Genomic DNA, 52,407 nt, shown 5'->3' with positions numbered 1-52,407 from the left:
GAACGAAGTGTAGTCGAAGGATCTCTTCTTATTTGTTCTTTTCTGTGTTGTTGGCTTTCCTGGCAGCGTGTGATGATTCGTCGTCGGCATCGGCAGAAAACAGTGAACCTGCGACCCTAAGCAGCGCCGAAGGGCAAGTAAGTTCATCTTCAACAAAAAAATTGACCGTTTCTAGCGATTCACGCTGCGAGGAGTGTAATGACGACGCAATCTCTAGCAGCGGCAATGCGAATTCGAATGGGTCTAGCCGGTCTAGTTCATCCGAACAAAATGTGGCGTCAAGTAGTTCGGAGAAGTTGTCCGAGACAAGTAGCTGTTCTGAGGACGATGACGAGTATTCGTCGAGTTCCGTAATTTTGGCAACTCCTTGCAAGACTGAAACTGAAGATAACTGCGAATATGGGACTTTGCTTGACGACCGCGATGGTCAAACTTACAAGACTGTAAAAATTGGTGATCAATGGTGGATGGCGGAGAACCTGAATTACGCTGACAGTGTGAAGACTCCTAGTTTGTTGAAGCGTAATTGGTGCTACAATAATGAACCTGATAGTTGTTCCAAGTATGGTCGCCTTTACATCTGGACTGCAGCTATAGATTCGGTGAAAATAGCTACAGATTCTGAAAGACCCTGTTTTTGCAGCAGTGAATGGTTGTGTTATAATTCTGATAGGCGGAAATGTGTTCTTCCTGATACAGTGCCGGGTATTTGTCCGAGCGGCTGGCACTTGCCGCATTATCGAGAATGGGATGTTCTGATGGAGGCTGTGGGTGGAGAATCGTCGGGGGATGTTCTCAGGTCCCAGAGTGGTTGGTATTCAAATGGCGATTGGTATGATGATAAAGGATTGGATTCCTTTGGATTTAATGCTCTGCCTGCTGGCGAAGGGTACTGCTCGCTTGACAGTTGTTACTTTGATCGTGTCGTAACTCACGCACACTTTTGGACTTCTGTTGAAATCCCTAGCCATTCTCATGAAGCGAATCTCATGAACTTGTGGTACCCCCGTAGAGAAGGATGGATAATCGGAGAACCAAAGGATTTCGGTCATTCTATCCGTTGTGTAAAAGATTGATTGTTGCCCTGAATTTTGCAGCAGCTTATTATTGGGGATGAAATAAGTTATATTGTCCGCCGGGAAAATTAAGCCTTTGGGGCGAAGGAGTTTTTATGCGTAATGTTATTGCAAACGCGAAGGGAGCCTGCTACGAGCTGTGCGTGGTGGTGGCAATCTCTCTTGTATTGGGTGTTTTCTTGTCGGCATGTAGCGGGGAAGGCGGTAATTTCACAAATCCGAACGATGAAGAACTTGCGGCCTTGAGTAGCGCCGAAGGGCAGGGGAGTTCATCTTCGAAAACTAATGGATCGGGTAATTCGTCAGGTGTCACCCTGAGCGGAGCGTCAGCGGAGTCGAATGGGTCTAGTTCATCCGAACAAGATGCGGAGCCAAGTAGTTCGGAGAAATTGTCCGGGGCAAGTAGCGATTCTGCGGATATGATGGAGTCTTCGTCGAGTTCAGTAACTTTGGCGACGCGTTGCAAGACTGAAACTGAAGATAATTGCGAATACGGGACTTTGCTTGATGACCGTGATGGTCAAACATACAAGACTGTAAAAATCGGCGCACAGTGGTGGATGACCGAGAACCTGAACTATGCCTACACCGGCGTTCCCTTTGAAAACGGCTTCTACACCTCCGATTCCACCAGTTGGTGCTACGACAACGACCCAACCAACTGTGCCAAGTACGGACGTCTTTATACCTGGGCTGCGGCCATGGACAGCGTGGGCGAATGGAGCACAAACGGCAAGGGCTGCGGCTTTATCGACTTTTACAAGACATACTCGACGACCTACCCAGTTCGAGGAGTTTGTCCCGAAGGCTGGCATTTGCCGACTCAAACGGAATGGAACACCCTGTTCACGGCGGTGGGCGGCCAATCAACTGCGGGGCAGAAGCTCAAAGCGGCATCAGGCTGGAATGCGTTTAGTAGCATCACCAATGAGGACACTTTCGGTTTCTCGGCGTTGCCTGCCGGCTACAGGGACGACTGTGGGGATTACTACGACGTGGGCTACGGCGCGTACTTCTGGAGTTCGACGGAGGGCAATAGTAGCCGCGCGTACCTCGTAAACTTGTTCTACGGCAACGACTACGCGGACCTGTACTACAACGGTAAGAACTACGGGCGCTCTGTCCGCTGTGTAAAGGACTAAAAAAACGAATGGATTGACGGCTATGCCGTCCGTAGCTACGGCTCACCAAAAAATATGCAAGCATATTTTTTGCCGGATTCGCCTTGCACACTTTTGCTTCACCCCTGTTCGGGGGTCGCAATGACGTTGAGCAGGGCCCTAAGGCGGAAGAAAATGTGTCGTCGAGCGAACATTCCGGAACGGCCATGTGAGCGAAACGAGCACATTTCTGGAGCCGTGGGCTATTTGAAACCAGGGTTTTGCAGAAAACCCTGCGACTCGGCCATACCAATTTGTGCGAGCACAATTGCCGCGGCTCTCGTCTTACGGGGTTTTAGGGGCGGAGCCACTAGGCGAGGGGGTGTATGGAAGACTTGCCCTAGATCCTTCGACTCCACTTCGTTGCGCTCAGGATGACACAAGGGCAAGGCTGCAATCAGGGGGATTCGTCCCCCTTTTTTCTATTATGGATTGCTTCGCTTCGCTCGCAATGACGTTCTTTTTTGTTTTTTCTAAGCTCTAAGCTCTAAGTTCTAAGTTCTAAAATGCTATATTTGCCCGCGGAACAATTTATTTAACAGAGGTTCAATCTATGAATTATTTCAATTCTATCCCTATGCGTCGCCAACTCGAAGAAATTGGCCACTGCCGTTTCATGGAACATTCTGAATTCAGCCGTGGTGTTGAAGCCCTCAAGGGCAAGAAGATCGTGTTCGTCGGTTGCGGTGCCCAGGGTCTCCATCAGGGTCTTGACCTGCGCGATAGCGGCCTCGACGTCTCTTACACGCTCCGCAAGGAAGCCATCGAACAGAAGCGCCAGTCCTGGAAGAACGCTACTGAAAACGGCTTCAAGGTCGGTACCTACGAAGAAATGATTCCGGATGCAGACCTCGTTTGCAACCTCACACCGGACAAGCAGCACCACAACGTGATTCCGGCCATCATGAAGCTCATGAAGAAGGGCGCGGCCCTCTCTTACAGCCACGGCTTCAACATCGTCGAAGAAGGCCAGGAAATCCGCAAGGACATCACGGTGATCATGGTGGCCCCGAAGGGCCCGGGTTCCGAAGTCCGTAGCGAATACGTTCGCGGTTTCGGTATGCCCTGCCTTATCGCCGTGCACCCGGAAAACGACCCCGAAGGTAAGGGTTGGGACTACGCCAAGGCTTACGCCGCTGGCCTCCATGCCGACCGTCCGGGCGTTCTCGAAAGCTCTTTCGTTGCCGAAGTGAAGTCCGACCTCATGGGCGAACAGACCATCCTTTGCGGTATGCTCCAGACCGGCACCATCCTCTGCTACGACAAGATGGTGAAGGATTTCGGCGTTGAACCGGCTTACGCGGTCAAGCTGCTCCAGTACGGCTGGGAAACCATTTCCGAAGCCCTGAAGCACGGCGGTATCACCAACATGATGGACCGTCTCTCCAACCCGGCCAAGATCCGCGCAACGGAACTCGCCGAGAAGATGAAGAAGATCATGAAGCCGCTCTACTGCGAACACCAGGACAACATCATCTCTGGCAAGTTCTCCAGCACCATGATGGTGGACTGGGAAGCCGGCGACAAGGACCTCCTCAAGTGGCGTGGCGAAACGGGCGAACTCGAATTCGAAAAGGTCGAAGCTACTGACAAGGTGATCACCGAACAGGAATACTTCGACCGCGGCGTTCTCATGACCGCTATGATCAAGGCCGGTGTGGAACTCGCATTCGAAACCATGTGCTCTGTGGGCATCAAGCCGATGAGCGCCTACTACGAATCTCTCCACGAGACTCCGCTTATCGCCAACCTCATCGCTCGTAAGAAGTTGTACGAAATGAACCGCGTGATCAGCGACACCGCCGAATACGGTTGCTACCTGTTCGCCAACAAGTGCGTGCCTCTGCTCGCCGACTTCATGAAGAACGAAGTGAAGAAGGACGACATCGGCGCTATCTACGGCGAAGGCAAGACCACCGCTGTGGATAACGAAGAACTCATCAAGGTGAACAAGAACATCCGTCAGCATCCGGTGGAAGAGGTCGGTGCTTGGCTCAGAGAGAGAATGAGCGGTATGACCCGCGTCGTCTAAGCTTCGCGATACTGCGTTGTGGCTGCGCTCACGTACGCTTAGTACGCTACGCGCATCCACGCCTTGTCTCACTCGCTTATACTTAGCGGGATGAAAATTGAAGAAGTCCGTCGGGTATGCGCCCGGCGGGCTTTTTCTGTATTCGAACTTTCAATAGCCTGCAAACCACTGTCTACTGTCTACTTCCTACAGTCTACTCTTACTATATTATCCCACATGAACAATTCTCAATCTCGCAGCAAGCTTCGTGACGAAGTCTATACCCAGATGATGTGCGCGCAGGCGCGCCTTTCTAAAGACCAGAATACCCAGATGGGGGCGGTGCTGGTGAGTGCCGACGGTCGCGTGATCAGCACAGGCTACAATGGCGCTCCGGCTGGTTTCGACGACGAGACGGTGCCGTACACCCGCGAAAAGCAACTGCTGGCGTACGATTTGCTGGATGCCGATTCGGGCGAGCTCTTGAGCCACCACGAGTTCGAGGCGAACAAGTACCCGTTCATGGTTCACGCCGAAATCAACGCTTTGCACTATGCCCGCGGCAAGGTTCCTCCCGGCTCCAAGCTCTACGTGATCGGGTTCCCGTGCGAACGCTGCGCCCTGGATGTGAGCCTTTCGGGCGTTGCCGAAGTGTTCGTGACCAAGGACGATTACGACCCGAAGTCCACGCTGAACAACAGCCGCGATACGGCTTACTACATGTTTGCGCAGGCGGGAATTATCGTGACGCTGTGCGGTAAGCGCATTCGCCCGGTGGTTTCGAAACCGAACAAGTAGTTTTTATCACACTTTCAAAAGTGTGGACATAAATTTTTGCCTAAATGTAGACTTTTAGGCGAAATATTTATTATATTGATAACCGGGAGCAATTTGCGCTCGGTTTTTTTTATGGATTTTTAATATGGTGAATCTTTTTGAATACTTGAACTACCGCGAATTTTTGCGTGACGCCTATGAAGAGCGCCATAAGGGCGATTGGCGTTTTAGCCACCGCTATATTGCCGACCGTGCCGGGTTCGATGCGTCGATGTTCAACAAGATTCTGCAGGGCAAGCGTAACCTGACCAGTCGCCTGGTTTCGGTGTTTGCTGATATCTTTTGTAATGATGACCGCGAAAAGGCCTACTTTGCCGACATGGTGGCGTTCAACCAGGCTAAGAACCATTCCGAAAGCCGTCAGTACCTGGAAAAGCTGGTGGCCACCAAGGAATGCAAGGTCGAAAATGTGGCTAAGGACCAGTTCGAATACTTTGACCACTGGTACCATGCGGTGATTCGCGAACTGGTAACTTTTTACCCGTATGTGGGCGATGACGCGGCGCTTGGCCTGATGGTGCGCCCGCCGATTACGGCTTCGCAGGTCAAGTCTTCGATTGCGCTCTTGGAACGCCTCTCGATGATCAAGAAGAACGAGGTGACGGGCTTTTACGAACAGACGCAGGGCCTGATTTCGAGCGGGTCTGAATCTTTCAGTACGGCGGTCAACTCTTACATCCAGCAGAACTTGAATGTGGCGCAAGACGCCATGGACCGCTTCGACAGAAATGAACGAAACCTGTCGACGCTTGCTTTTGCCTGTGACGAGGACACCTATAAGGAATTGGTAGAAATGGTGCGCCGTTTTCGCCGTGAAATTCTTGCAAAGGTGGGGCAGTGTGCAAAACCTAATCGAGTGTTCCAACTCGGTATGCAGCTGTTTCCGCTTTCGGACCCGTATCCGCCTCCGCAGCGCCGCGGGCGCAAGCGCCGTATTCGCGGTATGGAAATGACGAACGGCGACGAATTAGAAGTTGCCGGTGATGATATCGCCGGTGAAAATGCCGAAGGGGGTGCGGACAATGCTTAAGAGAAAATCTTTATATGCTGTTCTAGCTCCCATGGTGGCGGGAATGCTTTGCAGTAGCTTTGTGGGCTGCTCTGAACGTCGCGATGTCGCGGGCGGTACCGAAGCCGAATCGACGATCGCGTTGCAGATTCAGTTGGCAAGCGGTAAGCCAGCCGCTTATAGCCGTGTGCGTGCGCTCCCGGAAGGTTTTTTACCCGAAGGCAACCGCGTGGTGCCTTGGCTCGAAACGAATGATTCGGGCTTTGTCAAGATTCCGATGGAACCGGGTTCTTACACGGTGGAGGCTCGCCATGTCGATGGAACAGTGGCAACAGGCGCTATCCGCAGCGTAGACTTGGAGAAAAAGTCGGCCGCTAGAATCGATACGGTCAAGCTCGGCGAACTTTCTTCGATCGAAGGCTACGTGATGCTCGGTGATTCGATGCCGGTGGTCCGTATTGCGGGCCTTGACCGCTACGTGATTCCGGACAGTACGGGGCATTTTGTGATTGACTCGCTCCCGGTGGGCGATTTTGACGTGCAAATCGGCGACCCGCAAGAGGTTTATTCGGCCAAGGTGCAGTCGACGACGGGCGATACCTTGTATGTAGACTGCTCTGATTCCACTTCAAGCATTAATGTGGTCAAGCCTAAGGAAACGGCAGCAAGTGAATATCCCGATGCCGACTGGAACGAACACGATGCCTTGATTAAGTTGGCCGACGGCTATGCTGTAGGCGTGCTCGGTGCTGCGGGCGTTACCGATTCTGCGGGTAATATCAGCAAGCAGAAGGGCGAAGTCTGTATTGTGACCACAACCGAAGACTACATTATTGTCGAAGACACGACCAGTACGGATTCGGCGTCAACGACGGCGGTGATTGCACCGGGGTCGCTCCGTGAATGTGCCTATAAAGAAGGCCCGGTATGGGTGCTTTTCGAAAAAGATGGCACTTATAACCTGCAGGCTCCGCTCCGTTTGAAGTCCGACAAGACATTCGATGGCCGCGGTCGCGATATCCGCATTTCGGGCATGGGTGTGCTTACCGATGCTTCAAGCAACTTGATCTTTGAAAATCTGACCTTTACGGCGCCGTCTATTACAGCGCAAGATACGACCTCTCGCCGCGCCCTTTCGATCCATAACCGTACGCATCATGTGTGGGTGGACCATTGCACCTTCGAGGAATACCCGCTGGTGGAATTCGATGTGAAGCGCTGCTCGCATAATGTCACGATTTCTTGGTCTCGTTTTGAAAATGCTCAGACGGGAGTGCTGTTCGGACTTGCCGGCGATATCATTATGGATACTGCCCAAAGCCTGACAATGCATCACAATTACTTCGAGGGGCTCTCTCGCGACGGAATTCTTGCTCATGGAGGCAAACTTCATGCCTACAACAACTTCTTCTACTCTTTAGATTTGTCGGGCGTGGTATGTTCAGATTCCGCTACCTGCCTGATAGAAAAGAACATCTTCAATAACGAAATGCCTGTGACGTTATACCGCTGGTATTACGAAGACGGTGCTCCGGTGGATTCTACGGTGGGCTTTGCCGACATGGAATCCAACTGGCATACCGCCGGCGGCGAAGATTTCATTACCGATGCTCGCGGCTACAAGCCCGACTACAAGTATACGGCTGATTCCGCCGATGCAGAGCTTGCTTTAAGAGTCAAGAAGCAAAGCGGAGCCCAGTAATTTTCTACTTTAGCGGTCATGAAAGAAAAACTCCCGGCTTTCCTGTTCATGCTTGCAATCCCGCTGTCGATTGTCCTCTACCTCAAGGTAGAGGCGGCCTCGGGTTCCGAAATCGTGGCGCTCTTGTCGGCGGTAGCTTGCTACCTGGTTGTTTTCTTCTTGCTGGCGCTGTTTTTTAATTCCCGCGCGAAAGATGCCGACGGCAAGGCCGTATCCGCTTTGGATAACTTGTTCGCAGAAAAGAAGACAAAGGCTGAACTTGCCCGCGAACAAATCTTACGCAAGCAAAAGGAACTGGAGGCTAAAAAGGCGTCGGAAAATAAACCGAATCCTTAATTGTACGATTGCAGACAAAATTATCTCCTTTAGCTATATTTGGCGTGTAAGGAGATTATATGAAGAAGATTGCCCTTTTCTTAGCCAGCGCGGTAGCCTTTGCCGGTGCCGCAGAACGTTACAAAGACCGCATGTTTGACGTCTCGGTCAAGAGAGATGTCATTTATGCCTCTAACGTAAAACACCTCAAGACACTCAATTCCATCTTGACTGCGATTATTACGTATGCCGTTTTGAACGATGGCATGCCTGTCTACCTGTTTGATAACGAGACTGACCTTAAGGAAGTCAGTTTGAAGATGGATATTTATCAGCCGAAAAACGATACTGAAAAGAAACGCCCGGCTGTTTTGGTGATGCATGGCGGTGCCTTTGCGGCAGGCTCCAAGAACGATTATGACCAGCACACGGTGACTTATTGCGACTCTCTGGCAGCCCGTGGTTTTGTGACTGCGGCGGTGGAGTATCGCCTGGGGATTACGGCTGTCATCAAGGACAAGGCGCTCACTATCGATAGCCTCGATTTCTCGAGAACGGTGTATCGTGGAATCCAGGATATCCGTGCCGCAGTCCGTTACGTTAGGTCGAACGCCGACGAATTGGGCATTGACCCGAATCGCATTTACCTGATTGGCAATAGCGCAGGCGCAATCCTTTCGCTCGAAAACATTTACATGGACAAGGAATCCGAAATTCCGCCGGCAGCAAAGAATGCTCCGGATTTGGGCGGACTCGATGCTTATGGTGTGCAGGGCTATGGTTCTCAGGCGAATGCCGTGGCGGCCTTGTGGGGCGCTGTGCATGATCCGAAAATTATCGAAGACGTGAAAAAGCCGGTTCTCTTGGTTCATGGTAAAGCCGACAGTACGGTCGTCTGGAAGACAGGACGCCCGCTGAGTAACATTGCCGCCGTTCTTGAAAACTTGATGCCTGCGACTGCGGCATCGGTTGGCGCGCTTGCATTCCATGTGGCGACTCCGACCCTTTACGGTAGCTATGTGATTGACTCGGTGCTTACGGCAAACAACGTGGAACATGACACCTACTTTGTCGATGGCCAACCCCATGAATTTTATGATTACGAAGATTATGACGTGAAGGTACAAAAGAAAGTCTTTGACTTCCTTTATGACTTGACCCAGAAACCTGCAAGCGCCGACCGTATTGTGGTGGCTTTGGTTAAGCCGTCTGCACTCCGTATGGGTGAAAACAACATGAGCTTTACGGTGTCGAAGGGTAGCAATCTCGCTTACGCCGTGACGGATTTGCGTGGCCGTATGGTGAAAAACGGCGTGGTTTCTGCAGGAGAAACGGTGGATTTTGCCGACCTTGAACGCGGTGTGTATGTGCTGCGCGTAAAGGGTGAACGTGCCATCCAATTCGGTATTTCTCGCTAAAAAACGTCAAATTTCAAACTTTTTAAAGCGCCCTTTCATTTCGGGGGGCGTTTTTCTATATTTGGGGTGGGGTGGCGGATGGCCGCCGGCAGCAATGCTGGAGGAAAGTCCGGGCACCGCAGGGCAGGATGCTGGATAACGTCCAGGCGTGGAAACACGACAGAAAGTGCAACAGAAAGTAAACCGCCGGCCGCAAGGCAGGTAAGGGTGAAATGGCGAGGTAAGAGCTCACCGCGCTCCTGGTGACAGGAGTGGCACGGTAAACCTCATCCGGTGCAAGACCAAGCAGAATTCCGTTCACGCAAGTGAACCTGGGGCGGCCCGCACCAGCTGGAATTCGGGTAGGTTGCTTGAGGCGGTCGGTAACGATTCGTCCAGAGAGATGGTCATCGCCTTCGCAAGAAGGAACAAAACCCGGCTTACAACTGCCCCTTATTTGAATGCCTCCGCTAACAGCGGAGGCATTCTCCGACTAGGGAAGGCTTCGCCCTCCCTAAAACCCTCCTTTCCCCTCGCAGGCAATCGCTTAACGCAGAGGCATTCTCCGATTAGGGAAGGCTCTGCCCTCCCTAAAACCCTTCTTTCCCCTCGCAGGCAATCGCTTAACGCAGAGGCCTTCTCCGACTAGGGAAGGCTCCGCCCTCCCTAAAACCCTCCTTTCCCATTGCAAAAATACAACAATCGCGAAAGCGCTCGTTGTATTTTATCTTATATTTACTTTATAACGTACGGGAAATATTTTGAATAAAGAAAAACTGAGTAAATTGATTCTGCGCATTGAGGCAACCATTGGCGTAATCGCCATGCTCATGGGAACAATCCTTACGGTTGCCGTTTGGAACGAGGGTTACTTTGTGGGCGCTATGATGATGATTGTCACGGGTGCAATCAGCGTATTCCTCGGGTTCAAGGAACTGGTGCAGCCGAGCGACCATGTGTTCCACTGGTTGCCGCTGTTCTATAAGATTGTGCGCCGCTCGTTTTTCTTCTTGAATGCGGTGCTGGTCGGGCTTGTCATTTTGACGGTCGCCCCGATGCTAGAATAGTACGAAATTCCTTTCGTCTTTCGTCTGTAGGCACGAAGTGCCGTTCTCTCGTCTAATTAATGCACGCCGTCTTCGTTGGCGGATTTCTTTTCGCTATACCACAGCTGGATTTTTTCGCGGGCGTCTTCATCGAAGGCGTCTTTGTCTTTTAGAATGTTTTCTGCCATCTGTAAGGTTTGCGCAATGAGTTCCTGGTCGGCAATCCAGTCGAACCAGCGGAATACCCAGCTGCCGCTCTGTTCGTTGCCTTCCAGATTGCCGGCGCCGCGAGTCTGTAAGTCGAGTTCTGCGATTTCAAAGCCGTCGTCGGTGTGGCTGAATTGGGTGAGGCGTTCCAGCGAATTTTCGGCAGCTTCGCCATCGGGCAACATCAAGAAGCACCAGGCCTGCTGATCGCCACGGCCAACGCGTCCGCGCAACTGGTGCAGTTGCGCAAGCCCGAAACGGTCCGGCTGATCGATAGCCATAATGTTTGCTTCGGGCACATTCACGCCGACTTCGATGACGGTTGTGGCCACAAGAATATGGACCTCTCCGGCGGCGAACCGCTTTAAAATGCCGTCGCGCTGCTCTTCGTCCATTTGACCGTGAATGCCTTCTACCACGACGCTGGAATCAAAGGCGCGGAGTTCGTTGACCACATCTTCGACACTGCGGGCGTTGCCTTCGTCGTCGCTTCCGACGCGGCTTACAATCCAGTAGCACAAGTTTCCGCCCTTCGCCTCGCTGCAAATGAATTTCTTCATGTCGCCGCGCTTGTCGGGGCTTACAAGGCGCGTCTTTACGGGCTTTCGGCCTGCGGGCTTTTCTTTAATTGAAATCACCTGCAAGTCGCCGTACATGGTCATGGCGAGGCTTCGGGGAATCGGGGTGGCGCTCATCACGAGCATGTCGGGGTATTCGCCCTTCGAAAGCAGTGCTTCGCGCTGGTTTACGCCAAAGCGGTGCTGTTCGTCGATAATCACGAACCCGAGCTTGGCAAAAGTCACATCCTTCGAGAACAGCGCATGCGTGCCAATCACCGCCTGGCAAAGTCCCATTTGCAACTCACCCAGAATCTGGCGTTTCTCGGCGGCGGGGGTCGCCCCAACTAAAAGTTGAATGCGCATTCCTGCGGCCTCGAAAAACGGTTTCATCTGCTTAAAGTGTTGCCTGGCCAAAATGTCGGTCGGCACCATCAATGCGCATTGCTCGCCAGCGCCGCACACGGCCAGCATGGCGAGCAGGGCGACCACCGTCTTGCCGCAGCCCACATCGCCTTGCAATAAGGCGTGGAACTGCTTTTTGCCGTTCAGGCCGTCAATGATGCGGTTCAGCGCCGCGTCCTGCCCGCCAGTCAAATTGAACGGCAAGCGCGACTTGGCGAGCATGACCTGGCCCAAGTCAATTTGCCTTTCGTGCCCGCGAACCTTCTGGTTCTCGCGCCGCTTCACCATGCGTAAGCAGAAGGGGAGCAGTTCCAAAACCTTGAGCTCCCGCTTCGCCTTGCGAATCGAATCGAAGTCGGCGGGCTTGTGCAGAATACGCAAGTCGTCAATGACCGGCTTGTAATGCAGGTAATCGGTGAGTTCCCTCGGGCAAATTCCCGAAAGCGTAAGCGCCGGGAAATGGAAAATCACGCTGAACCAGTTGCGAAGCGCCCTTTGCGTAATGCGGGCCTTGATCATCGCCTCGGTCATGGAATACACCGGCAGAATCTGGCCGCAGAACTCTTCGTCTTCGTCCATGGGCTGCATGTCGGGGTGCGTCATCTGGAATCCGCGGTATTCGCCAACGACGCCTGTGGCAAGCCAGCGGGTTCCCGGTTTCAGACGCTTGCTCTGGTACTGCGCGCCCTGAAAAAACGTAAGCGTCAGTTCACCGGTGCCGTCGGCCAAGGTTGCCACATAGCGGCTGCCGCGCCCACGAATAATCCCTCCGCGCAAAATCTTTCCGATCACCACCACGCGGTCGCCCACGTGCAGGTTCCCGATGGCGGTCACCTTGGTCTGGTCCAGGTAGGTGCGGGGAATGTTGAATAGAAAATCGGCAAGCGAAATGATACCCGCAGACTTGAGGGCCTCGAGACTCTTTGGACCCATCTTGGGAAGGTTGTTCAAGTCCATGGCTTACTTTGCTTCGCTCTGGGCCTTTTCTTTTTGGGCCTGTTCAGCACGTTCGCGCGCCTTCACGCGGGCCGTCTTTCCGACAAGGTTCAAGTTCTTCCAGGTGAAGGGCTTGATCGGGTTGCCGTTTTCGTCAAGCATCTTGATACCCTTGGTATCGATGGCGCGTACGATTTCGTTCAGCTTGTTGACCAATTCGTTCACCTTGTCGACCATTTCGGAAGAATACAGAATCTTGCTGTATACAGGGTCCGCTTCGATGGTGTTGATCAACTCGTTTGTTTTTGTGGCGCCTTCCGAAATCTGCTTCATGGCGTTTTCGGCAAGAGCAATCTTTTCGTTAATGGTACCGGTTACGGTTTCGATAGCTGAATCGGCCTGGTTTGCAACCATGTGCAAGTTGCGGCTAGCGACATCGGCCTGCTTGAACAGGTTGTTCAATGCCGGTTGCAAAGTCTGGAGAGTCCTTTCGGTGTTCGACAGCGCCATTTCGATATTTTGAATGACGTATTCCACTAAGGCGCTTGCAGAACGGTGTGTCGAGTCGCCGTTTGTCACTAGGTATACAATATGGCGGATCGTTTCGACCTGTTCGTTCACGTTTTCGATATAGCGCAACACTTCGGCAATACCCGGTTCAAAATGCCCCGTGTGGATGTAGCTTTCGGGGAGCACCTTGCCTGTCTTGGACGGAATGATTTCGAGCCTGCGCTGGCCCATGATCGCATAGTTGATGTTGTTGAATTGGGTGCCTTCGCGAATCACGATAGGTTCGTTGAACTTGATTTCAACGCGGGCGCGGTCGCCGAGCCACTGGACCTTGCCAATCGTTCCGACCGTGTAGCCGCGGATCATCACCTGATCTTCGGGTTGCAGGGAACCGAGCTCGTCGAAATCGACCTGAATAATGGATGATTCCTCATGATGGGCATCCCACATGCAATAAGCGATGAGGGCGAACAGCCCAAACAACGCTACCAGCGAAATGTAACCCAATGCACGATCGGAAATCTTCATGGCCGAGAATATAGTAAAAAATGTTATAAACGATACTTGGTACTTTAGTACCTTAGTAGAGTTATCCTCTATGAGGAAATGTGAAGTGTGAAATGTGAAATGAACTATCTTACATCACACATCACTCATCTCACATTCCACATTGCCAAAAACTCTTTTTATTTCTGTTATGTCGGTATATCCGCTTTCAACGAGTCTCCTTGCGTTTTCCCGGAGCGTGCCGTCAACGTAATTGCCGTCGGGCATTAGAATCTCGACCACCGCTTGGCGGCCCGAATAGGGGAATGCTTGGGCCGGGCGGCAGCGTACCAGGCGTTGCGCCATAATGCCTAGGAACGATTCCTGCAGGGCCGTTCGCGAAATGCCCAAATCCTTGAGACGGGCGAATCCGGCCTTGGCAGAATTCGTATGCAAGGTCGATACGACCAAGTGTCCGGTTTGTGCGGCGCGGAGGGCGATTTGCGCGGTCTCCTTGTCGCGGATTTCGCCGACCATGATTACGTCGGGATCTTGGCGCAAAATGGCCCGGAGCGCTACGGCAAACGTGAATCCGCATTTTTCGTTTACCTGCACCTGAGACACCCCCTCTAGCGGATACTCTACTGGGTCTTCAATCGTTGTCACGTTGATTTGCCTATGCACGATTTCTTGCAAACCGGCGTGGAGCGTAGTCGTCTTCCCGGACCCAGTCGGCCCAGTTACCAGGAACAATCCCTGCGGGCTATGGAATACTTTCCGCAAAAACTCAAGATTCCTTGAACTCAAACGCAGTGATTCCAGCCTTGAGTATGGTTCGCTTTCAAGGCGTGAAAACGCAATCGGGCTACCCGCTGTCGGTAAAATCCGGAGCACCGCTTTTTCGCCCCCCTGTACGGGGAGCGTGCTCACGCGAATGTTTGCATTATGGCGGAACCCGCTAAAAGTGAACGAGCCGTCGTGCGGAATTCTTTTGTCTGTAATGTCAATCTCCGAAAGAATCTTCAGCCGGACTAAAACCGGTTCCCCAATCCATAAAGGCAAACTCTTATAATCGTTCAGCAATCCATCTTGCCGCAGCCGTACACGAAACGCCTGTGACGCAGGCTCCAGGTGAATATCGGTCGCCTTTAAATCAATCGCCTGCTCAATCAGGCTGTCGACCAGATTCACAATCGGTTCAGACTCCCAAGAGGCATTTTGCGCATTCTCGGGCTTTAATAAATCATCGTCGAAGTTTTCGGAACACTTGCTCAACAGCTGGAAAATCTCGGCCTTGCTCTTGATGCAGACCTGCACAGGCGCGCCAAGTTCCGTTCGCACCTTCTGCAGCAAAAATTCATCGCAGTCGTTTGTAACCGCAACAGGGTAGGCCTGTTCCGGCCTGCAATCGCTCAAGTCGCCCAATAGGGCAACCTCGTGCTCGCGACACCATTTCGTTGAAAGTAAAGACTCCATACCTCGAAAATAAAAAACATTCCCGCGCAAGCGTGCAACACATTGTTTGCAAGATTTTTAGCCGAACGGAATCGGTGAGCCGAACGGTATTAAAAAGTCCCGACTCTAGTGAGTCGGGACTTACTTCTCTCTCTATTGTCTAAATCTTATGCCTTATGGCGCTGGAAATTCTTCTTGATGTTTCCGGCTTTCTTCTTTGCCTTGTGGAATATGGCGTTCGGGAGCCAGAAGAAGGTCGGCACCAAGTACATGGTAAGGATTGCAGACACAATCAAACCACCCACAGAGGCAATACCCATCGGCTGCGTCATGGCGGCCACGTTACCACCGAGGGCGAATGCCAGCGGGAGCTGAGCCACCACAGATGCAAACGTTGCAAGCACAATCGGCTGGAACTTGGTTTCGCCTGCGGTCATAATGGCAGAACGTCTGCCCATAGCACCACTTCGTAGTAGTCTGTTTGCTTCGTCAAGCAATAGAATGGCGTTGTTCACCACCACACCGATAAGCATCACGATAGCCATCAAGGCAATCATCGAAAGTGCCTTGCCGGTAACGATAAGAGAAAGAATCACGCCTATAGCACCCATCGGGATTGTCGTCATAATAATGAACGGCTGGGCAAAGCTTTCAAGGAGTGCAATCAACAGAATGTAGGTGAGGATGATAGCCATCAGGATGGCCGTCTTGAATTCGTCCACCATGTCATTCTGCATGTCTGCGTTACCGCCAAAGCCGAACGAAATTCCTTCGGGAACTTGATCCTTCATTTCTGCGGCGAGCGCTCCGACCTTGCCCATGATTTCACCAGTCGTGTGTCCAGGCAACAAGTTCATCGAAACGTCCACGCGTCTCATCTTGCGCTTACGGTCAATACGGGTCGGGCCAGCGCCATCTTCGATGAAGAACAGCTCGTTGGCATTTACGTATCCCTTGGGGGTCAAGATGGGAAGGTTTTCGATATCGGCGTGGCTTTGACGGTCTTTTTCCATCATGCGCACGTACACGTCATATTCTTCACCGTTGTCGGTATACTGGCCGGCTTCATAACCGCTCACGGCAATGTAGTTGTAGTTTGCGGCGGTCTGAAGCGTAATGCCGTAATCAGCGAGAGCCTGGCGGTTCGGGATAAGTCGGATTTCTGGCTTACCTGCTTCGTAGCTCATCTTCACGTCAACAACGCCTTCGATGGTTTCCCTTATTTTATCCATCACGATTTCGGAAGCCTTCACCACGGAGTCGGCATGCAGGCCGCTTACTTCGAGAACCACGTCGCCAGCGGAGTTGTTGCTCATTTCGGAGGCGGAAGTAGACTTGATTGAAATAAATGCATCAGGAATATTTGCAAGGTAAGGGCGTAGCGAATCGACGATTTGGTCGGTACTACGAGTACGGCCTTCCCAGTCCTTCAAGAGCTTTACACGCATGGTAGCCTGGTTTACGGTCGTAAAACCGTTAGAACCACCCACGTTCATGCTGTAGTGCACGATTTCGGGAACACCCTTGACTCGCTCTTCAATAATTCGTGCTACGCTGTCGGTGGTTTCGATGTTAGTACCCACAGGCATTTCGAGCTTCACCGAGATCATGCCCTGGTCCTGTTTCGGCATCACTTCGACCGTGAGGAAGTTCTTGGCAAGAACGCCCACGAAGAAAATTCCTGCGCCAAGAGCGACGACCTGGAATATGACGCCCGGAACAGAAAGGCAGAACGAAAGGGTCTTGAGGTACACAAAGCGAATTCCATTCAAGGCCTTGGGGAAGAGGGAGAGAATTCGGTCGAGAATCGAGGGCTTTTCTTCGATAATGTTTCCGTTTTCGTCTTTCTTCTTGCCCTTGAACAAGTAGGCTGCCATGAGCGGTGTCAAGGTGAATGTCACCAAGAGCGACACGAAGGTTGCAAACACCATGGTCAGACCGAACGTTCTAAAGAAGATACCGGCAATGGACTTCATGAAGGCAATCGGCACGAACACGCAAACGTTGGTGAGTGTCGAAGCCATGATGGCGACCATGATTTCACTGGTGCCCCTGTAGGCAGCTTCTTTCGGGTCCAGCCCGAGCTTCAGCTTTTCGTTGATGTTTTCAAGCACCACGATAGAGTTCGTCACCAACAGACCCACGGAACTCGACAGAGCCATGAGCGACATCATGTTGATGCCAAAGCCCGCAAAATACATAAGGGTAAATGCACCAATCACGGAAATCGGCATCGTAAGGGCCGCAATGAACATGGTCGAGAACTTGCCGAGGAACAAGAGCAAAAGTCCAGCCGTAAGGCCGATTGCGATAACGATATTCTGAATCACGTTATCGATAGCTTCGTTCACTGCTTCGGACTTGTCGTAAACCAGGTGAAGTTCGAATCCTTCGGGGAGTGTTTGCTGAATCTGGGCCATGCGCTTGAGCACGCCTCTCGAAACTTCAACCACGTTAGCGTCGGAACGCTTCTTGATGTCGAGCGACACGGAGTTCGTTCCGTTGAAGCGGGAAGCAGAAGTAATTGATTCAATCGTGTCCTTGACGTCGGCGATTTCAGAAAGCTTGATCACGCCTGTTTTGGTCGGAATATCCAAGTCGCGCATTTCGTCGAGGCTGGTGAACTTACCTGCGGTACGCACGGTCGTGTTCTTGTGCTTGCCGATGACTTCACCAATCGGGTTGTTGACGTTAGCTTGTCCGAAAATTCCCATGATGGTCGCAATGTCTACATTGCGGTCGATCATTTTGTCCTTGTCAAGTTCAATGGAAATCTGGCGTGTGGTACCACCGAAAATGTCTACGCTTGCCACGCCCGGAACAGAGGTGAACAGCGGTTCGATTTCGTCTTCCACCTTTTGGCGGAGTTCCGTGGAGTTCAGCGGACCGGTAAACGAAATGGACATGATGGCCGCACCATTGATGTCCACCTTCGAAATAATCGGTGCCTGCACGGCATCCGGGAAGTCGGCTGCCGCAAGTTCGATTTTAGAACGCACATCGTTTGCTGCCACGTCCACGTTGATACCCATGTTGAACATGGCGATCACGATACCGTAGTTTTCAAGGCAGATTGACTGCACGTAATCGATACCGTCCACCAGTTCCACCTGATCTTCGATAGGCTTGATGATGGTCGTCTCGATTTCTTCGGGGTTTGCACCCGGGTAAATGATGGTGCCGGTGACCACGGGGACGTCGAATTTCGGCATCAAGTCCACCACCATCATAGAATAGGTATAAAGACCGAAAACCACCACGGTCAAAATGACCATGATCATGGTTATCGGTTTATAGATACTGGCCTTAATCATTCAGAATCATCTCCTATTCAACGATCAGCACTTTGTCGCCGTCGTTCATCTTGGACTGGCCTTCGACAATCACGGTTTCGCCACCTTCAAGGCCTTCGGTAACCTGTACGTCGTTCTTGGTCTGGACACCGATTTTCACAATCTTGCGGAGAGCCTTTCCTTCGGGGGTAACGGTCCAAATGGCGTTAATGCCATTGCGGTAAACGATTGCTTCGGCAGGAACCACGATGCCTTCCACCTGGCGTGCATCGAGTTCTGCGGTCACGTACATGCCGGGTAGGAGCTTCTTGGCCTTGTTGTCGAACGTAATTTCAACCGGGAAGAAGTGGGTTGTCGGGTCTGCTGCGAGCGGAATCAGAGTCACCTTACCCGTGAACGTTTCGTCGGCGACAGTGACTTTGGCAGATGCCCCCTTCTTGAAGAATCCGATGTCCTTGCTGGTGATGTTCAACTTCAAGATAACCTTGTTGAGCTTTGCAATGGTTGCAAACTGAGCGCCCTGTCCCGGAGTCTGGCCAACCTTGAACTTGATTTCGGTCACCACGCCTGCTTCAGGAGCAAGAATCAAAGTGGCACGGCGGGCGGTTTCAAGTCCCATCTTTGCGACCTTGAGTTGCATTTCCTGGCTGTCCATGTCCTGTTGGCTGATGCCGCCCTTGGCATGGAGTTCACGCATGCGTTCAGTTGCTTTTTCAAGAACGGCAATCTTTTCTTGTGCTTCCTGGTACTGGGTGTTGTCGCCCGTAAAGAGGTATTCGGCGATTACCTGGTCCTTCTGGACGGTGGAGCCGACCTGTACGTTGATCTTTGCAATCGGGTCGCCCATCTTGCAAATGGCGCTGTTCTGGTTGATGCCTTCGATAGTGCCACTGAACTTGCGGACATCGATCAGTTTGGAGGTGCCAGCCTTGACGACGCGGGCGGGCTTACCCTTTTCTTTCTGGATTTCTTCGATAGTCGACGCCTTCTTTTCGGTATTTTCTTCTTTCTTGTCGCAGGCGACAAGCATCAGCGATGCGACAGCGATTGTCAGGAGGGTTTTAACTGTCTTGTTCATTTCTTTCCTCGTCTCTCTTATTAATATTCACCGGTGGCCTGAAGGAGGGCGTTGTAAGCCTGGTTCCAATTCACGATAGCTTGCATGTAGCCGATCTTCGCTGTGCGAAGGTCGTTTTCTGCAGTGAGAAGGTTCAGCTGGGTTTCTCTTCCGAGCTTGTAGCTATCGTTGGTCAGGTCGTAATTCTTTTGTGCCAGGTCGATTTGGCGCTTGGCAATTTCAATCTGGGAATTTGCGTCTTCGAGCGTGTTGGCGCAAGATTCAATCTGCACGCGGAAGCCGCGTTCGGCGGTTTCTTTCTTGATTTGGGTGCTACGCAAGTCGGATTTTGCCTGAACGACCGCTTCCTTGGTTTTCATGCCATTGAAGAGGTTCAGCTTGAGGTTCAAGGCGATGTACTTGCTGATGTTTTCGTCCCAATCCGGAGCATCCCACTGGTAGAAGTGGTTCTTGTTGTTGGTATACTTGAGGCCACCTACCAAAACGAGTGTCGGTTTGTAGCCACCTTCTTCGATCGAAACGTTCTTTTGGAGCATTTCTTCGCTTGCTTCGAGCATCACCAGTTCCTTGCGGCGCTTTTTCACATTCGCCATGGAGGTGTCGGGATAGGTGTAACCCTGCAACGGATCGCGGAGGTCTCCCTGGAACTTGACGTCGGAATCCCATTCAAGGCCCATGGTGTTGAGAAGGGCGTTGCGAGCGAGAACGCGCTTCTTTTCGGTGCTGTTGATTTGGGAGGTCAGCTGGTCCATCTTGAGCTGCACGCGAATCAGGTCCAGTTCGGTAACCATTCCGCTTTTCAGGGCTTGTTCCACGAAGTCCAGGTTTTCCTGGAGCATGTCCTTGGACTGGTACAGGATAACGATTGATGAATCCAGGAAAATGAGCTGGTCGAATGCATTTTCCACGTCGTAGCGGACGTTTGCCTTGGTGTTTTCAAGGTTGACTTCCTTGACGTGCCTATAGGCCTTGGCGATTTCGATGCCGGTACCGACCTTGCCTTGGGCGTAAAGGATCTGGGTGGCGGTAAGGCCCACGCTGGACTGCCAGCGGTAACCTTGCTGGGACATGCCGTAGATCAGGCCGTCGATGGCGCCTGCGTTCACGTAGTCGTAGGCAGAAGGCTCAGAGCCGTCATTCAACTGAGACTGGGTCTGGTTCAGCGCGTTGAATATGGGCTTTTTGTTGTTTACATCGTCCAAACCGAAAATACGGGTGACGGTGGCATCAAGATCGATTGAAGGTAATGCGTTGCCGTAACCGGCATCAACCTGGGAATTTGCCGAAATGACTTCTTCTTCGGCAGTTTTGACGTCCGAGGACTTTTCAAGGGCTATTTTGACGGCTTCGTCGCGCGTGTAGGTTGTAGCACCCGCCCATTGCGGGGCTGCGAGGCACAATGCCATAGCCGATAATGCTGCTAAATGCCTGGGCATTCTTACTCCTATATACACTTTTTTTGCGCAACAAATGTAAAAAAATCTTGCACTATATAAAAGGGAGCAACGGTGTTTTAAGTGATGAATTGCACTTATTTGGGGACGAAAAACAGTCTGCCGGAGGGACAGACTGTTGCGGTGAACATTTGTGTAATTTTGGCTACATCAGGCCGGGGATTTTCATGCCACCGGTAATACCGCTGATGCTTTCCTGAGTGGCGTCGTCTTTTTTCTTGACGGCTGCGTTGATTGCTGCCATGAGCAGGTCTTCGAGGGCTTCCACGTCGTCCTTGTCGACGGCATCGGGATTGATCTTGATCATGGTCAGGACTCCCTTACCGTTCATGGCGACCTTCACCATTCCGCCACCGGCTTCGGCTTCGAAACTCTGTGCCTTAAGGTCGCTTTGTGCTTTCATCATCTTGCTCTGCATCTTCTGGAGATCGCGAAGCATTTTGCTCATGTCCATAGTGTTTTCCTCGTTAAATGTTTTTAGGGTAATATAGAAAACTATTCGTCACTTTCCGTGGTGTCGCAACCTTCGGCTTGCTGGGGGGCTGCCACGGGGCGAGTGCTCTTGATGCTGTAAATCAGTTCGGCGGCGAAAAGTTCCTTGAGCTTTCGAAGCCCGGGTTCTTTTTCCATGTCCAGTTCAAAAGGCGACATTTGTGCCTGCTTGCGAATTTGGAGCTCCGATTCGTTGAAGGCTCTGGTCTTGAGGGTCAAATCCACCTGCGTCTGGAGCATTTCTTCGAGCATTTGCTTGATGCGTTCCATGTATTCGGGGTGGTCTTCCATTTGTTTTACGCCCCAGGCGTCGCTTGCGTTGTCGCCCAAGTAGGTGAGCGCGATGGGGAAGGGGGTTGCCTTCAAGTCGCCTGTTTCGAGCACGGTGTCGTTCAGGGCCACCGAGAACGCGAAATCGCCGGAATCGGCAATGCGGGTCTTGATAGAACCCCAGGCGGCAGAAATCTCGTAACGACTGTAAACGTCGCCATTGTATCCGCTGGCGATGCCGTTTTGTAGGGCTGCGAAGGGATTTTCGTCCTGTTGCTGTAACGCCTTGGCTTCTTCTTCGGCGTCAAGCATATTTTGGACATCAGTTACTTTTTTTTTTAACGCCTCGTCGGAGGCGCTTTTCGGGTCGTTGATGGCGGCAAGTGCACGCCTCAAATCCGTAAGCCTGTCGAGCCATGCCATGCGGGCAAACGTGGTTTCTACCAGCAGGCGCGGGTTCGTGCTGTAGCGTAGCGTTCCCTGCAGGTCAATCAAGAGTTTGCTGATGCGCAGAATGTCGCCGTTCTTGAGTTCGGGCACTACGCTCTTGTACTTGGTGAACATTTCTTCGGAAATGTTCAGGGCGTCGGGCGTAAAGGCGTCAAGGCGGGCGTAAAGCAGGTTGCGCAAGAACTTGCCGAATCCGTCGAGCAAGGGCGTAAATTCGATACCGCGCTTGCAGGCGTCGTCCACCATTTTAAAGCAACCCTTGAGGTCGTGGCTTTCGATGGAAGAAATCAGCGAGAAAAAGAGTTCTACAGGCGGAATGCCGAGGACGCCACGGACTGCGTCGGCGTTCATTTCGTTGCCGGTAAAGGCGTATGCCTGGTCGAAGTAGGTGAGGCCGTCGCGCATGGAACCGTCGGCTTTTTCGGCGAAAATGTCGAGGGCTTCGTCGGTGGCGTTGATGCCTTCTTGTTCGCAGATGTAGCGCAGGCGGCTACGGATTTGTTCAATCGTGAGTCGCTTGAAGTCGAAACGTTGTACGCGGCTAAGAATCGTCTGCGGGACCTTGTTGACTTCGGTGGTCGCGAAGATGAAAATCACGTGTTCAGGCGGTTCTTCGAGCGTCTTGAGGAGCGCGTTGAAGGCTCCCGTCGAAAGCATGTGGACTTCGTCGATAATGAAAATCTTGTATTTGCCGATGACTGGCGGGTACTGCACGCGTTCAATCACGTCGCGGATGTTGTCGACGCCGGTATTGGAAGCGGCATCTATTTCGAACACGTCCATCGGGTTTCCGCCGGCAATGTCCTTGCAGCTTTCGCATTCTCCACAAGGGTGCAGCGGGTCTCCGCCTTTGCAGTTCAGCGTGCGGGCGAGGATACGGGCACTGGTGGTCTTACCGACACCGCGGGTTCCGGTAAACAGGAATGCATGGTGCAAGCGACCTCCTTCAATTGCGTTTTGAAGAGTCTTTGCGATATGTTCCTGACCGACCATGTCGGAAAAAGATTGCGGACGCCACTTTCGGGCCATTGCTACGTATGCCATGACTTTAAATGTAGTAAAAAGTCAGAAATGTGAAGTGTGTGGTGTGAAATGTGTAATGACTAATGAGAAATGACGAATGGCTGATGAAAAATGGGTAATCTTACATCCCACATTCCACATTTCACATTTTTTTTTATTATTTGTAAATAAAACCACGAGGTAATCATGAATCCGAATTTAGCGCTGTTGATTCTTTCTTGGCAGGTGGCTTGCCTTTTCCATGAAAACGAAACCGACAAACTCTTGGAAGGCTCCACTTCGGCGACCGAAGCCGAAAGCGATATGCTCGATGCGATTCACGACGAACTGACCCCGGATGTTTCTTGGGACGATTTCAATAGCGCTTACGCCAAGTTCAAGTCCGCCAAGGACCGTGCCACTGCCTGCGTAGAAGCAATCAAGAATGAGTCCGGTGAATTCAAAAGCAAGGTTCTTGAATCGATGCTCCGTGTAGCGAACGCCTCTAAGGAAGACGAAAACGAAAGCAACGTCAGCCCTGAAGAAATGGACTTTATCCAGCAGATTAGGGAAGCGCTGGAATAGCGATTAGGTCGGCGTAACCGCCTCTGAGGTCGCTTCGCTTTGAGCTGTGAGGCCGCACACGTTGTGTGCTATGAGTATCTAAATAATGAGAGCCCCTGTAAGGGGCTCTTTTTGTATCTCACAGCATTCCGAAGGAATGCGCGCTCATTGCTCATAGCTCAAAGGGCCGTAAGGCTCGACCTCACACCTCAAAGGCGCGAAGCCCCGAGCTCTTAGCTAGCGGAGTACGATGTCGCCGTTTGCGACGAGCTTGTCACGCAGCTTGTTGTGGGCCTTGTTGACTTCGTCGTCGGTAAGGGTGCGGTCCATGGCCTGGTAAGTGAGGCTGTAGACCAGGTTCTTCTTGCCGGCTTCGATCTTGTCGCCTTCGTAGATGCTCTTGATGGTAATCTTTGCGAGGTTCTTCGGGTTCAGGCCCTTGATGCGTGCAAGAATCTGTTCGTGAGTCATAGTCTTGTCGACTTCGAGGGAAATGTCGCGGCTAGAGGGCACCTGGCGGCTGAACGGTTCGAACACGATCTTCTTGTGGGTGGCGTGTTCCATCTTGTCCATGTCGAGTTCCATCACGTAGGTGGTGTAGCCGATATCGAAAGCGGACATGGCAGTCGGGTGGAGTTCGCCCATGGTGCCAAGCACCACGCCGTCGGCGAGGACTTCGACTTGCTTGCCCGGATGCAGGTAGATTTCGGCCTTGGCTGGCACGCGGAATTCCACCACGAGGCCCACGCGCTTGAGGAAACTCTGCACCAAGCCCTTGAAGGCTGCAAAGTCAATCTGGGCGGGCTTGTCGTTGAGCGGGTTTACGTCGAAGGCGCCTGCAACGGCGAGGGCGACGAGGTTCGATTCGTCAAAGCCCGGATCGCGCACGTCCTTGCGGTCGCGCTTGAACTGACCCTTGGCCACTTCGAACAGGCGAACGGAACCGGGGCGGTTCTTTTCGTTTTCGGCGACGCTCTTGAGGAGGTTGGGGAGCAGGCTGGTCGGAACCACGCCGAGTTCATCGGAAAGCGGGTTGAGGAGCGCTGCGGGCTTGCTGCGGCGGTCATCATTTTCGGCGCCGAACAATGCTTCGGTGCGGGCCTTGCTGGTAAAGCGAAGGCTCAGGCATTCATGCAGGCCCATCGCAGAGAGGGTCTTGCGAATCTTGCGGTTCAGAACTTCAATCGGCGGGAGCTCGTTGGGCTGCATCTTGAAGGAGGGCAGCGTGTACGGGATGTTGTCGAACCCGACGAGGCGGGCGACTTCTTCGATGAGGTCCACTTCGCGTTCGAGGTCGGGGCGGAAGCTCGGAATCTTGAACGTGATGGAGTCCGCCGTCTTGGAAACGACTTCGAGGGCGATGCCTGTGAGGAACTTTTCCACCTGGGCCATGTCAAGCTTCATGCCGATAACGCGTTCGGCCTGCGCGATGCGGAGCGTGACCACGTTGTTCTCTTTCTTGTGGTCGTCGCCGGTGTATTCGACGGTACCCTTGAGAATGCGGCCACCGGCGACTTCCTGAATCATGGCGCAGGCGTAGCGGCTGTATTCGTCCTGGGTGGTAAAGTCGATTTCGCGTTCGAAGCGGTAGCTGGAATCGGTCGAGATGCAGAGGCGCTTGGCCTGCTTGCGGACGATGGTCGGGTTGAACCAGGCGCTTTCGAGGAACACGTTCTTGGTGGTGTCAACAATTTCGGATTCGACGCCGCCCATCACGCCGGCTACGCAAGCCGGACGGTCGCCGTCGCAAATCACGAGGTCGTTCTCAACGAGCTCATGGGCGGTGTGGTCGATGGTTTCGATCTTTTCGCCCTTCACGGCGCGGCGGACCTTGATCTTGTTGCCGTGCAACTGGTCCATGTCGAAGCTGTGGAGCGGCTGGCCCACGTCCATCAGAATGAAGTTCGTGATGTCGACCACGTTGTTGATGCTGTTCATGCCCACGGCGTGCAAGAGCTTTGCGAGCCATGCCGGGGACTTTTCGACCTTCACGTCCTTGATGACACGGCCCACATAGCGGGAGCAACCGCAACCCGGAACCACTTCGAGGCTGATGGCAGAGCTGGCAGCTTCGGCATCCTCGTTCAAGGTGTAGGCGAGGGGCTTGAGCGGACGGTTGAACTTGGCGGCGAGTTCGCGGGCCACGCCACGGTGGCTTAATGCATCCGGGCGGTTCGGGGTCACGTTCAGCTCGAAGCACACGTCATAGAGGCCGAGGTTCACGAACGGGGTGCCTGCCGGAATAGAATCGTCGAGAACCATGATGCCGGCGTGGTCGTCGCTGAGGCCGATTTCGTCTTCGGCGCAAATCATACCGAAGCTTTCCACGCCGCGAATCTTGGACTTTTTCATCTTGAGGGTGCCGCCATCGGGGAGCGGAAGCTCTGCACCGATCGGGGCAAGCACCACGGTCTGGCCGGCGGCCACGTTCGGGGCGCCGCAAACGACCTGGATAGTTTCTTTGCCGTTATTGACGGTCGTAATGTGCAAGTGGTCGCTATCCGGATGGGGTTCGCAGGTGAGTACCTTTGCCACAACGAGCTTTTCATAAACCTTGCCCGGTTCTTCGGTACCTTCGACTTCCAAGCCGATGGAGGTCAATGCCTTTGCAACTTCTTCCGCAGATTCCGGAAGATCAACGTGACGTCTGAGCCAATTCAAAGAAACTTTCATCGTATTATCCTTTATGACACGGTGTCGTATCCGTGCCTGCTTAAAATTCGGTGGTAAATTTAGAAAAATTATTCCAAAGTTCTCAATAGGGAGTCGAGACGGATAGACATTTTCGTTGCACCATCAGTTGATAGGTGGCCTGCATCTTGGGCCATCTCTTCAGGGTAGTCATGATCACCCATCTTATTTTCATCGACAAACATGAAGTTTGGGTAGGTCTTGCTGATGTTGTTTATTTCTTCAAACAGTTGCGGCATCTGGCTTCTTTGTAGACCGAATTGTGCGTAGCATCCTGTTGTCTTAAATGCGGGACTCTGGGGGAATTCTACGCCGATAACGGTGATGTTGTGCTCTGCCGCCTCTTTGATAATGTCTACGAGAAGGTCGTAGTTTTTATAATAAACTGTCGAATTCTTTGAGTACCACATGGAATCCCTCTTTATAGGAACATTTTCTTGTTCCCATCCCTTTGATGCGCTTTTCTGGAATCCCCGTGCCGGACGGAACTTTTGTGCATAGCTTTCCTGGCCAAGGGATTCGAAAGTCATGTCCAAAAGGTCCTGGGGGATGCCGTCAATCCAAAAATTGTGGTTTTCATCATAAATGTAGCCGGGAAAATTCTTGTATTTTGAATAAAAGAAGTTGTAGTCGTTGTCATGGTACCAACGGTCAAGATCCATAGAAATGATGATGTATTTTAGCTTTTTGAAATGTGGAACGACATAGTTGTGGAAGATGTATTTGGAACCGTATTTTGTGTTTTCCGAATTGGCAAGATTGAGAACGAAAAAGGGCTTGTTGAAGTAGAGCGGATTTACAGCGAACATGGCTCGGGAACTTCCCAATACAACGACGTTGGCTGTATTCATGTACTGCCAAAGCATTTCCATTTTATAGCGCCATTGTACAGCGACGTAGTTGCCTGAGGTGTTGTAATAAACGCCAGCGCTGTCCGGGTCAAGGTGGAATGTCGTGTCGTTCTCGGTAGAATCTTCTGTAGATGGAATAGTCTTTTGAACTTCTTTAAGCCACAGGCTCGGATGCCACAGTTCTTCGCTTTCGACAATTTCGGTAGTGGAGCTGTCTTCTGGATTGACGATGGCAATCTTTGTGTGGGCGCCGTTTGCATTGGTGAGCGTTGCAACGACAACGGATTTATCGCCGTTGGTAGCCCATTCTGTATGGTCAAAGGTGTAGCCAGATGGCGCCTTGATGGATTGAATCAATTTGCCGGTGCTGTCTGCAATAAAGACCCGTTGATGCGTTGCGTAGGTTTCGCCTACAAATTCCTTGCCTGGTTTTCCGGCGAAGTCGAGGAATGCGGTGCGCTTGGTTCCGTCTTGAGAAAGAGACACGTTGCAGGCCTGGGCGGAATCGTACCAAATAACATCTTTCTTGGCGACGCGGGCGCGCAGGATTCTCGCTCCAGATACGGCAAGGGACTGGTCTTCGCTGATGCCGCCGTGGTATGCTCCGTCAAAGAGCTTTTGTGGGGTGCCGAATTTGCCATCTGTAAATTTTACCTGCCAAGTCGAATTGCTCTTGAATGTAGCTTCGTCCTTGTTGTTCCCGGCGTCGTTTACGTAGACGATGACTGTGTCGCCGTTTCCAAGGACTCGCCAGCGGGGAATGGCCGCACTTTTAACATTTAACTTTATCGGTTCTGATGGAATTTCTGAGTCGAGGCTCTGTACGTAAACGGAAGAAGTCCCATTGATTCCTTCGTAGCCGGTGCTGAAGGCGACCCATTCTCCGTCAGGAGAAATTTCGGGGTGGTAGGCGTTAATTCCCTTTGTAATCTCTTTAACGGAAAGTGTTCCGTTACTGTAGTCCAGGTAGGCGATGTTTCCGCTGACATCGTTGCGGAAAGTGAGCTTTGCGTTGAAAGTCCCAATAAGATTCTTGATGGCTTCTGACCCGACGAGAGATGTCACGATATTGGAGGTTGATGCTCCATCGTCGTTCATCCAAAGAGCGTCGGGGATGCTTCCGAATGCTAGACGAAAACCGACGTATTCGGCTCTTGTTGAAGACGTGACTGTGTAGACATCACCACGGCTGTAGGGGTTTAGTTCTTTTGCTGAAGAAGAGTAGTTTCCTCCTTTGACAATTCGCTCTCCCATGTCTCCGCCATCGGGCGCTCCTGCGTAGTTGGTGACGGTCGTGTCGCGGAATAGTCCGAGCCAGTCGTTCACCCATTCCATCGCGTTTCCTGCCATGTCGCAGAATCCGGCAGAATCTGTGCCGATGCTGCAAACAGGGTGAAGCTTGTATTCAGAGTTGCTGTTGTTCCAACTGTTCTTTGTATTCCAGGCTCGTGTCGCCGCATAAACCCATTCTGCTTCGGTAGGGAGTCTGTAACCATCAACATTTGCATGAAATGCGAAACCTTCCAGGTTCGTGCAGTGTTTTTCCTCGTCGAAGAGCGCGCTTCGGTAGGTGTATACCGTATCGCGTTTTTCAAGTTTGCTTTTGGCGTTGGCATATAGCACAGCATCGTAGTAGGTAATGTCAGTGAGGGGGAGACTGTCGTTTTCGCATTTGCCGAAGGTCTTGAGCTTTGCCTTCTTGGCGACCTCGGCGTATTCCCCGCAGGTGACTTCGTGAATGCCCATGTAAAAGTCGTAATCGAGCACGACATTCATGGCGGGGCGTTCGTTGGCTTTAAAAGATTTGTCATTGGTTCCCAGCATGACTTTGTCGCCGGAGAGACGAAGCATTCCTTCGATTTCTTGAGTAGAATCCTCGGTTGTGTCAACGATGGGCAAAACGGCCGTCTCGTCTACGGGAGGCGTAAACGATTCGCTGTTGCTACAAGCAACAAAATAGAGGGACACTATGAGTGCCAAAAGAAACTTCATATTTTCTCCTTAGACCTCCCGATCCCTTTGTAAAAGTACAAAAAAAATTTTGGAGGTGGAGAAAAGTCTAGAAGTTCTTATCGGTGTTCGTGGCGGATTGGCTTTAGCTGGTCCACGACGCTTTGCAGTTCCTTGGGGAGCGGACAATCAAAAACCTTCTTGTCGCCTTGCCATATGAATTCCAGTCGGCAGCTGTGCAGGAACAATCGGTTGAGTCCGAGCGTCTTTTTGACTTCGCGGTTGAGGGCGAAGTCGCCGTAGCGGGTGTCGCCGAGGAGCGGATGCCCGATGCTTGCAAAATGCGCGCGAATCTGGTGCATGCGGCCGGTTTCGAGCTTGATTTTCACGAGGTCGTAGCCTTCGTAATGTTGCTTGACGCGGTAATGTGTGATTGCCTTCTGGGCGTCTTTGCCGGTTTCGCCGACCTTCATTTTGCTACCCTTGGCGGCATCGGTGCGTGTGAGCGTCTCGTTGATGGTTCCCTTGTCTTTTTTGAGGTTCCCTTTGACGAGTGCGTAATAGAATTTGTCGACTTCGTGTTCGCGAATCATGCGCGTAAAGTCGCGAAGCGTGTCGCCGTGGAGGGCGGCAATGATCATGCCCGAAGTTTCCTGGTCGAGGCGGTGGGCTATTGTCGGCTTGAAGTCGAGTCCTTCGCGACGGCCCCATTCCCATAGGTATTCCACGAGGCTCTCGCCGGGGCGAGTGCCGGAACCCGGCTGGCTTGCGAGTCCCGAGGGCTTGTTGACGATAACGTAATCTTCGGTCTGAATAACAATGTCGAGTTCCTTGGCGCCCCAAGAAGTGTTTCTTTCGTCTCTCGTCTTTCGTCTCTCGTCTGTTTTGCCCCAGGTAGACTTGGCTTTTGCGAACCCTTCTTTGTAATCCGAATTCCGAACTCCGAATTCCGAACTAGCCTCTCTCTCGTCTCTCGTCTGTAGCGAGCTAGCGAGCGTTCTCTCATCTTCGCTGACTGACTTAAAATTCTCATAAATACAGACGGTGTCGCCTTCCTGCAACATCTGATTTGCCTTACCCACCACGCCATTGACGCGGACTTTCTTTTTGCGGATGACGGCGAAAAATACCGACAGCGATTCGTCGGGGAACGCCTTGCGGAGGAATCGGTCGAGGCGCATGTTGGCAAAGTTGCGGTCAATGACTCGAGTAATCATAGGCAGTAGTCGGTAGGAAGTTAAAAGTAGACAGTGGTTAGTGGTTAAGATTCTTATTGTTCTTTTTTTGCGTAGTGGGCGAGGCGAACGCCGTCGGCAGCGCTGGTGACGATTCCGCCGGAGTATCCGGCGCCTTCACCGAGCACGAATAGGCCCTTGGTATTCACGCTTTCGAGCGTTTCGTTGTTGCGACTCATGCGCAGCGGGCTGCTGGTGCGTGTTTCGGGGGCGACAATCAGGCCTTCTTCGATGAATCCAGGAATCTTCTTGTCAAAATTCTGGAATCCTTCGGCGAGGCTCTTGCAAATGGTTTTGTCCATCCAGTCCCACAGATTGCTCTGAACGAGTCCGCAGGGGTAGGTGGATTTCGGAAGCGATTTGTCTTCGCGGTGGGCGAGGAACGCCTTGATGCTTTGGGCTGGGGCGGCGTAGCTCTTGCCGCCGACCGCGTAGGCGTCGCTTTCGATTTTGCGCTGGAATTCAAGACCGCCAAAGAGTTTGTCGCTGGCGGCAATGGGCACGGCGATGGCGCCGTTGGCGAAGGGACCGTTGCGGCGGCTGTAACTCATGCCGTTGGTGGCAAGGGTCCCGGGCTCCGAGGCGCAGGGCACCAGAACGCCACCCGGGCACATGCAGAAACTGTAGGCGCTGCTCGATTTGTTCAGTGTCGGGGTGGCGAGAAAATATTCGGCGGAACCCGTGAGCTTGGTGTCTACATTCAGGCCCAGCTGGCGCATGTTGATGAGCGCTTGCGGGTGCTCGACGCGCACGCCCATGGCAAATGCCTTGCTTTCGAGTGCGACGCCACGGGCGTGGAGCATTTCGTAAATGCTCCGGGCAGAATGCCCGACGGCGAGCACCAGCGCTTCGCACGGTTGCCAGTGAGGGATCGCGGCGCCTGCATTGGATTGCTTCACCCCATCGGGGTTCGCAATGACGTTTTTTAACTGAATCGCCGCAATGCGGCCATCCTTAATCTCGATATCTTCGAGGGCGGTGTTAAAGTGAATCTTGCCGCCAAGTCTTGTAATTTCGGCGCGCAGTTCCCGCAGCAATAAAACGAGTCGGTCCGTGCCGATATGCGGCTTGGCGAAGGTCACGACAGATTCGTCGACTCCGAAGTCCACCATGTCGTGTAGAACCTGTTCCACGAACAGGTTCCGGGTGCGGGTATTCAGCTTTCCATCGCTAAAGGCCCCCGCACCTCCTTCGCCAAAAAGTACGTTGCTGTAGGCGTTGAAGTTGCGGTCAACAAAGAACCGACGAATATCGCGGAAGCGCTCTTCGACGCATTTGCCCTGCTCGTACAGGTCAACGGCAAAACCCTTGCGCAGCAAATGCAATGCTGCCCAGAGTCCGCTCGGGCCGGCGCCAATCACATCGACATGGCCGGGCATCGCAACGCTGTTTTTCTGCGGATCGCTTTCAAGAGTTTCTTTGTCACGCGTGGCCGCTACAAGCCCTTTGGCGTGATTCCCCGTGGCGCGTACTTCGCGCTTCAAGTCGAAAATCACGTTGTAAGACCACTTGGGGTCGCCTTTCCGGCGGCTATCCAGCGAGAAACGCTCCACCTGCAAGTTGAAAATTTCTTCGGGGTGCAGGCGGAGTTCCTTGGCCAATGCCTCGCGGTACTTGCCTTTCTTGGCAAGCGCGACGCTTAGTTCTCTGTAGCGGTAGGTGAACATCACCCTATAATGTAGAAAAAAGAGCTTAGAGCTTAGAACTTAGAACTTAGAACTTAGAACTTAGAACTTAGAACTTAGAACTTAGAACAATCTCTTCTCTCTAAGTTCTACCAACTAAGCTCTGCCAACTATTTCTAGAACACGTAGTTCACGCGGATGCCGGCGTAAATATCCTTGTATTCGTCGCTCAAGTTGTCCGGACGGTAGTAAAGTGCCGTACCCGTATACCAATCGGTGCTCAGTCGCTTGGAGTGGTTCACGCGCAGATTCACGTTACCCAGCACATCCGTTTCGGTCTCGTCTTCGCTAATGCCGTCTTCTTCCCAGTCAATGGTCATGTAACGGAATTCTCCAGAAAGCCCCAGAACCAAGAATCGCTTCAGGAAGGAAATTTCGAGTTCGTCGGAGACTGTAAATTCGTGTTCGGTCATGTCGTTACGTTCGTAGTTCTTGAAACGCGGCGTAAATCTGAAACTGTTCTGCACGCGCTTTAGAGTCGTCGTTGCAGAGAGCGGATAGGCGTGTTCAAAGTAGTCAGCACCGCCAAAGTAGTAACCCAGCTTGGCCCAAGTGGTGTTGGAAAGATCCATGCCGCTAATCAAGGCGTCCTTGTAGAACTTAGAATCGTCGCTACGGAGAATCCAACGTCCGCCGGCTTTGAATGTGGTGCTGAAGCCGCGAATGGTCAAGTCCAAAGCCCAAGTGTTCTTGTAGATTCTTTCCTGGAATTTGGATGCGAGATAGTCTTCGCCGGAAAGACTCATGTAATCGGCCCAGCGAGCGGAATCCAACACGGTGGTTGTTTCGCCGTCAATGATTTCGGTCGTAGCTCTGCCCTGGCGAGCGGCAAACCATCCGTCTCTATAAATTCCGTCTTTCAGAATGGGGTCGGCGTGGAGCTGGTAGGGGCGGTATTGGGTTCGGTATTCCAGATTGTAACCGACACTCACGTCTACGTTCTTGCCAATCTTGAAGTCGTTGCCCAAAGACCAGTTCTGAATGTACTTGGTTCGGCCGTAATCCAGCTCATGTTCTTCAGACCACTTAGAATCGTTGCTATTGAAGAGTCCCCAGCGGGAGCCTTCGCCAAGGCCAAACAAGTTTGTCTTGTCGCCATTGGCTGCGTTTTCGATGTTGAGCATATAGCCAAAGTTGAGCGTCCAGAAGTTGGTAATTATCTGTTCGATGTTGCCGCCGAATTCACGCGTGTCGGCGAGCTGGTCCGGAGAACCGGCGCTGTAGTAGTCTTCGCCCACATACTTCAAGTGGCCAGAAATCGTGGTCTTGTAAATGTTCCAGAAAAGCGATGCCCCGATGGCGAAATTCTGGCTGCCCCAATTGAGTCCCATTACGCGGTCGTCGTCGCGGTCGCTGTCGTATTCCTTTTTCAAGTTCTTGGCTTCACGAATGAGGGTGCGCAAGGAATCGCGCATTTGGCTGCGGTTAAGAGTCGTGTTGCCGCCGAAGATTTCTTCGAGCTGGGCGAACGAAAGCGAATTGATCTTGTTCTCGTTAGCCATAAGCTGGCGGAGCACCGTCATCGATGCTGTGTTGATTCCGGCTTCGGTAAACACCTTGTTGATGGCGCGTTCCCTGTAAACGTCTGCGGTGTCGGCGCGGCCAACGGCAATCTGACCATTCAGTTCGATGTTGCCGGGGTAGAATAGCCAGTTTCCATCGGCGAATACGGTAAAGGATTTCTGCAGGGGCTCGCTTGTAATCGAGCTTCGGCTTCCGCCATCGCGCAGCAGAGGATTGTGAATTTTATCGTCGGCATAGATCGCGCCAACGGTTGCGTCAAAACGGCGGAGCGGTGACCATTTGATAGATCCGCCATAAGCAAGGCGCTGAGCCTGAGCTTCGCCTTCGTCAATGTAATTCTTGTAAATATAGGGGTGACGCTCGCCAATCAAGTAGGGCTTGCGGTTTTCGCCGAAGAATCCGCTCAATTCCAGCAGAGGCTGGTTCACGTTGTTCTTGAGGAGCGAAAGCGTGTAGCCGGCACCGAAGATGGGAAGGCTTGCCATGTATGTCTCGCCAGCGGTCTTGGTAAAGTCGCCCAGGATGAGCTTGTTGTAGCTGTCTGTGTAAGTCAAGGTAACCGGAATCGGTGAGAATCGGTTCCACTGGTCACCGGTGTAGTCACCGCTGAATTCGATGGACTTGCCGTCCGGAGACTGCATCAACAAGTAAACGCTTGCTTCGGTACCGAAACCGGGAACTTGGAAGATGTTCTTGTAACGGTTCCCGTTGCGGTCTTTGCGCATAAGGACTTTGTGGTAGTAGTTGTTTACCATCACGCTGCCCATGACATTCCAAGACTTCGGTGCTTTGGTGTCTTCCTCTTCTTCTTTTTGGACGAGCAGGTCGCCGATTTTGTCGTTTGCGTCAACGGCACGACTTTCGACGCCCGGAATTTCGGGGCTTGCGGGCAAAGTCTGCGCGACGCCTTCGTAATCTTTGTTGAAGTCGGTCTCGTTTCCGTTAATGCTTTCGATAACGTTCTTTTCAAGAACGTCGCCTGCGCTTACGCCCACCGTGTTCTTGCTGACCTGGGTATTGTCAAAGGTCAGTTGACTGTTGCCCATGTCCAAGACGGCGTAGGAGTTGTTTTCGAAACTGGAAGATTGAACATTCGTGATGGCGAGCTGTGCGTTGTAAAGGGCGACCTTGTTGCCGTCGAACTTTACGTCGTTGATATTCATGTCGCTGTAGCTGTCGGTATGGACTGCGGCGCCGTCATTTTTTTCAAAAAGGCATCCGCTGATAGAAACTTTTGAGTTCTTGGCATAGACGCCACGGCTTGAGGTGTTCGCAAACTTGCTGAATAGAATGGTTGCGGAACTGTTTTCGACCGCAATACCGTTTTCTGCACCGCTAATGCTTGCGTTTCTGATTTCAGATTCTTCACTACCGGTAATGAAGACACCTTTCCAGCTGCCGTTCTTGGAATCGCCTGCTGCCGAGACAAATTCGACTTCGTTTTCGCTTGTTCCTGCCGCGACAAACTGTCCCTTGACATAAAGGCCGGTACCCGGAGCAAACTGCAACTTGACACCCGGTTCTATCACGAGCACCTGGTTCTCTTCGACAGTCAGGTTGTCGGTCACCACGTATGGGGACTGTTCTACCCTGATAAATCCGTGAACGTTGCCGCTGAGCGGGGTGCCTTGAGCTAGGGAAGCCGGTTCTTGTGCGTAAACCAGGACGGTTGTCTGAGCGATAATCGAAATGAAATGATATTTTTTCATTATTGCACCGTGTATGGTTTGTTCGCAGTAAGAATTTCACCGCTCTTCAGGGTGACGGTAATCTTGACCTTGGTCGAAGTGCCATGAGGGAGCTCAATCTGCTGGTCAATCCTGTTCGACTGCAAATCGGTGCCGCGGAGTTGAATGTGGTTCCCGGGCAGGGTGATATCAATTTGCTTGATGTATGTCGGATCGTTTTGAGGCAGGTTCTTGACCGAGAACGAAAGCTGTCTGTGAATCTTGGTATTTATACCTCTGGGCGGTGGCGGCACGGGTATGTATTCCGGTTCTTCGCCACCGTCAATGACAATTTTTGCGTTCCTGAGGGGCGGGTAGCATTGCAGTCTTTGTTTCAACTCAACCTTGTTGCCGGCGAGATCTTCCACATGGAATCTGTACGTGTGGATGCCGCTGGTCAGTTTTTCGTAGAACTTGCGGTCGCTGTCAAAGTAGATTTCCTTTTGGGCGACGTTATCGATATACAGCGTGTAAATAGCCTTGTCGCCATCTGTTTGGCCTAAGGCAAGTGCGGCCTTGCACTGGTTGGCGTAAAGTGCGAGGGTAGGCGGAATCAGGTTCACAGTCTTGCAGGACTTAACCACTCTGATGGGTACTTCTACATTCTTGTTACCATTTTTAGATTCAAAATTCACGTAGAGGGTATTTTCGTTCCAATTTCCGTTTTTGTCGGACACGGGAATGGAATGCAGGAATCGTCCTTTTGCGCTGAGGGGCACAAGGTTTTTAGAAGTGTACTTGCCGAGCGTAACTGTGAGGACTGCGTTCTGGTCGGTGGTGTCAAATACACCTTCGATGGTAATCATGGCGGGGTCGCACACTTTGATAGGCATGCTGGACATAATGGTCAATAGAGCCTGGTCTCCTGTGGTGGTTGTGTCGCTTGAGCCTGCGAAATAGGTGGTTAGCAGACCGCACTGCATAGTGTTGGTGGGGTCGCCTTCATAGAAACAGGTGAATGGAACCTTTTTTTGACCGATGGTGCTGGGGTCCCATTCGACGGGTAGCAGGAGTGCGTTTCCGTTGGAACGCTGCGGTTCGCCGAAAATACGGATGTACGTACCTTCGGAGCAGGTGGCTGAAATGGTCTGCTTGGCAGAATAAACGATATCGGGGAGGGGGTCGATATGGCAATTGATTTTTGCCCTCAATTCTTTCTGCTTTTCGGAAATCTTCTTGTCTGCTTTTTCGGCAGCCTTGCGGATAGCGTCTGCAGAAAGGGTTGTGTCGGTCAAAACGGCGTTTAGTTCCCTGAAGAGTTCGCCGTTTCCGGAAGATTCCAGGTCGACAACGATAGCAGCGTCCTTGCAGTAAAAGATCGTCTGGCCGCCAGTGATTGCATAAGTCTTTTTTGTCGTGCTGATTTCAAAGTCCAGGTTTCCTGTTGAAAGAGATGCGATTTCACATTTAGCGGTTTTGCCGATAAAGCCATCCGTACCGCGGATAGCTGCCGTGGCGATACCGGTCTTGAACTTGATCTTGTTCTTGGTTTTTGCTTGCTTCTGCACGTCGAACTTCATGCTACCGCGTTTGACTTCGGTGATGAAGTTGTTTTCGCCGTCTTCAAAGGAAAGCTTGGTAATGGTAACGACGGTGTTTTCTTGAACATTGAAGGAACTGCCGTCCGGAAGGCCGATAATTACCTCGGATTCCAGCTTGGTGATGATGTCGTCGCGTTCCTTGACGTTTTTGGCTTTCTTGAGCTTGCTCTTATCGGGATCGTTGCTCTTGATGACCATTTCGGTGCCACTACGGAGTACGAAAACTTCGCCTACGGCATAGTGAACTCTACCTGATTGCGATTTAGCGGCAAAAGAAACCCCAACTAGGATGAAAAGTAGGGGGGCTATAAGCCTAAAAAAACGAGAAAAGGACATAAAGCCTCGCTTTAGTGTAACATCCCATCGCAAATATATGTATTTTTTTTAGGCCCGATACAGAATTGTATATTCGGGGTAACAAGACTGTGACTTTTTTCAAAGTTTTTTGGAAGAAGGTCAAAACCTATAACTACAGGACTAAATATGGAAGTTGAAGAACTGACCGTTGCCTATAGCGATGAAGATACCGGTGAAGAAGTCATCAAGGAAATCGGCAAGGAAATCCTTTCGAAGGGTGCGTGGCCGACCGTGATGTTCTTTTACCAGGAACGTGACCCGAAGTCCGGTGAATTTACCGAACCCAAGGTGTCGTTGCGCCGCTACCGCAAGATGGCGGGCAATTTCAAACCCCAGGGCAAGTTCAAGATTACGGGCAAGGCCCAGGCCGAAGCTATCATAGACGTCCTCAAGAAGTGGTATAACATTTAATGCCAGACCCTGCTAGTCGAAAGAAAAAGTATAATATCGAGTTCCTTTGCGAGGGGGACATCGAGGCTTTTCCGTACAAGGACAAGTTCGAAAAGATGGCTCGCAAGCTCCTTGCCGAAGAAGGCAAGGAAAAAGACGTGAACATCGTGCTCTGCACCGACGAGTTCGTGCGCACCATGAACCGCGACTACCGCGGGCTCGACAAGGTAACAGACGTTCTCTCGTTCGAATGGAAGAACGAACTCGGTGTCGAGATCCCCGAAGACGAGGCGATGCTCGGCGAAATCTATATCGCCCGTGAGCAGGTGCGCCGTCAGGCTCCCGAATACGGCAACACGTTCTATGCCGAAATGAAGCGCGTGATTGTACACGGGCTTTTGCACCTTTCGGGCTACGACCATATCAAGGCCGCCGACCGCAAGGTAATGCGCAAGCGCGAATGCGAATTCCTGGGACTTGACCCGTACAAGGAAGGTGCCTAATGGAATCTTCTGAAAGTTATGCCGTCGCGTTCCTTGTCGTATTTGTCCTGACATCGTTCGCGTTTTCGCTGATCAAGGCTGCCTTTAGTGCCATTTACGCCAAGCGCGATGCCCGCGACCGCGAAGGTCGCGAAGAGGTGGTAGCCTCGTTGGTGGAACTGCCTGGCTTTAACGAGACGATTTCGATCGGCCGCATTTTCTGTAACGTGGGTGCGGGCGTTTTGGGCTTTTACCTGTTCCAGATGATCCCCTGGAACTGGGTGCAGGACTACTGGTTCCTGGCGTTTGCCGCTTACCTGGTGGTCGCTTGCATCGGCATTTACACCATTACGGTATTCTTGGCGAATCTGCTCGGCAACTTGAAACCGGACACCTTTGCAGTCGTGCTGATTCCGCTGTTCAAGTTCATTCGCCTGCCGTTTGCACTGCCGGCAAAGATTTGCCACTTGCTGTTCGTGAAGATTCTGAAGGGCCTGGGCTACGATTCCAAACTTAGCTTCTTGCCCGAAGAACGCCGCGACGCCGTGCAGGCGCAGGCCGACCTCTCGGACGAGGCGGACCCTGATGCCGAAGGCCTGGAACAAGAAGAACGCCAGATGATTCTGAACATCTTCGACTTCGTAGAAACCCCGGTGCGCGAAATCATGACGCCGCGTGTGGATATGTGTGCGGTCGAAGTCGGCACCCCGCTCGAAGACTTGGTGAAGGTTTTGAATACGGAACGTCATTCTAGACTCCCGGTGTATAAGGATACGGTTGACAATATCGTCGGTATTCTTTCGAACCGCGACTTCTTGGAGTGGTACACCGAACACCGCGACGAACCGTTTGATATCATGAAACTCGTGATGCCGCCGGTTTTTGTGCCGTACCACAAGAAGATTGACGACATGCTCACCGAACTGCGCAAGACGGGTAACCAGCTCGCCATCGTGGTCGATGAATATGGCGGAACCGCGGGCCTTGTCACGCTTGAAGATATTCTCGAAGAAATCGTGGGCGAAATCAAGGACGAAGACGACGTGGACGAAGATGAAGATGTGCAGCGCCTCAAGGACGGGCGATTCATCCTCGATCCGGTTATTACGCTTTCCGATTTGGAATACAAGCTTGGCGTAGAACTCGAAGCTCCCGAAAATTCCCACGTGGAAACGCTTTCGGGCCTGATTCAGGCGACGCTTGGCATTATTCCGTCTCCTGGCGCCGAAGTCACTATCAAGGGTTACACCTTCCGCGTGCTCAAGATGGACGGCACCCGCATGGAAAAGGTGCTCATGATTCAGCCCGGCAAGGGCAAGACCAAGAACGTCAAGGCCGTGCCTAGAACACAAGCGTTCAAAGTCGTGTAAGTAGATCTGGACATTGAACTCGGAACACCGCTCCTGAAGTATGAAAAAAGCAGCATTTTAATGCTGCTTTTTTCATAGACTGATTCCGAACTCCGAAATCTGAACTCCGAAATCCGAATTCTCTACAGTTCCTCGACTGCTTCGGCGCGAAGATTCTGTACAATGTGATCCTGGCGCTGCGGCGTGTTGTTGCCCATGTAGTAGGCGAGCATCTTGCCGAACGAGGCATCGGGCGGAAGCACCACCGTTTCGAGGCGCATGTCTTCACCGATGAACTGGCCGAATTCTTCCGGAGAAATTTCGCCGAGACCTTTGAATCGAGTAATCTCGAGACCTGTCTTGCCGATTTCCTTGGCGGCCTTGTCGCGTTCCGTTTCGTCGTAGCAGTACTTGGTCACCTGCTTGTTACGCACGCGGAAAAGCGGCGTCTGCAGAATGAACAGGTGCTTCTGTTCCACGAGTTCGGGGAAGAACTGCAAGAAGAAGGTCATCAAGAGCAGACGAATATGCATACCGTCCACATCAGCATCGGTCGCGATAATCACCTTGTCGTAGCGGAGGTTTTCAAGACCGTTTTCGATATCGAGCGCGTGCTGCAACAGGTTGAATTCCTCGTTTTCGTACACCACCTTCTTGGTCATGCCGAAGCTGTTGAGCGGCTTACCGCGCAAGCTGAACACCGCCTGCGTCTGCACGTTGCGGGCCTTGGTAATGGAACCCGAAGCAGAGTCACCTTCGGTAATGAAAATCATGGTTTCGCGGTTAAGCGCGTTCTTCGCGTCGGTCAGGTGAATCTTGCAGTCGCGCAGTTTGCGGTTGTGCAAGTTTGCCTTTTTCGCGCGGTCGTTCGCAAGCTTCTTGATGCCCGCGATTTCCTTGCGTTCGCGTTCGTTCTGCGTAATGCGGTTTAAAAGAGCCTTTTCAGTTTCCGGATTCTTGTGTAAGTAGTTGTCGAGCTGCGAGGCGACGTAATCTACAATCCAGGTACGCAACTGGGCGCCGCCTGGAGCGACCGTCGTCGAGCCGAGCTTGGTCTTGGTCTGCGATTCGAAAACCGGTTCCTGAATGCGCACGGAAATGGCGCCGATAATGCAGTTGCGCACGTCGGCCGGGTCAAGGTCCTTCTTGAAGTGGTCGCGGGCGCCCTTCACAATGCCTTCGCGGAAGGCCTGCTGGTGCGTACCGCCCTGGGTGGTATGCTGGCCGTTCACAAAGCTGTAGTAGTGCTCGCCGTACTGGTTGCCGTGGGTAAAGGCGACTTCGATATCATTTGCCTTAAAGTGGACCACCGGGTAGCGGATAGAATCGTCCACGTGATTCTGCAACAGGTCCAAGAGTCCGTTCGGGCTGTTGTAGGTCTTGCCGTTCATCACGAGCGAAAGACCGTTGTTCAGGTAGGCGTAGTTCCATACCTTTTCTTCCATGTAGCCAGGCAAGAATCGGAAATTCTTGAAAATGCTGGCATCCGGTTCAAAGTAGATTTCGGTACCGTTCTTTTCGGTGGTGTTCTTCTCGCGTTCTTCGCGGACAAGTTTGCCCTTGCTGAATTCGGCTTCCTTCACGCGGCCGTCGCGGAAACTCCTGACGATAAACTTGGTCGAAAGCGCGTTCACCGCCTTGGTACCCACACCGTTCAAACCTACCGACTTCTGGAAGGCTTCGGAGTCGTACTTGCCGCCGGTGTTAATCTTCGATACGCAGTCGATGACCTTGCCCAGCGGAATGCCGCGGCCATAGTCACGTACGCGGGCGCTGTGGTCTTCGATGTCAATGATAATCTGCTTGCCGGCACCCATCACGAATTCGTCGATGGAGTTGTCGATAATTTCCTTCACCAGCACGTAAATGCCGTCGTCGGGGCTGTTGCCGTCGCCGAGCTTGCCGATGTACATACCCGGACGTTCGCGGATATGTTCGTTCCATTCCAGTGTTCTAATGCTGTCTTCGGTATACTTTGCTGCTGCCATAGTAATTAGAAACTCTCGTTAAAAATTTTGACGGTCTAAAGATAGACAATTTTTTTGACACCCGGCTGTCAATTTTTTTTTGATTGCCGAGTGTTAAAATTATTCCTGACACAATATAGCAAAAAACAAGAGTGGTGTGCAAGTGTGCAGTAAAATAACGCCGACCCAATAGCTTTTTTAGAAATTTAGCAAAAAGGCCAATGCTGCACCAATATCAAGGGAACTGTCATCTTCGTTAACCACTTTGCCAATTGAACCTGAGACATCGATAGAAATGGTTTCGTTAAAGTCGTATTTCACACCGATATTTGAGGAAAGATATAAATCTCCGCCTCCATGAGAGAATTGGTATCCGTGATCGGAGAACTCTCCGAGGTCCAAGGTGCCGTTCGTTCTTATGTACGGGGCAAAGTTTTCCGTAACGGTAAAATCAAGTTCCAACGCAGCGAATGTAGATAAAGGAATGTCGTCTCCTTCTCCTTTTGTGCGGGTACTGACTGCAAGTTGGGACCCGAAGTTGAACAATTGGTTCACTTTCCTTGAAAATTGCAAACCGAATTTGAAATACCATGGATCTTCGTAGTAGCCTTCATTGGGAAAATAAATATCCGCAAATACGTTCATGGTGGGAATAAATTGGTAACGTGTAAAAAGACTGATTGAACCAGTTCCGTCCGTCCCTATTTTGTTCCCACCATAGTACGAGAATACATGGTACGGTACGATGAGCGCAAGTTCAAGGTTCGGAAAAACCGTGTAACGGGAACCGAAATAGAGATTAAGGCTGTGGTATTGCTTATCCTCGATAGAGGTGGTCATGTAAGAAGAGTGGACCATAGTCTGTCCCTTATGATTTTCAAGAACAGGGAACAAATCCCACGCGGCAAAGGATGAAACCGCTGCAAGAGCACTTGCAAGAATGATTTTTTTGAGCATTTAATTTATCTCCTAACTGATATTAATTTGTGTAATAGGTTTACGGTGCCCCAAAGATACAAAAAAGTTGCGCGAAAAAAAGTTTTTTTTTGATTTGTATCATAAAAATGTTGACAGATGATACAAAAAAATGGTATATTAAGGATGCAAAGAAAAAGGTTAGGAGTTTTTTTTGTGAAACCAGTAACGGAATATCGCGATTATCGCAGCTGTATGCAGGACTTTTACGATGAACGTAAGAGGACTTGCTCGTTTACATGGCGTGAATTTGCCCGCTTGGCGGGCTTCACTTCACCGACATACTTGAAATTGGTGTGCGAAGGAAAAAGCAGTCTCAGTGAACTGGGAATTGAAAGAGTTGCCGCAGCCATGAATCTGGGTGGCTTTGAATATGCATATTTTCGCAGCCTTGTGCATTATAACCAAGCGAAGGACGACGAAACGAAAAAGAATGCTTTCGCAAGCATGAAGGATATCGCGAAAGCGAACAAGATTCGCGTGGTTGATGGAGACGCCTTCACGTATTTTGAATCTTGGAAAAATCCAGTTTTGCGTGAATTGGTGACCATGATGCCAGGTGCCACACCTAAAGCTGTTGCCGAAATGTGCTGGCAGCCGATTACGGCTGATGAAGTTCGCAAATCTTTGAACTTTATGGTGAGTGTCGGAATTTTGCAGCGCAAGTCCAAGAATGTATATGTGCAGACAGAAAAAGCTTTGGTCGGAAATTCCGATGTGATGCCTTTGGTGCTACGTTCTATGCATCGTGAAATGGCTGGCTTTGCACAGAAGGCTATTGATGAGTTTGATGTCAATGATCGCGATGTTTCGGGTATAACGATGGGAATAGATCGCGATACTTATGAACAAATTGTGCGGGAACTGGAATCCTGTCGCAGAAAGATTGTAGCGATAGCTAACACTTGTAAGGAACCAAATCAAGTTTATCGTTTGAACTTGCAGATGTTTCCATTGTCAAAAAATACACAAAAAAAAAATGAGGGTTAATATGCATAAATTTACAAAAGCAAGAGCTCTATGCTGGGGGCTTCTGAGTAGTCTTGCGTTAGTCGCTTGTTCAAATGAATCGGCAACTTCGGTGAGTGATGGCACCACGGAAGAAAGAAACGGTTTTTGGAACGAGTCTCATAATCTTACGGCCTGGAATGTCATGGATGGGTCTGAAATTAAACTGGAAAATAATAAGAAGGCTTTGGTAGGCCGTGTATCGCTTAAAAAGGCGAGTGCAAATGGCCTTGCCCGTGCCGGTATCGCCTATGATGTTTCCAATCCGGACGGTTCTCCCGCCGACCTTTCTCAGGACGGCGACGGCATATGCATTGCGTACAAGTCTGATTTTGATGTGGAAATCCGCCTCGATACGGCGGACTACGCAAGTTCTTCTGTAGACAAGGATGTGCCTTTTGTGAGCTTGAATATGAAGGATTCCGGAAACGAAAGCCGTTGCGCATCTTGGGAAGATTTCAAGATGAAAAAAACGACTAAAACGGATGGATCTGACGTTGTCAAGAAGGTGCGTTCTGTGCAGCTGGTCTTTGTAGGCGAATCGGGCGCGTCGGGCGAATTCACCATTCAGCGGTTGACGCGTTACGCCCGCTGGGAAATGTGGTGGAGCAAGAAAGATGGTGACCACGTAAACACGGGCTTTGACGAAGGCGACGAGGGAACATCTGGCAAATGGAGTCTTTTTGGAGATTCTACCAAAGCCTACATTGAATTCAGTTACGGTGAATTCGAACCTACGGATGGTGGCTATGAAGGAAACGTCTTTTTCGATGAATCCAGTTCAAATCCGGATGTGGGCCTTCAGTTCCTTGTTGCGGGAAAATCTACAAAAAATGGTAAGGAAGTTATTCATTCGGCAGATGTGTCAAAAACGTGGAAGGGTATGTGTATCGAGTATGAATCCATGATGGATATCGAAATGCAGCTTGTTCCTGAGAATGCAAACGAAAATAACATTCTCAAGCTGACTTTTGCCAAGAATGACGATGAAAACAACATGACTCTCAGCGCTGATGACGATTCGAAGAGAGTCTCTCATATGGAAACCAGATGTTATCAATTCGCGGATATGTCAAATTCTGATGATGTCCTGAAGAAGTTGACGACCGTCCGCCTGAAATTTGTAAAGGAAAATAATTCTGGTACGGAATTTACCATTAAACGAATTAGCTATCTGGTACCGGAAAATCTTGCGGTAAAGGACGTCGGCGAATACAAGGATGTAAAGGCGACGGAGTCGTCCGATTATAAGTCCGGAAAGAGTTTCCTGTGGGATGGTGCAACTGACGGAGACCAGGTAGACCTTGGTATTTCCGGTGCAACGGCTGGCGGCGTTTGGACGAATACTTTTGAGTTAGAAGATGTCTTCAATTACAACTTCCCCGACGATGTGAAGTATGACGCTGACGGGAACGCTATTCCGTCCTTAGTGAGCAAGTATCATGAATTTACGATGTATGTGAAAACGGACGAAGGGACTATTGATTTGGACAGCATCGCTTCCGTTGGATTCAATACCGTCAGTTCGAACATGGAACCGGCCGACATCAGTGCATGGGGTGGCTTCTGCATACATTACAGCACTTACAACTATATCAGAATTGTTATCGTCACCGACTATGACGCCAACAAGTACTGGTATGCCGATGTCGATTATTCCGACGACAAGGTGTGGGGCAAGGTCTCCTGGGATGCTTTCAAGAATATCGACGAAGAATCGAACGAAAAGATTGAAGATGTCCTTGGAAAAGTTACTAGGGTTCAGCTTCAGTTCCTCACGGATGGCGAAAATATCATCGACAAGTTCGGATCTTACGACCAGTGCGGTAAGTAAAAAGTTTGGTGGTTAGAAAAAAGAATGGCCGCGAGAAATCGCGGCTATTCTTGTATGATTTAAATTTCTATCTTTGCCCGTATGAATACCGCCTTTTACGTCTTTATGAAGCTTTTGCCGAAGAATGCCGCTAGCCGTGCCTTCGGTGCGTTGACCCGCCTCAAGTTGCCTGTGATTTCCAAGAAGGCACGCAACGCTTTTGCCGCTTATTACAAGCTGAATATGGAAGAGTCGGAATATCCGCTTGAACATTATGCGAACATCGGCGAACTTTTTATCCGCAGACTCAAGCCGGGAATGCGCCCGATTGCCGATTCTGAAATCGTGTCGCCGGTGGATGGTGTGCTTTCGCAGACGGCCGTTTTCGACGGCAAGCAGGAACTGATTCAGGCGAAGGGCAAAACGTACACGCTCAAGGATCTGCTCCGCGACGAAGAAATGGCGAAGCGTTTTGAAGGCGGTGCTTTCGCGACGATTTACTTGGCTCCGTTTAACTACCACCGCATTCATAGCCCGGCAAAGGCCGAAGTGGTGGATGCAAGCTACTGCCCCGGCACGCTCTGGCCGGTGAACGTGGGTAGCGTGGAACGCGTAGAAGGCCTGTTCTGCATTAACGAACGCCTTACGAGCCACTTGCGCTTGGACGACGGCTCCGAAATGCTGGTGGTAAAAGTCGGTGCCACGAACGTGGGCCGCATTGGAGTCGCCTACACGGACGAACTCTTGGTGAATGCGGGCAAACTCCCGCGCAACTGCAAGCGTTACGACTGGAAACCCGCCCAGAAAATTACCGTGGAAAAAGGCGGCGAACTGGGTCGCTTTGAAATGGGCAGCACCGTGATTCTCGTGGTTGACAAGAAAATCCGCGAAAGGAATCCGGGGCTTTTCCAGAGCCGCGTAGGAACAGCCGTGAAGGTGGGCGAGGCCCTCTAGTATTTTAGGTTTTGCCGATGGTTTCGGTCAAGCGATTTATTCACGATGAACCTGCGTTGTTCAAGGCGACGGCGGAATTCGTGCGGTTGTTTGCCCGAATCGACGACCCGGTGCTTGCGCTCGCAAAGCTTGAAAAGGGCGCAAACGAACGCATCGCGTGGACACTTTTAGGCACGGCGCTTTTTCAAGATGTAAGCTACCCGGAATTTAAGACGCTTTTGCTGGTGCTGAACGAAAAATTCCCCGGTGAAAAACTCTGGACGTTGCCTGTGCCGAAGGCGCAAGATATTGAAGCTTGCGTAGAATCTGCATTCGGTTGCCGCACCTGGTCCATGTTCGAAAATGTGGCGGGAATTTTCTGGAGTGTCGGGCTTTTTGTTCGCCGTCATGAAAATTTGGCGGAATGGCTCAAGTCGCGCACGCCCGAAGAACTTTGGCGTGACCTCGGCGAAATTTACTTTATGGGCAAGGGAAACCCTCGCCCGAAAGTTTGCGCGGCAATTTATCGCTTGCTCGCGCCCGCGCCAGTGGGGCTTTCGCTGGACTGCGCCGAAGGGACTGCGTGCGCTCCTGTGAAATGGCCGCCCCTGCCTTTAACGATGGGCACTCGCCGCTACCTTTCGATTCTTGGGCCTGCAAGCGACGGCTTTGCGGACTTGGAGCCCGCACAAAAGCAGAAACTTGCAACCGACATGTATGTGGCACTTGTGCAGCATTTGATGGAACAGTCCGAAAATGCCGAGGTGAAAACATCGAAGGTCGACGCCTTGACCGCCTACGTGGCTGCGCACGGTTTGCAGTTTTATTTAGAAGACGGAACCGACGGTTTTATTTGCCGTACAGTGACGGACCGTTGCCGCAAATGTCCCCTGCGGGAATATTGCAGCTACGCTATTTGATTCGGATTTCGGAATTCAGATTTCGGAGTTGTTTAGATTTGGTGACTGTTGAAATTTTGACTCTTTTTTTTCTACATTTCTCGTATGCTTTTCTCTTGTAAATCTTTGGGGCTTGTGCTTGCGGCGAGTATTGCGGCGCTTGTGACTGGCTGCCAGGAGAAAGATGAAATCCCGGTCGACTATTCCGCGATTGCGTACAAATTTTTGAAGCCTGTTTCCTTTGCACAAGATTCTTCGAAGAATGCCGAAATTCCTTCGCTGGAACGCCGCTACGACTACCGCTACGCGATTATGCTTGGCGATACGCTCGGTGTGACTGTACTTGAATTCGAAAGCGATGTGTATGCACTCGACTATTACATGAACAGCGGACACTTCCAAGGCAGCATCCCGATTCTGAGGGGTAACTTCTTGGAACAGAGTTTTCGCGCCGACAAGCGCATCTTTATCTTTAGGCACGACAGCTACCGCCGTTACGAGCGCGCCGACCTCGAAGATTACGTGCGCAAGTTCCCGGGTTACCATGGCGGATTCCCGCAGGCGTTCTTGAGTTTGCCTTTTGAACACCGCGAACAGGGCCGCGCCTCGATTGAAACTCGATTTTTCTTGGGCGTTAAATCGACCTTCCCGGTGCTGGTGCAAAGCTACCGCGACGGTAACCTACGCTGGAATGTGGCTCGCAGCTGGGATCAGGTGGAATCGGATGCGTTTGAAAAGTGGGTGTCGGGTCTTAAGCGGGTTACTCCGAACGAAATTGTTCCCGCAAATGACTGCGTTTACTTTGAAGCGGGCGAGGGCTCTTATGGAATCGCGAGCCGCTTGTCTGGCGGGCGGGTGGCCGTTGTCTGGGGCTATATGTCTTGGCCGGACTTGGAACGTACGTTCTTTACCGCCAGCGACCGCATTTTCGAGGCGCGATACTAGCGCCTTCGGCGCGATTATTGCTGCTCATAGCTCAAAGGTGCGAAGCGCCGACCTCATACCCCATACCTGTTTTTATTATATTAAAGTCATGGCTATTGAAAAACTTGCAGAAACTCTTTTGGAAAAGCTCCGTTTCATCATTAAGGCTGAAACGGTTATCGGTAACCCCATTCAGGCCGGTGAATCTACCGTTGTGCCCGTGAGCCGCGTGTCCGTGGGCTTCGGTTTTGGCGGTCACCAGTCCAAGGGCGATACTTCTGCCTCTGGCGGTGGCGCCTCGGTGGAACCGGTCGCCTTCCTCGTGATCAAGGGCGACGACGTGCGCGTGATGCCCATTAGCAAGGACAGTTCGCTTGTCAGTAAGGTCATGGACATTGTGCCAGACGTGGTGAACAAGTTCAAGAAGAGCGAAGACTAATATTTGAAAATTCCTGCTGGAGCCTGCCCTGAGCATGCGAATGGGCGGGCGGAAAAATCTGTTTGCAAAAAGCCTCGGTTTTCACCGAGGCTTTTTGAATGGTTCTTGTGTTTTGGCGATTAACGGTTTATTAACCCAGCACCTTCTTTTCGAAGTCGCCGAGGCAGTCAACGAGGGCCTGCACGCCTTCGACCGGCATTGCGTTGTAGATGGATGCGCGGAAGCCACCCACGGAGCGGTGACCCTTGAGCTGCTGCAGACCGCGAGCCTTTGCGAATTCGAGGAATTCCTTGGCGAGATCGTCTGCCTTGTCAGCGGCAACCACGTCCTTGTTGAACACGAACGGAACGTTCATGATGGAACGGTCTTCCTTGGCAGCGGTACCGACGAACACCTTGGAAGCGTCGAGGGCGCTGTAAAGGAGAGCGGCCTTGGAGCGGTTCACCTTTTCGATAGCGTCCACGCCACCGAATTCCTTGAGCCACTTGAGGGTGCGGTTCATCACGTACACGGCGAAAACCGGAGGCGTATTGAACATGTTCTTCGCATCGATGTGGGTCTGGAAGTTGAGCATGGTCGGGATGGTGCGGTTCACCTTGCCGAGGAGGCCCTTCTTGATGATGGTAACAGTCACGCCTGCGCAGCTGATGTTCTTCTGGGCGCCGCCGTACACAACGCCGAAGTCGGACACGTTGATCTTGCGGGCGAGGAAGTCGGAGCTCACGTCAGCCATGAGGAAGCCGGACTTCGGCTTCGGGAAGTTGTGCCATTCCGTACCGTAGATGGTGTTGTTGGCAGTCACGTGGAGGTACGTGGCGTTGTCGGAAAGCTTCAGGTTCTTGTCGATGCGGCTGTAAGTTTCGGACTTGGTGTCGCAAGCGGCGAGAGCGTTACCGAACTGCTTGGCTTCCTTGTAAGCCTTGTTTGCCCAAACGCCAGTCAGAGCGTAGTCTGCCGTAGCGTCCTGGTTGAGGAAGTTCATCGGGAGCATGCAGAACAGAAGGGAGCAACCACCACCGAGGAAAACGATGTCGTAGTCTTCAGGGATGCCCATTAATTCACGGAGGTACTGTTCCGTCTGGGCGAACATGTTTTCAATCGGCTTTGAACGGTGACTCATGGAGAGAATGCTGATGCCGCTGTTTTCGAAGTCGATGCATGCAGCAGATGCTTCCTTGAGTGCCTGTTCGGGCAGGACAGACGGTCCTGCGCTAAAGTTATAGACTTTATTTGCCATGGTTGTGTTCCTTTTTGTTTTGCCCCGCATGGTTTACGGGGACTCTTAAATTACGCGCGTAAAAATAGCAAAATACGGCTTTTTCGGCTAGTGTTTTTTAGACGAGAGATGAGAGACGAAAGACGAGAGATAAAGAAAAAAGACGAGATTTCTCTCGTCTCTAGTCTGTAGCCGCGTAGCGGCGTTCTTTGACGCCTTTGGCGTCAGGTACTGCGGTTCGGTCATATCGGCAAACAGGTTTGCCGCTGCGACGCTCGCCTTGTAACCTACTCGTCTAACTTACACGCCGAGGGCTTCGATTGCGGCCTGGTACTTCTTGAGGCGGAACTTGGTCTTGAGTTCGCGGCGTTCCTGACGCTTGATGTACTTGTCTTCCAAAAGCACGTTCAGAATGGCGCTCTTGGCCTTGGCCATCAGCGGGTCGTCCTTGAGGGTGCCCATGAACTTCACGAATTCCTTTTCGCGGGCTTCGTAGTTAGCTTCTTCGGCGGGGACGCCTTCGGCCATCAGCTTGCAGCTGTATTCGTCGATCCAGCCCTGGTTCTTGTGGTAAGTCATCTTCTGGATTTTTTCGACCATGTCGGCCGGAACGCCCATAGCGATCACTTCTTCAGGGGTTTTCTTGGTAGTGTCGGTAATCAAGTCCTGCAAAATGGCGAGTGTCTGAACCTCTTCGGATTCACCCTTGTTCTTGAGGTAATCTGCGACATTCTGCAGAAAATCAATGTAGGGGCCACCTGCTTTGTCTGTCTGACCTTTGTGGACTTCGGCGGCGATTTTATAAGCTTCAGCGTAAGAAAGCATAATGATCCTTTTTAAAAACCTTGGGGTGCTACTCCGGCACCATACCCTCAATATATATAAACAAAACCTGTAAAAGTGTCACGTTTTTGTCAAATTTTCAAAAAATGGCACTTTTTTTCGTTTGTTTGGGCGGGTGCCGGAATAAAGCTCTTATTTGTTGTTCGCGCGGATGAGGTTGAGGGCGGAACCTGCCTTGAACCATGCCCACTGCTGTTCGTTGTAGGTGTGGCAGAGGGCGATGTTATCGACCGAGCCGTCCTTGTGGTGGGCGACGAGCGTGAACTCGGAACCCGGGGCGAACTTGGTGAGACCCACGATGTCGAACACGTCCTGTTCCTGAATCTTATCGTAGTCGGCGGCGTTCTTGAAGGTGAGGGCGAGCATGCCCTGCTTCTTGAGGTTCGTCTCGTGGATGCGGGCGAAGCTCTTCACGATTACGGCCTTCACGCCGAGGAAGCGCGGTTCCATAGCGGCGTGTTCGCGGCTGGAGCCTTCACCGTAGTTTTCGTCACCGATGACGATGGAGCCCGTGCCCTTGGCCTTGTAAATCTTCGCAAGTTCGGGAACTTCTTTGTATTCACCGCACTGGCAGAGAACCTTGTTCGTTTCGCCGTTGAATGCGTTCACGGCGCCGATGAGCATGTTGTTCGAAATGTTTTCGAGGTGACCGCGGTAGTTGAGCCACGGACCAGCCATGGAGATGTGGTCGGTAGTGCACTTGCCCTTGGCCTTGATGAGGAGCGGGGCACCGGCGATGTCCTTGCCGTCCCAAGCGGCGAACGGGGCGAGAGCCTGGAGGCGCTTGCTTTCGGGGTTGATGGAAACGGTAATCTTGGAACCGTCTTCTGCCGGAGCCTGGTAGCCGGCATCCTTGACTTCAAAACCCTTCGGCGGAAGTTCGCACTGTTCCGGCGGGTCGAGCTTCACGGCCTTGCCCTCATTGTTTACGAGGGTGTCGGTCATGGGGTTGAAGCGGATGTCGCCGCTGAGGGCTGCAATCACGGCCATGAGCGGGGAGGCAACGAAAGCGTGCGTGTTCGGGTTGCCGTCGGCGCGCTTTGCGAAGTTGCGGTTGAAGCTGTGGACGATGGTGTTGAGTTCCTTCTTGTCGGCACCGGCGCGGTCCCAGCGGCCAATGCAAGGACCGCAGGCGTTCGTCATGATGGTGGCACCGAACTGCTTGAACAAGTCGATGAGGCCGTCGCGTTCGGCGGTGTAGCGCACCTGTTCGCTCCCCGGGTTGATGAGGAGCGGGCACTTCGGGCTGAGACCCTTCGCGAGGGCCTGCTTGATCATGTTCGCTGCCATGAACAAATCTTCGTAGCTGGAGTTCGTGCAGCTGCCGATGAGGGCGGCGCTCACGATCGGGGTAGATTCCGGCTTGGTTTCGGTGGCCTTGAGGCTTTCTGCCATGTCGGTCACGGCGTAGGCGCGGTCCGGGCTGAACGGGCCGTTGTAATGCGGCACGAGTTCGCTCAAGTTGATTTCCACGACGCGGTCAAAGTACTTTTCCGGATTTGCTTCGACTTCGGGGTCGGCCTTGAGGTGTTCTGCAATCTTGTCGGCGGCGGCGGCAACGTCGGCGCGGCCGGTCACCTTGAGGTAGCGGCTCATGGAATCGTCGTAGCTGAAGGTGGAGCAGGTAGCGCCCACTTCGGCACCCATGTTTGCAATCGTTGCCTTGCCTGTTGCGGAGAGGCTACGTGCGCCTTCGCCGAAGTATTCGATAATGGCGTTGGTGCCGCCCTTCACGGTGAGGATGCCTGCGAGCTTCAGGATGATGTCCTTAGCCGTTGCGAAGCCCTGGAGCTTGCCGGTAAGCTTCACGCCGATCATCTTCGGGTACTTGAGTTCCCACGGGAGGCCCACCATGGCGTCCACGGCGTCTGCACCGCCCACGCCAATCGCGAGCAT

At 51.9% G+C, this 52,407-nt stretch carries 38 protein-coding genes and 1 other RNA gene (1 of these 39 cut by a window edge); 20 read left to right on the top strand and 19 right to left on the bottom strand.

The window, feature by feature from the left end:
• From B7988_RS04595 to B7988_RS04550, 10 genes are all read left to right on the top strand, one after another.
• The coding region (locus B7988_RS04595; protein WP_170930532.1) for a fibrobacter succinogenes major paralogous domain-containing protein at positions 1-1,076 on the top strand (1,076 nt) is incomplete at its 5' end.
• A gap of 95 nt (positions 1,077-1,171) precedes the next feature.
• On the top strand, positions 1,172-2,218 hold the full coding sequence (locus B7988_RS04590) for a fibrobacter succinogenes major paralogous domain-containing protein (protein ID WP_141225557.1): 1,047 nt from the start codon (positions 1,172-1,174) through the stop codon (positions 2,216-2,218).
• A 571-nt stretch (positions 2,219-2,789) separates the two neighbouring features.
• The gene (ilvC, locus tag B7988_RS04585) at positions 2,790-4,268 is read left to right on the top strand and encodes a ketol-acid reductoisomerase (RefSeq protein WP_073055777.1); all 1,479 of its coding nucleotides are present in this window, start codon (positions 2,790-2,792) and stop codon (positions 4,266-4,268) included.
• Between the two features lie 216 nt (positions 4,269-4,484).
• Positions 4,485-5,045 carry a deaminase gene (locus tag B7988_RS04580; protein WP_073055775.1) on the top strand — a complete coding sequence of 187 codons (561 nt, stop codon included), beginning with the start codon at positions 4,485-4,487 and terminating at the stop codon, positions 5,043-5,045.
• 124 nt (positions 5,046-5,169) lie between these two features.
• On the top strand, positions 5,170-6,114 hold the full coding sequence (locus B7988_RS04575; RefSeq protein WP_083564451.1) for a TIGR02147 family protein: 945 nt from the start codon (positions 5,170-5,172) through the stop codon (positions 6,112-6,114).
• The gene (locus B7988_RS04570; RefSeq protein ID WP_170930531.1) at positions 6,107-7,795 is read left to right on the top strand and encodes a right-handed parallel beta-helix repeat-containing protein; all 1,689 of its coding nucleotides are present in this window, start codon (positions 6,107-6,109) and stop codon (positions 7,793-7,795) included. The genes B7988_RS04575 and B7988_RS04570 overlap by 8 nt, the downstream gene beginning before the upstream one ends.
• 18 nt (positions 7,796-7,813) lie before the next feature.
• Positions 7,814-8,131 carry a hypothetical protein gene (locus B7988_RS04565; protein WP_073320404.1) on the top strand — a complete coding sequence of 106 codons (318 nt, stop codon included), beginning with the start codon at positions 7,814-7,816 and terminating at the stop codon, positions 8,129-8,131.
• A gap of 59 nt (positions 8,132-8,190) precedes the next feature.
• Positions 8,191-9,528, top strand: a complete 1,338-nt coding sequence (locus B7988_RS04560; RefSeq protein WP_088656975.1) for a carboxylesterase family protein — start codon at positions 8,191-8,193, stop codon at positions 9,526-9,528.
• A gap of 66 nt (positions 9,529-9,594) precedes the next feature.
• Positions 9,595-9,966, top strand: an RNA gene (rnpB, locus tag B7988_RS04555) — RNase P RNA component class A.
• Positions 9,967-10,268: 302 nt separating this feature from the next.
• Positions 10,269-10,574 (top strand): hypothetical protein, encoded by a 306-nt coding sequence (locus B7988_RS04550; protein WP_088656974.1) that lies wholly within the window; start codon positions 10,269-10,271, stop codon positions 10,572-10,574.
• A gap of 56 nt (positions 10,575-10,630) precedes the next feature.
• Here the strand turns inward: B7988_RS04550 and B7988_RS04545 are convergent, their stop codons facing one another.
• The 8 genes from B7988_RS04545 to dnaX form a co-directional block, all read right to left on the bottom strand.
• The gene (locus B7988_RS04545) at positions 10,631-12,679 is read right to left on the bottom strand and encodes an ATP-dependent DNA helicase RecG (protein ID WP_073320412.1); all 2,049 of its coding nucleotides are present in this window, start codon (positions 12,677-12,679) and stop codon (positions 10,631-10,633) included.
• Between the two features lie 3 nt (positions 12,680-12,682).
• Entirely contained in the window at positions 12,683-13,696 is a 1,014-nt protein-coding gene (locus tag B7988_RS04540) for an MlaD family protein (RefSeq protein WP_088656973.1), read from the bottom strand.
• Positions 13,697-13,810: 114 nt separating this feature from the next.
• A complete protein-coding gene (locus B7988_RS04535) occupies positions 13,811-15,130 on the bottom strand; it encodes a GspE/PulE family protein (protein ID WP_088656972.1) in 1,320 nt (439 codons plus the stop codon).
• 146 nt (positions 15,131-15,276) lie between these two features.
• Positions 15,277-18,423: an efflux RND transporter permease subunit gene (locus tag B7988_RS04530; protein ID WP_088656971.1), complete on the bottom strand. Its 3,147-nt coding sequence runs from the start codon at positions 18,421-18,423 to the stop codon at positions 15,277-15,279.
• A gap of 13 nt (positions 18,424-18,436) precedes the next feature.
• The gene (locus B7988_RS04525; RefSeq protein ID WP_088656970.1) at positions 18,437-19,480 is read right to left on the bottom strand and encodes an efflux RND transporter periplasmic adaptor subunit; all 1,044 of its coding nucleotides are present in this window, start codon (positions 19,478-19,480) and stop codon (positions 18,437-18,439) included.
• Positions 19,481-19,500: 20 nt separating this feature from the next.
• Positions 19,501-20,916, bottom strand: a complete 1,416-nt coding sequence (locus tag B7988_RS04520; RefSeq protein WP_088656969.1) for a TolC family protein — start codon at positions 20,914-20,916, stop codon at positions 19,501-19,503.
• Positions 20,917-21,079: 163 nt separating this feature from the next.
• The gene (locus B7988_RS04515) at positions 21,080-21,388 is read right to left on the bottom strand and encodes a YbaB/EbfC family nucleoid-associated protein (RefSeq protein WP_073055755.1); all 309 of its coding nucleotides are present in this window, start codon (positions 21,386-21,388) and stop codon (positions 21,080-21,082) included.
• A 41-nt stretch (positions 21,389-21,429) separates the two neighbouring features.
• Positions 21,430-23,190 (bottom strand): DNA polymerase III subunit gamma/tau, encoded by a 1,761-nt coding sequence (gene dnaX, locus B7988_RS04510; RefSeq protein ID WP_088656968.1) that lies wholly within the window; start codon positions 23,188-23,190, stop codon positions 21,430-21,432.
• Positions 23,191-23,355: 165 nt separating this feature from the next.
• Between dnaX and B7988_RS04505 the strand changes: the two genes are divergently transcribed.
• Complete coding sequence (locus tag B7988_RS04505) at positions 23,356-23,733, top strand: hypothetical protein (RefSeq protein WP_088656967.1); 378 nt, start codon at positions 23,356-23,358, stop codon at positions 23,731-23,733.
• Between the two features lie 216 nt (positions 23,734-23,949).
• Here the strand turns inward: B7988_RS04505 and pheT are convergent, their stop codons facing one another.
• The 6 genes from pheT to B7988_RS04475 all read right to left on the bottom strand — a co-directional run bounded on the left by pheT (position 23,950) and on the right by B7988_RS04475 (position 37,114).
• Positions 23,950-26,385 carry a phenylalanine--tRNA ligase subunit beta gene (gene pheT / locus B7988_RS04500; protein WP_088656966.1) on the bottom strand — a complete coding sequence of 812 codons (2,436 nt, stop codon included), beginning with the start codon at positions 26,383-26,385 and terminating at the stop codon, positions 23,950-23,952.
• Positions 26,386-26,453: 68 nt separating this feature from the next.
• Positions 26,454-29,246, bottom strand: a complete 2,793-nt coding sequence (locus B7988_RS04495) for a TIGR02171 family protein (RefSeq protein ID WP_088656965.1) — start codon at positions 29,244-29,246, stop codon at positions 26,454-26,456.
• Between the two features lie 77 nt (positions 29,247-29,323).
• Positions 29,324-30,421, bottom strand: coding sequence for an RluA family pseudouridine synthase (locus tag B7988_RS04490; RefSeq protein WP_088656964.1), 1,098 nt, complete (start codon positions 30,419-30,421; stop codon positions 29,324-29,326).
• Between the two features lie 53 nt (positions 30,422-30,474).
• Positions 30,475-32,106: an FAD-dependent protein gene (locus tag B7988_RS04485; protein WP_088656963.1), complete on the bottom strand. Its 1,632-nt coding sequence runs from the start codon at positions 32,104-32,106 to the stop codon at positions 30,475-30,477.
• Positions 32,107-32,240: 134 nt separating this feature from the next.
• Positions 32,241-35,357, bottom strand: a complete 3,117-nt coding sequence (locus B7988_RS04480; protein ID WP_088656962.1) for a right-handed parallel beta-helix repeat-containing protein — start codon at positions 35,355-35,357, stop codon at positions 32,241-32,243.
• Positions 35,357-37,114, bottom strand: a complete 1,758-nt coding sequence (locus B7988_RS04475; RefSeq protein ID WP_163452954.1) for a FecR family protein — start codon at positions 37,112-37,114, stop codon at positions 35,357-35,359. The genes B7988_RS04480 and B7988_RS04475 overlap by 1 nt, the downstream gene beginning before the upstream one ends.
• 285 nt (positions 37,115-37,399) lie before the next feature.
• Between B7988_RS04475 and B7988_RS04470 the strand changes: the two genes are divergently transcribed.
• Genes B7988_RS04470 through B7988_RS04460 form a run of 3 tightly spaced genes read left to right on the top strand, consistent with a single transcriptional unit; the run spans position 37,400 to position 39,515 of the window.
• Positions 37,400-37,684, top strand: coding sequence for a hypothetical protein (locus tag B7988_RS04470; protein WP_072797039.1), 285 nt, complete (start codon positions 37,400-37,402; stop codon positions 37,682-37,684).
• Positions 37,684-38,166, top strand: coding sequence for an rRNA maturation RNase YbeY (gene ybeY / locus B7988_RS04465; protein ID WP_083564456.1), 483 nt, complete (start codon positions 37,684-37,686; stop codon positions 38,164-38,166). The genes B7988_RS04470 and ybeY overlap by 1 nt, the downstream gene beginning before the upstream one ends.
• Positions 38,166-39,515: a hemolysin family protein gene (locus B7988_RS04460; protein WP_088656960.1), complete on the top strand. Its 1,350-nt coding sequence runs from the start codon at positions 38,166-38,168 to the stop codon at positions 39,513-39,515. The genes ybeY and B7988_RS04460 overlap by 1 nt, the downstream gene beginning before the upstream one ends.
• A gap of 122 nt (positions 39,516-39,637) precedes the next feature.
• Here B7988_RS04460 and B7988_RS04455 read toward each other — a convergent pair whose 3' ends face one another.
• Positions 39,638-41,482, bottom strand: coding sequence for a DNA topoisomerase IV subunit B (locus B7988_RS04455; RefSeq protein WP_088656959.1), 1,845 nt, complete (start codon positions 41,480-41,482; stop codon positions 39,638-39,640).
• A 177-nt stretch (positions 41,483-41,659) separates the two neighbouring features.
• On the bottom strand, positions 41,660-42,418 hold the full coding sequence (locus tag B7988_RS04450) for a hypothetical protein (protein WP_088656958.1): 759 nt from the start codon (positions 42,416-42,418) through the stop codon (positions 41,660-41,662).
• 174 nt (positions 42,419-42,592) lie between these two features.
• Between B7988_RS04450 and B7988_RS04445 the strand changes: the two genes are divergently transcribed.
• The 6 genes from B7988_RS04445 (at position 42,593) to B7988_RS04420 (ending at position 48,452) form a co-directional block, all read left to right on the top strand.
• The gene (locus B7988_RS04445; protein WP_088656996.1) at positions 42,593-43,426 is read left to right on the top strand and encodes a TIGR02147 family protein; all 834 of its coding nucleotides are present in this window, start codon (positions 42,593-42,595) and stop codon (positions 43,424-43,426) included.
• A gap of 1 nt (position 43,427) precedes the next feature.
• Positions 43,428-45,278 carry a hypothetical protein gene (locus B7988_RS04440; protein ID WP_249268847.1) on the top strand — a complete coding sequence of 617 codons (1,851 nt, stop codon included), beginning with the start codon at positions 43,428-43,430 and terminating at the stop codon, positions 45,276-45,278.
• 81 nt (positions 45,279-45,359) lie between these two features.
• On the top strand, positions 45,360-46,211 hold the full coding sequence (gene asd / locus B7988_RS04435) for an archaetidylserine decarboxylase (protein WP_073055732.1): 852 nt from the start codon (positions 45,360-45,362) through the stop codon (positions 46,209-46,211).
• Between the two features lie 17 nt (positions 46,212-46,228).
• Entirely contained in the window at positions 46,229-47,110 is an 882-nt protein-coding gene (locus B7988_RS04430; protein WP_088656994.1) for a hypothetical protein, read from the top strand.
• Between the two features lie 84 nt (positions 47,111-47,194).
• Positions 47,195-48,034, top strand: a complete 840-nt coding sequence (locus B7988_RS04425) for a hypothetical protein (protein ID WP_088656957.1) — start codon at positions 47,195-47,197, stop codon at positions 48,032-48,034.
• A gap of 88 nt (positions 48,035-48,122) precedes the next feature.
• Positions 48,123-48,452, top strand: coding sequence for a GerW family sporulation protein (locus tag B7988_RS04420; protein ID WP_088656956.1), 330 nt, complete (start codon positions 48,123-48,125; stop codon positions 48,450-48,452).
• A gap of 130 nt (positions 48,453-48,582) precedes the next feature.
• On the opposite strand, the gene serC is transcribed toward B7988_RS04420, so the two are convergent.
• From serC to B7988_RS04405, 3 genes are all read right to left on the bottom strand, one after another.
• Positions 48,583-49,689, bottom strand: coding sequence for a 3-phosphoserine/phosphohydroxythreonine transaminase (serC, locus tag B7988_RS04415; RefSeq protein ID WP_088656955.1), 1,107 nt, complete (start codon positions 49,687-49,689; stop codon positions 48,583-48,585).
• 279 nt (positions 49,690-49,968) lie between these two features.
• Entirely contained in the window at positions 49,969-50,493 is a 525-nt protein-coding gene (locus B7988_RS04410; RefSeq protein WP_088656954.1) for an HD domain-containing protein, read from the bottom strand.
• 150 nt (positions 50,494-50,643) lie between these two features.
• Positions 50,644-52,407, bottom strand: partial view of an aconitate hydratase gene (locus B7988_RS04405; RefSeq protein ID WP_088656953.1) — the 3' portion only. It continues 510 nt past the right edge of the window; only the last 1,764 of its 2,274 coding nucleotides appear in the window; the start codon falls outside the window, past its right edge; it ends in the stop codon at positions 50,644-50,646.

It is taken from the genome of Fibrobacter sp. UWB1, assembly GCF_002210325.1.
In the GTDB taxonomy this organism is placed as follows: domain Bacteria; phylum Fibrobacterota; class Fibrobacteria; order Fibrobacterales; family Fibrobacteraceae; genus Fibrobacter.
This window is presented reverse-complemented; position numbering and strand designations above follow the sequence as displayed.

What these genes read in the sequence shown, in the direction of transcription:
- B7988_RS04455 (WP_088656959.1), bottom strand. Translation starts at nt 41,482, where the DNA reads ATGGCAGCAGCAAAGTATACCGAAGACAGCATTAGAACACTGGAATGG.
- B7988_RS04495 (WP_088656965.1), bottom strand. Translation starts at nt 29,246, where the DNA reads ATGAAGTTTCTTTTGGCACTCATAGTGTCCCTCTATTTTGTTGCTTGT.
- ybeY (WP_083564456.1), top strand. Translation starts at nt 37,684, where the DNA reads ATGCCAGACCCTGCTAGTCGAAAGAAAAAGTATAATATCGAGTTCCTT.
- B7988_RS04475 (WP_163452954.1), bottom strand. Translation starts at nt 37,114, where the DNA reads ATGGTCATCAAGAGCAACGATCCCGATAAGAGCAAGCTCAAGAAAGCC.
- B7988_RS04450 (WP_088656958.1), bottom strand. Translation starts at nt 42,418, where the DNA reads ATGCTCAAAAAAATCATTCTTGCAAGTGCTCTTGCAGCGGTTTCATCC.
- B7988_RS04570 (WP_170930531.1), top strand. Translation starts at nt 6,107, where the DNA reads ATGCTTAAGAGAAAATCTTTATATGCTGTTCTAGCTCCCATGGTGGCG.
- ilvC (WP_073055777.1), top strand. Translation starts at nt 2,790, where the DNA reads ATGAATTATTTCAATTCTATCCCTATGCGTCGCCAACTCGAAGAAATT.
- B7988_RS04535 (WP_088656972.1), bottom strand. Translation starts at nt 15,130, where the DNA reads ATGGAGTCTTTACTTTCAACGAAATGGTGTCGCGAGCACGAGGTTGCC.
- B7988_RS04590 (WP_141225557.1), top strand. Translation starts at nt 1,172, where the DNA reads ATGCGTAATGTTATTGCAAACGCGAAGGGAGCCTGCTACGAGCTGTGC.
- B7988_RS04470 (WP_072797039.1), top strand. Translation starts at nt 37,400, where the DNA reads ATGGAAGTTGAAGAACTGACCGTTGCCTATAGCGATGAAGATACCGGT.
- B7988_RS04525 (WP_088656970.1), bottom strand. Translation starts at nt 19,480, where the DNA reads ATGAACAAGACAGTTAAAACCCTCCTGACAATCGCTGTCGCATCGCTG.
- B7988_RS04410 (WP_088656954.1), bottom strand. Translation starts at nt 50,493, where the DNA reads ATGCTTTCTTACGCTGAAGCTTATAAAATCGCCGCCGAAGTCCACAAA.
- B7988_RS04485 (WP_088656963.1), bottom strand. Translation starts at nt 32,106, where the DNA reads ATGTTCACCTACCGCTACAGAGAACTAAGCGTCGCGCTTGCCAAGAAA.
- B7988_RS04490 (WP_088656964.1), bottom strand. Translation starts at nt 30,421, where the DNA reads ATGATTACTCGAGTCATTGACCGCAACTTTGCCAACATGCGCCTCGAC.
- B7988_RS04515 (WP_073055755.1), bottom strand. Translation starts at nt 21,388, where the DNA reads ATGGACATGAGCAAAATGCTTCGCGATCTCCAGAAGATGCAGAGCAAG.
- B7988_RS04540 (WP_088656973.1), bottom strand. Translation starts at nt 13,696, where the DNA reads ATGAAGATTTCCGATCGTGCATTGGGTTACATTTCGCTGGTAGCGTTG.
- B7988_RS04480 (WP_088656962.1), bottom strand. Translation starts at nt 35,357, where the DNA reads ATGAAAAAATATCATTTCATTTCGATTATCGCTCAGACAACCGTCCTG.
- B7988_RS04520 (WP_088656969.1), bottom strand. Translation starts at nt 20,916, where the DNA reads ATGCCCAGGCATTTAGCAGCATTATCGGCTATGGCATTGTGCCTCGCA.
- B7988_RS04430 (WP_088656994.1), top strand. Translation starts at nt 46,229, where the DNA reads ATGGTTTCGGTCAAGCGATTTATTCACGATGAACCTGCGTTGTTCAAG.
- B7988_RS04565 (WP_073320404.1), top strand. Translation starts at nt 7,814, where the DNA reads ATGAAAGAAAAACTCCCGGCTTTCCTGTTCATGCTTGCAATCCCGCTG.
- asd (WP_073055732.1), top strand. Translation starts at nt 45,360, where the DNA reads ATGAATACCGCCTTTTACGTCTTTATGAAGCTTTTGCCGAAGAATGCC.
- dnaX (WP_088656968.1), bottom strand. Translation starts at nt 23,190, where the DNA reads ATGGCATACGTAGCAATGGCCCGAAAGTGGCGTCCGCAATCTTTTTCC.
- serC (WP_088656955.1), bottom strand. Translation starts at nt 49,689, where the DNA reads ATGGCAAATAAAGTCTATAACTTTAGCGCAGGACCGTCTGTCCTGCCC.
- B7988_RS04575 (WP_083564451.1), top strand. Translation starts at nt 5,170, where the DNA reads ATGGTGAATCTTTTTGAATACTTGAACTACCGCGAATTTTTGCGTGAC.
- B7988_RS04425 (WP_088656957.1), top strand. Translation starts at nt 47,195, where the DNA reads ATGCTTTTCTCTTGTAAATCTTTGGGGCTTGTGCTTGCGGCGAGTATT.
- B7988_RS04420 (WP_088656956.1), top strand. Translation starts at nt 48,123, where the DNA reads ATGGCTATTGAAAAACTTGCAGAAACTCTTTTGGAAAAGCTCCGTTTC.
- B7988_RS04545 (WP_073320412.1), bottom strand. Translation starts at nt 12,679, where the DNA reads ATGGACTTGAACAACCTTCCCAAGATGGGTCCAAAGAGTCTCGAGGCC.
- B7988_RS04440 (WP_249268847.1), top strand. Translation starts at nt 43,428, where the DNA reads ATGCATAAATTTACAAAAGCAAGAGCTCTATGCTGGGGGCTTCTGAGT.
- B7988_RS04580 (WP_073055775.1), top strand. Translation starts at nt 4,485, where the DNA reads ATGAACAATTCTCAATCTCGCAGCAAGCTTCGTGACGAAGTCTATACC.
- pheT (WP_088656966.1), bottom strand. Translation starts at nt 26,385, where the DNA reads ATGAAAGTTTCTTTGAATTGGCTCAGACGTCACGTTGATCTTCCGGAA.
- B7988_RS04505 (WP_088656967.1), top strand. Translation starts at nt 23,356, where the DNA reads ATGAATCCGAATTTAGCGCTGTTGATTCTTTCTTGGCAGGTGGCTTGC.
- B7988_RS04460 (WP_088656960.1), top strand. Translation starts at nt 38,166, where the DNA reads ATGGAATCTTCTGAAAGTTATGCCGTCGCGTTCCTTGTCGTATTTGTC.
- B7988_RS04560 (WP_088656975.1), top strand. Translation starts at nt 8,191, where the DNA reads ATGAAGAAGATTGCCCTTTTCTTAGCCAGCGCGGTAGCCTTTGCCGGT.
- B7988_RS04530 (WP_088656971.1), bottom strand. Translation starts at nt 18,423, where the DNA reads ATGATTAAGGCCAGTATCTATAAACCGATAACCATGATCATGGTCATT.